Annotated in this window: 54 protein-coding genes and 2 pseudogenes (2 of these 56 only partly in view); 23 read left to right on the top strand and 33 right to left on the bottom strand. The window is 69.1% G+C overall.

The window, feature by feature from the left end:
- The 10 genes and pseudogenes from O7610_RS18335 to O7610_RS18380 all read right to left on the bottom strand — a co-directional run.
- A protein-coding gene (locus O7610_RS18335; RefSeq protein WP_289213639.1) for a complex I subunit 4 family protein crosses the window boundary here: on the bottom strand, positions 1-245 show its beginning. 1,339 nt of this gene lie to the left of the window's left edge; 245 of the gene's 1,584 nt are visible here — the first part of the coding sequence; its start codon is at positions 243-245; its stop codon lies beyond the left edge, outside the window.
- Between the two features lie 16 nt (positions 246-261).
- On the bottom strand, positions 262-2,154 hold the full coding sequence (locus O7610_RS18340; RefSeq protein WP_289211395.1) for an NADH-quinone oxidoreductase subunit 5 family protein: 1,893 nt from the start codon (positions 2,152-2,154) through the stop codon (positions 262-264).
- On the bottom strand, positions 2,151-2,546 hold the full coding sequence (gene nuoK / locus O7610_RS18345; RefSeq protein WP_289211396.1) for an NADH-quinone oxidoreductase subunit NuoK: 396 nt from the start codon (positions 2,544-2,546) through the stop codon (positions 2,151-2,153). The genes O7610_RS18340 and nuoK overlap by 4 nt, the downstream gene beginning before the upstream one ends.
- Positions 2,546-3,112 carry an NADH-quinone oxidoreductase subunit J family protein gene (locus O7610_RS18350; protein ID WP_281551912.1) on the bottom strand — a complete coding sequence of 189 codons (567 nt, stop codon included), beginning with the start codon at positions 3,110-3,112 and terminating at the stop codon, positions 2,546-2,548. The genes nuoK and O7610_RS18350 overlap by 1 nt, the downstream gene beginning before the upstream one ends.
- Positions 3,113-3,126: 14 nt before the next feature.
- Positions 3,127-3,735: pseudogene (locus O7610_RS18355) on the bottom strand (NuoI/complex I 23 kDa subunit family protein); the annotation flags it as partial.
- Positions 3,736-3,861: 126 nt separating this feature from the next.
- Positions 3,862-5,640 carry an RNA-binding protein gene (locus O7610_RS18360; protein ID WP_289211398.1) on the bottom strand — a complete coding sequence of 593 codons (1,779 nt, stop codon included), beginning with the start codon at positions 5,638-5,640 and terminating at the stop codon, positions 3,862-3,864.
- Positions 5,637-6,602 carry an NADH-quinone oxidoreductase subunit NuoH gene (gene nuoH / locus O7610_RS18365; protein WP_289211399.1) on the bottom strand — a complete coding sequence of 322 codons (966 nt, stop codon included), beginning with the start codon at positions 6,600-6,602 and terminating at the stop codon, positions 5,637-5,639. Before nuoH ends, O7610_RS18360 begins: the two co-directional genes overlap by 4 nt.
- Positions 6,602-7,318 carry an NADH-quinone oxidoreductase subunit C gene (locus O7610_RS18370; protein WP_289211400.1) on the bottom strand — a complete coding sequence of 239 codons (717 nt, stop codon included), beginning with the start codon at positions 7,316-7,318 and terminating at the stop codon, positions 6,602-6,604. Before O7610_RS18370 ends, nuoH begins: the two co-directional genes overlap by 1 nt.
- A gap of 59 nt (positions 7,319-7,377) precedes the next feature.
- A complete protein-coding gene (locus tag O7610_RS18375; RefSeq protein WP_289211401.1) occupies positions 7,378-8,664 on the bottom strand; it encodes an RNA polymerase sigma factor in 1,287 nt (428 codons plus the stop codon).
- Positions 8,661-8,993 (bottom strand): YciI family protein, encoded by a 333-nt coding sequence (locus O7610_RS18380; protein WP_281551918.1) that lies wholly within the window; start codon positions 8,991-8,993, stop codon positions 8,661-8,663. The genes O7610_RS18375 and O7610_RS18380 overlap by 4 nt, the downstream gene beginning before the upstream one ends.
- A gap of 164 nt (positions 8,994-9,157) precedes the next feature.
- Here O7610_RS18380 and O7610_RS18385 point away from each other — a divergent pair, with 164 nt between their 5' ends.
- A complete protein-coding gene (locus tag O7610_RS18385; RefSeq protein ID WP_281551919.1) occupies positions 9,158-10,195 on the top strand; it encodes a glucose 1-dehydrogenase in 1,038 nt (345 codons plus the stop codon).
- 32 nt (positions 10,196-10,227) lie between these two features.
- On the opposite strand, the gene O7610_RS18390 is transcribed toward O7610_RS18385, so the two are convergent.
- On the bottom strand, positions 10,228-11,133 hold the full coding sequence (locus O7610_RS18390) for a Rossmann-fold NAD(P)-binding domain-containing protein (protein ID WP_502959035.1): 906 nt from the start codon (positions 11,131-11,133) through the stop codon (positions 10,228-10,230).
- 95 nt (positions 11,134-11,228) lie between these two features.
- On the opposite strand from O7610_RS18390, the gene O7610_RS18400 reads away from it, so the two are divergent.
- Positions 11,229-11,795, top strand: a complete 567-nt coding sequence (locus O7610_RS18400; protein WP_289211404.1) for a TetR/AcrR family transcriptional regulator — start codon at positions 11,229-11,231, stop codon at positions 11,793-11,795.
- On the opposite strand, the gene O7610_RS18405 is transcribed toward O7610_RS18400, so the two are convergent.
- The 4 genes and pseudogenes from O7610_RS18405 to O7610_RS18420 form a co-directional block, all read right to left on the bottom strand.
- Positions 11,792-11,929 (bottom strand): hypothetical protein, encoded by a 138-nt coding sequence (locus O7610_RS18405; RefSeq protein WP_289211405.1) that lies wholly within the window; start codon positions 11,927-11,929, stop codon positions 11,792-11,794. The two genes, O7610_RS18400 and O7610_RS18405, sit on opposite strands and share 4 nt — an antisense overlap.
- Before the next feature lie 165 nt (positions 11,930-12,094).
- Entirely contained in the window at positions 12,095-12,736 is a 642-nt protein-coding gene (locus O7610_RS18410) for a type II toxin-antitoxin system antitoxin SocA domain-containing protein (protein WP_289211406.1), read from the bottom strand.
- Positions 12,737-12,850: 114 nt separating this feature from the next.
- A pseudogene (locus tag O7610_RS18415) lies at positions 12,851-13,158 on the bottom strand (DUF2252 family protein); the annotation flags it as partial.
- A gap of 16 nt (positions 13,159-13,174) precedes the next feature.
- Positions 13,175-13,651 (bottom strand): hypothetical protein, encoded by a 477-nt coding sequence (locus O7610_RS18420; RefSeq protein ID WP_289211407.1) that lies wholly within the window; start codon positions 13,649-13,651, stop codon positions 13,175-13,177.
- A gap of 111 nt (positions 13,652-13,762) precedes the next feature.
- Between O7610_RS18420 and O7610_RS18425 the strand changes: the two genes are divergently transcribed.
- Positions 13,763-14,935 (top strand): serine hydrolase domain-containing protein, encoded by a 1,173-nt coding sequence (locus O7610_RS18425; protein WP_281567230.1) that lies wholly within the window; start codon positions 13,763-13,765, stop codon positions 14,933-14,935.
- Positions 14,936-14,954: 19 nt separating this feature from the next.
- On the opposite strand, the gene O7610_RS18430 is transcribed toward O7610_RS18425, so the two are convergent.
- Together O7610_RS18430 and O7610_RS18435 are read right to left on the bottom strand one after the other, a co-directional pair.
- Positions 14,955-16,211, bottom strand: a complete 1,257-nt coding sequence (locus O7610_RS18430) for a DUF2252 domain-containing protein (RefSeq protein WP_502959112.1) — start codon at positions 16,209-16,211, stop codon at positions 14,955-14,957.
- A gap of 174 nt (positions 16,212-16,385) precedes the next feature.
- Positions 16,386-16,922, bottom strand: coding sequence for an NADH-quinone oxidoreductase subunit B (locus tag O7610_RS18435; RefSeq protein ID WP_281555732.1), 537 nt, complete (start codon positions 16,920-16,922; stop codon positions 16,386-16,388).
- 226 nt (positions 16,923-17,148) lie between these two features.
- Between O7610_RS18435 and O7610_RS18440 the strand changes: the two genes are divergently transcribed.
- The 4 genes from O7610_RS18440 (at position 17,149) to O7610_RS18455 (ending at position 20,365) form a co-directional block, all read left to right on the top strand.
- Positions 17,149-17,625 (top strand): hypothetical protein, encoded by a 477-nt coding sequence (locus O7610_RS18440; protein WP_281567227.1) that lies wholly within the window; start codon positions 17,149-17,151, stop codon positions 17,623-17,625.
- An 11-nt stretch (positions 17,626-17,636) separates the two neighbouring features.
- Entirely contained in the window at positions 17,637-18,434 is a 798-nt protein-coding gene (locus tag O7610_RS18445) for a hypothetical protein (protein ID WP_289211409.1), read from the top strand.
- Positions 18,435-18,599: 165 nt separating this feature from the next.
- On the top strand, positions 18,600-19,043 hold the full coding sequence (locus O7610_RS18450; RefSeq protein WP_289213640.1) for a very short patch repair endonuclease: 444 nt from the start codon (positions 18,600-18,602) through the stop codon (positions 19,041-19,043).
- A complete protein-coding gene (locus O7610_RS18455; protein ID WP_289211410.1) occupies positions 19,040-20,365 on the top strand; it encodes an ATP-binding protein in 1,326 nt (441 codons plus the stop codon). Before O7610_RS18450 ends, O7610_RS18455 begins: the two co-directional genes overlap by 4 nt.
- A gap of 6 nt (positions 20,366-20,371) precedes the next feature.
- Here O7610_RS18455 and O7610_RS18460 read toward each other — a convergent pair whose 3' ends face one another.
- Positions 20,372-22,402: a DNA cytosine methyltransferase gene (locus O7610_RS18460; protein ID WP_289211411.1), complete on the bottom strand. Its 2,031-nt coding sequence runs from the start codon at positions 22,400-22,402 to the stop codon at positions 20,372-20,374.
- A 334-nt stretch (positions 22,403-22,736) separates the two neighbouring features.
- On the opposite strand from O7610_RS18460, the gene O7610_RS18465 reads away from it, so the two are divergent.
- From O7610_RS18465 to O7610_RS18480, 4 genes are all read left to right on the top strand, one after another.
- Positions 22,737-24,752, top strand: a complete 2,016-nt coding sequence (locus tag O7610_RS18465; protein ID WP_289211412.1) for an AIPR family protein — start codon at positions 22,737-22,739, stop codon at positions 24,750-24,752.
- On the top strand, positions 24,752-26,260 hold the full coding sequence (locus tag O7610_RS18470; RefSeq protein WP_289211413.1) for an ATP-binding protein: 1,509 nt from the start codon (positions 24,752-24,754) through the stop codon (positions 26,258-26,260). The genes O7610_RS18465 and O7610_RS18470 overlap by 1 nt, the downstream gene beginning before the upstream one ends.
- A complete protein-coding gene (locus O7610_RS18475) occupies positions 26,257-27,243 on the top strand; it encodes a PD-(D/E)XK motif protein (protein WP_289211414.1) in 987 nt (328 codons plus the stop codon). The genes O7610_RS18470 and O7610_RS18475 overlap by 4 nt, the downstream gene beginning before the upstream one ends.
- Positions 27,244-27,317: 74 nt before the next feature.
- Positions 27,318-30,179: a Z1 domain-containing protein gene (locus O7610_RS18480; RefSeq protein ID WP_289211415.1), complete on the top strand. Its 2,862-nt coding sequence runs from the start codon at positions 27,318-27,320 to the stop codon at positions 30,177-30,179.
- Positions 30,180-30,280: 101 nt separating this feature from the next.
- On the opposite strand, the gene O7610_RS18485 is transcribed toward O7610_RS18480, so the two are convergent.
- Positions 30,281-30,703 (bottom strand): DUF4259 domain-containing protein, encoded by a 423-nt coding sequence (locus O7610_RS18485; protein WP_289211416.1) that lies wholly within the window; start codon positions 30,701-30,703, stop codon positions 30,281-30,283.
- Positions 30,704-30,892: 189 nt separating this feature from the next.
- Between O7610_RS18485 and O7610_RS18490 the strand changes: the two genes are divergently transcribed.
- Together O7610_RS18490 and O7610_RS18495 are read left to right on the top strand one after the other, a co-directional pair.
- Positions 30,893-32,140 (top strand): DNA cytosine methyltransferase, encoded by a 1,248-nt coding sequence (locus O7610_RS18490; protein ID WP_289211417.1) that lies wholly within the window; start codon positions 30,893-30,895, stop codon positions 32,138-32,140.
- Positions 32,137-32,913 carry a very short patch repair endonuclease gene (locus O7610_RS18495; protein ID WP_289211418.1) on the top strand — a complete coding sequence of 259 codons (777 nt, stop codon included), beginning with the start codon at positions 32,137-32,139 and terminating at the stop codon, positions 32,911-32,913. Before O7610_RS18490 ends, O7610_RS18495 begins: the two co-directional genes overlap by 4 nt.
- On the opposite strand, the gene O7610_RS18500 is transcribed toward O7610_RS18495, so the two are convergent.
- The 6 genes from O7610_RS18500 to O7610_RS18525 form a co-directional block, all read right to left on the bottom strand.
- Positions 32,905-33,837 (bottom strand): Eco29kI family restriction endonuclease, encoded by a 933-nt coding sequence (locus O7610_RS18500; protein WP_289211419.1) that lies wholly within the window; start codon positions 33,835-33,837, stop codon positions 32,905-32,907. The genes O7610_RS18495 and O7610_RS18500 overlap by 9 nt on opposite strands.
- A gap of 72 nt (positions 33,838-33,909) precedes the next feature.
- Positions 33,910-34,338, bottom strand: coding sequence for a hypothetical protein (locus O7610_RS18505; protein ID WP_289211420.1), 429 nt, complete (start codon positions 34,336-34,338; stop codon positions 33,910-33,912).
- Entirely contained in the window at positions 34,335-34,961 is a 627-nt protein-coding gene (locus tag O7610_RS18510) for a hypothetical protein (protein WP_289211421.1), read from the bottom strand. The genes O7610_RS18505 and O7610_RS18510 overlap by 4 nt, the downstream gene beginning before the upstream one ends.
- Positions 34,961-35,218, bottom strand: coding sequence for a hypothetical protein (locus O7610_RS18515; protein WP_289211422.1), 258 nt, complete (start codon positions 35,216-35,218; stop codon positions 34,961-34,963). Before O7610_RS18515 ends, O7610_RS18510 begins: the two co-directional genes overlap by 1 nt.
- A gap of 11 nt (positions 35,219-35,229) precedes the next feature.
- Positions 35,230-35,493, bottom strand: coding sequence for a hypothetical protein (locus O7610_RS18520; protein ID WP_289211423.1), 264 nt, complete (start codon positions 35,491-35,493; stop codon positions 35,230-35,232).
- Positions 35,494-35,597: 104 nt separating this feature from the next.
- Positions 35,598-35,819, bottom strand: coding sequence for a winged helix-turn-helix domain-containing protein (locus tag O7610_RS18525; RefSeq protein WP_289211424.1), 222 nt, complete (start codon positions 35,817-35,819; stop codon positions 35,598-35,600).
- 357 nt (positions 35,820-36,176) lie between these two features.
- Here O7610_RS18525 and O7610_RS18530 point away from each other — a divergent pair, with 357 nt between their 5' ends.
- From O7610_RS18530 to O7610_RS18540, 3 genes are all read left to right on the top strand, one after another.
- Positions 36,177-36,608, top strand: a complete 432-nt coding sequence (locus O7610_RS18530; protein WP_289211425.1) for a DivIVA domain-containing protein — start codon at positions 36,177-36,179, stop codon at positions 36,606-36,608.
- Entirely contained in the window at positions 36,605-38,587 is a 1,983-nt protein-coding gene (locus O7610_RS18535; RefSeq protein WP_289211426.1) for a hypothetical protein, read from the top strand. The genes O7610_RS18530 and O7610_RS18535 overlap by 4 nt, the downstream gene beginning before the upstream one ends.
- Before the next feature lie 248 nt (positions 38,588-38,835).
- Positions 38,836-39,777, top strand: coding sequence for a DUF559 domain-containing protein (locus O7610_RS18540; RefSeq protein ID WP_281567217.1), 942 nt, complete (start codon positions 38,836-38,838; stop codon positions 39,775-39,777).
- A gap of 71 nt (positions 39,778-39,848) precedes the next feature.
- On the opposite strand, the gene O7610_RS18545 is transcribed toward O7610_RS18540, so the two are convergent.
- Positions 39,849-40,172, bottom strand: coding sequence for an MGMT family protein (locus tag O7610_RS18545; protein WP_289211427.1), 324 nt, complete (start codon positions 40,170-40,172; stop codon positions 39,849-39,851).
- A 61-nt stretch (positions 40,173-40,233) separates the two neighbouring features.
- On the opposite strand from O7610_RS18545, the gene proB reads away from it, so the two are divergent.
- Both proB and O7610_RS18555 read left to right on the top strand, forming a co-directional pair.
- Positions 40,234-41,343 carry a glutamate 5-kinase gene (gene proB / locus O7610_RS18550; RefSeq protein ID WP_289211428.1) on the top strand — a complete coding sequence of 370 codons (1,110 nt, stop codon included), beginning with the start codon at positions 40,234-40,236 and terminating at the stop codon, positions 41,341-41,343.
- 47 nt (positions 41,344-41,390) lie between these two features.
- The gene (locus tag O7610_RS18555) at positions 41,391-42,635 is read left to right on the top strand and encodes a glutamate-5-semialdehyde dehydrogenase (RefSeq protein ID WP_281551934.1); all 1,245 of its coding nucleotides are present in this window, start codon (positions 41,391-41,393) and stop codon (positions 42,633-42,635) included.
- A gap of 35 nt (positions 42,636-42,670) precedes the next feature.
- Here O7610_RS18555 and O7610_RS18560 read toward each other — a convergent pair whose 3' ends face one another.
- From O7610_RS18560 to O7610_RS18580, 5 genes are all read right to left on the bottom strand, one after another.
- The gene (locus O7610_RS18560; protein WP_281555734.1) at positions 42,671-43,459 is read right to left on the bottom strand and encodes a prenyltransferase/squalene oxidase repeat-containing protein; all 789 of its coding nucleotides are present in this window, start codon (positions 43,457-43,459) and stop codon (positions 42,671-42,673) included.
- 127 nt (positions 43,460-43,586) lie between these two features.
- Positions 43,587-44,747: an adenylyltransferase/sulfurtransferase MoeZ gene (moeZ, locus tag O7610_RS18565; protein WP_123606213.1), complete on the bottom strand. Its 1,161-nt coding sequence runs from the start codon at positions 44,745-44,747 to the stop codon at positions 43,587-43,589.
- Between the two features lie 159 nt (positions 44,748-44,906).
- Positions 44,907-45,797, bottom strand: a complete 891-nt coding sequence (locus tag O7610_RS18570) for a DUF3152 domain-containing protein (RefSeq protein WP_289211429.1) — start codon at positions 45,795-45,797, stop codon at positions 44,907-44,909.
- Between the two features lie 208 nt (positions 45,798-46,005).
- The gene (locus O7610_RS18575) at positions 46,006-46,923 is read right to left on the bottom strand and encodes a DUF3152 domain-containing protein (RefSeq protein ID WP_289211430.1); all 918 of its coding nucleotides are present in this window, start codon (positions 46,921-46,923) and stop codon (positions 46,006-46,008) included.
- Between the two features lie 187 nt (positions 46,924-47,110).
- Positions 47,111-50,152: a hypothetical protein gene (locus O7610_RS18580; RefSeq protein WP_289211431.1), complete on the bottom strand. Its 3,042-nt coding sequence runs from the start codon at positions 50,150-50,152 to the stop codon at positions 47,111-47,113.
- Between the two features lie 152 nt (positions 50,153-50,304).
- On the opposite strand from O7610_RS18580, the gene O7610_RS18585 reads away from it, so the two are divergent.
- The 4 genes from O7610_RS18585 (at position 50,305) to O7610_RS18600 (ending at position 54,828) form a co-directional block, all read left to right on the top strand.
- Positions 50,305-50,943, top strand: coding sequence for a TetR/AcrR family transcriptional regulator (locus O7610_RS18585; RefSeq protein ID WP_278173588.1), 639 nt, complete (start codon positions 50,305-50,307; stop codon positions 50,941-50,943).
- Between the two features lie 66 nt (positions 50,944-51,009).
- Positions 51,010-51,234, top strand: coding sequence for a DUF3107 domain-containing protein (locus tag O7610_RS18590; protein WP_278173586.1), 225 nt, complete (start codon positions 51,010-51,012; stop codon positions 51,232-51,234).
- Positions 51,235-51,898: 664 nt separating this feature from the next.
- A complete protein-coding gene (locus O7610_RS18595; protein WP_289211432.1) occupies positions 51,899-53,623 on the top strand; it encodes a DEAD/DEAH box helicase in 1,725 nt (574 codons plus the stop codon).
- The gene (locus O7610_RS18600) at positions 53,620-54,828 is read left to right on the top strand and encodes a class I SAM-dependent methyltransferase (protein WP_281555735.1); all 1,209 of its coding nucleotides are present in this window, start codon (positions 53,620-53,622) and stop codon (positions 54,826-54,828) included. Before O7610_RS18595 ends, O7610_RS18600 begins: the two co-directional genes overlap by 4 nt.
- Here the strand turns inward: O7610_RS18600 and O7610_RS18605 are convergent.
- Positions 54,815-55,774: a DUF8832 domain-containing protein gene (locus O7610_RS18605; RefSeq protein WP_281567212.1), complete on the bottom strand. Its 960-nt coding sequence runs from the start codon at positions 55,772-55,774 to the stop codon at positions 54,815-54,817. The two genes, O7610_RS18600 and O7610_RS18605, sit on opposite strands and share 14 nt — an antisense overlap.
- Positions 55,775-55,910: 136 nt before the next feature.
- Here O7610_RS18605 and O7610_RS18610 point away from each other — a divergent pair, with 136 nt between their 5' ends.
- The gene (locus O7610_RS18610; RefSeq protein WP_281551940.1) at positions 55,911-56,876 is read left to right on the top strand and encodes a C40 family peptidase; all 966 of its coding nucleotides are present in this window, start codon (positions 55,911-55,913) and stop codon (positions 56,874-56,876) included.
- 49 nt (positions 56,877-56,925) lie between these two features.
- Here the strand turns inward: O7610_RS18610 and O7610_RS18615 are convergent, their stop codons facing one another.
- A protein-coding gene (locus tag O7610_RS18615; protein WP_281551941.1) for a DEAD/DEAH box helicase crosses the window boundary here: on the bottom strand, positions 56,926-57,383 show its 3' portion. 1,813 nt of this gene lie beyond the right edge of the window; only the last 458 of its 2,271 coding nucleotides appear in the window; its start codon lies beyond the right edge, outside the window; it ends in the stop codon at positions 56,926-56,928.

Below are 57,383 nucleotides of genomic sequence, written 5' to 3' on the forward strand. Positions count from 1 at the left end.
CAGGGCAGCACCCCGGGTGGGCCGTCCAGCGGTGGACCGTAGGCGAACCAGCCGGCCCCGGTCGGGTCGCGCAGCAACGGCAGGCTGACCAGGAAGGTCACCGCCGCGAAGACGGTGCCGGTGATCCGGCCGGCCCGGTCCCCGCCGACCGGCAGGGCGAGCAGCAGCGCGCCGAGCGCCGGCACGACCAGCACGGCCAGCAGGGCGAGCTGCCCGACGGTCCAGCCGTCGTCGGCGTACGTCATCATCGGCGGCCCTCGCTCATCCCGCGCTCCCCAGTGCGGCGGCGGCCGCGGTCGCCAACCCGATCAGCAGTACGCCGGCGAGGACCATGGTGACCGCCCGGGGCAGCGGGGCGGTGTGCCGGCGGCGCAACCAGTCGCCCAGCCCGGTCACGGTACGCCCGGTGCCGGTGACCGCGCCGTCGACGCCGGACTCGTCGCCGACCCGGGCCGCGGCGGCGAGCGCCGTCACCGGGCGTACCACGACGGCCCGCTGCACCGCGTCGAGCCAGAACGCCGCCGCGAACGCCGGCCGCAGCGGGCCGAGCGCCCGCGCCGGGTCGGCGGCCGGGTCACGCCGGTGCAGCCACACCGCCGCGCCGACGCCGACGGCCAGCAGCAGCACCGGCAGCACCAGGTCGGGACCGAAGTGGACCAGCCCGTCCGGCGGGGCACCGAGCCAGCCGGTGAAGGTGGGGCTGAACGCGGCCAGGCCGAGCAGCCCGGCCGGCACGGCCAGGGCCAGCACCGGCCAGCGCATCAGCGCCGGCGGGTCGTGCGGGTGGGTGCCGGCGGGCACCCGGGACGGCCCGAGGAAGGTACGCAGCAGCAGCCGGGTGGCGTACCAGGCGGTGACCGCCACCCCGACGAGACCGGCCGTCCAGACCAGCCAGCCCAGCCACGCCGGCACCGGCCCGTCGCCGGGGTGCCGGGCGGCTTCGGCGGCCGCGTACAGCACGCTCTCCTTGCTCCAGAAGCCGGCCAGCGGCGGCAGCCCGGCGAGCGCGCCGAGCCCGACGGCGGTGGCGGCGAAGGTGACCGGCATCGGCCGGCGCAGCCCGCCCATCGCCGACATCAGGTTGCTGCCGACGGCGTGGATCACGCAGCCGGCGGCGAGGAACAGCAGCGCCTTGAACGCGGCGTGGGTGAGCAGGTGGAACAGGGCGGCCGGTGGGGAGCCGACGGCCAACGCGCCGGTCATGTAGCCCAGCTGGGAGACGGTCGACCAGGCGAGCACCCGTTTGATGTCGTCGGCGGCGGTCGCCGCGAACGCGCCGAGCAGCAGGGTGACGACGCCGAGCACGCCGAGCAGGATCAGCGCGGCCGGGGCGGCGACGAAGATCGGGTAGAGCCGGATCACCACGTACACCCCGGCGGCGACCATGGTGGCGGCGTGGATCAGCGCGGAGATCGGCGTCGGGCCGGCCATCGCGTCGGGCAGCCAGGTGTGCAGCGGGAACTGGGCGCTCTTGCCGGCCACCCCGGCGAGCAGCAGCAGCGCCGCCGTGGTGACCGTGGCCGGCGGGTAGTCGTGGGCGAGCACCTCGGCGATGCGGAAGCTGCCGGCACCGATGCCGAGCACCGCGATGCCGAGCAGGAATCCGACGTCACCGACCCGGGTGACCAGGAACGCCTTCATCGCCGCCGCCGGCGCCTCGGGCAGCCGCCGGTCGTGCGCGATCAGCAGGTACGAGCAGGCGCCCATCACCTCCCAGCCGACCAGCAGCATGATCAGGTCACCGGCGACGACGACCAGCAGCATCGCGGCGGTGAACAGACTCACCTGGGCGGCGTACGCCGGATAGCGGTCGTCGCCGGCCAGGTACGCGACGGAGTACAGCTGTACCGCGAGCGCGACCGCGCCGACCGCGACGGCGACCAGGGCGGCGGGGCCGTCCAGCCGTACGCCGAAGGTGACCGCCAGCCCGCCGACGTCGACCCACGGCCGGGACTGCTCGACGGTCGGTGCCCCACCGGCCAGCAGCGCGACGGCGGTGACCAGCGCGGCGGCGGCACCGCCGACGCCGAGCCCGGCGGCGACCCGGCGGCGGGTGGCGGTCAGCGGGTCGGGCCGCAGGCTGACCAGCAGGCCGGCCAGGGCGGCCGCGAACGGTACGGCGGGTAGCAGGTGGCCCAGGGTCGACCCGGTCACCGGGTCACCTCCTGCCGCTCGGCGACGCTGCCAACCTGCACGGCAGCGGTGTCGGCCGGCGGGTCTGCGTCGGCCCGCCCGTCCGCGTCACCGTCGAGTGGCACCTCGTCGACGACCACGCTGGACCGCAGCCGGTACAGGTGCAGCACGATGGCCAGCCCGACGCCCACCTCAGCGGCGGCGATCACGATGATGAACAGGGCGAACGTCTGCCCGGTGTACGGCAGTGCGGCGCGCACCGTGGTGTCGGCGGTGACCAGGACCAGGTTGACGGCGTTGAGCATCAGCTCGACCGACATCAGCAGCAGGACGGCGTTGCGGCGGCGCAGCACGCCGTAGACGCCGAGCCCGAACAGCGCGGCGGCGACGAGGTACGGGATGACCGGGCGCATCAGCCGCGCCCGCCCGGCCCGGCCTGCCCAGCCGGCTCGCCCGGCCCGGCCCGCCCAGCCCGCTCGGGCTGCGCGCCGACGTCGGGGCGGGACAGCACGATCGCGCCGATCAGCGCGGACAGCAGCAGCACCGACAGCACCTCGAAGGGCAGCACCCAGCTGCCGAAGACGGCCGCGCCGAGCCGGTCGGCGGTGCCGGCGTCGGGCAGCTCGACCCGCGACCAGCGGTACGCGTCGACGAACAGCGCGGCCAGCCCCAGCCCGGCCCCGCCGCCGATCAACGCGGCCGGCCAGCCGGGCCGGTCCAGGTCGGTGGCGGCGCCGATCGGCGCGCGGGTGAGCATCACCGCGAACAGCAGCAGCACCACGACCGCGCCGACGTAGATCAGCACCTGCACCCAGGCGACCAGTTCGGCGGTCAGCACCAGGTACAGGCCGGCGACGGCGCCGAGGCAGCCGACCAGGTACAGCCCGGCGCGGACGATGTGCCGGGTGCTCACCACCAGGGCGGCGGCACCGACGGCGACCGCGCCGAGGGCGAGCAGCAGCACGTCCGTACCGGTCACGTGGTCGCCCCACGGGCAGGCCGACCGGGCGCGGCGGCCTTGCGTGCGGCGGCGGTCTCCTCTTTGGCCGGTTCGCCGGTCGGGTCGTGCGCCGGTGGCGGCGGTACGCTCGCCATCCACTCGCCGAGGTGTTCCTTGTCGTGCAGCAGGTCCCGGATGTCGTACTCGGCGTACTCGAACTCGGGCGACCAGTAGAGCGCGTCGAACGGGCAGACCTCGACGCAGATGCCGCAGTACATGCAGAGCGAGAAGTCGATGTCGAACCGGTCGAGGACGTTGCGCTGCCGGGCCCGTGCCGCACCCGGCACCTGCACTTCCTCCTTGTGCGAGTCGATGTAGATGCACCAGTCGGGGCATTCGCGGGCGCAGAGCATGCAGACCGTGCAGTTCTCGGCCAGCAGCGCGATGACCCCACGGGAGCGGGGCGGCAGATCGGGGGCGACGTCCGGGTACTGCTGGGTGTGGGCCGGGGAGACCATCGTCTTGAAGGTCGTCGCCAGGCCTTTCAGCAGCCCTTCGCCGTGCCCGCCGCGGTGCCCGCCCTCGCTGCGCCCGGCACCGCCGTGTCCGGTGCCGCCGTGTCCGGTGCCGCCGTGTCCGGTGTCGTGCTCCTCGCCGCTCATGCCGGTCGTCCGCCGCGTCGGTCCATGCGCCTCATCCTGCCGAATCCGTGCCGGGCACGCGAGCATCTGATCTCCGTTGCCGTCGATCTCCGCTGTCTGCGGTCTCCGTCGCCGATTGCCACGCCGTCACCAGCGGCCGAGGCAGGCGTGTTCCGGATCCGGTTCGACGACCGGCGGCTGCGGGTCCGGGCCGGCGGTCAGGTCGACCAGCGCCCAGGCCGCCGTCGACCAGCGGTCGGCGGGGAAGTCGCGGATCTCCACGATGGTGCCGTAGTCGGCGAACTCGGCGGCGACCCGGGTCGGGTAGTCGTCCGGCGCGCTGCTGAGGCTGCGGCCGTGCACGTACCAGACGCGGTCGACGTCACCGAGCCACTCGCCGAACGCCTGCGGGTCGCATTTGTCGTGATCGGACGGGTACAGCCGCACGGTGTGTGGTGCCAGGTCGTGCCGTGGTCCGTACCAGACGACCATCCGGTAGCTGAACCAGTAGAACAGCACGAGGTCGCCGGGTTGGGCACGGGCGGCCACGTCGGCGAGCGCGGCGGGGCCGGCGTCCTTCATCTGTGGGTCGACCACCTGCCGGTACGCCGCGACGGCCGCCGGGTGGGCGATCACCGGCAGCACGGCGACGGCCAGCATCAGCACCACGGACGCCACCGCCACCCGGCCGGCTCGCCGGGCCCCGGTACCAACGCGCGAGGTCAGCCCGGTGCCGACCCGGGAGGTCAGCCGAGTGCCGGCGTGCAGAGCCAGCCGTACGCCGCCGTCGAGGCCGGCGACCACCAGGATCACCGTCGGGGCGATCAGCCAGGTCGCCACCCGGTCGGCGAGCGGCAGACCACGGGCCGCCGCAGCGGCCACTGCCACCAGCAGGGTCCCGCCGAGCATCGCCGCCCACAGCGACCGGCGACGCCAGATCAGCACGGCGACGCCGGCCACGGCCAGCAGCAGGACCAGCAGCGGTTGACGCCAGTCCAGGGTCACCGTGACGAAGCTGGACCACATCCGGGGCAGCCAGGCGAGGATGTCCACCGGCCCGGAGCCGGCCGGCGGGGTGCCGTCGGCGAAGTAGTCGGACTGGCCGGGCATGAACGGGAACCGGCGACGGCGGTCGATCAGGTAGCCGGCGAAGGCGACCGCCGGCGCGGAGCCGGCGAGCAGGACCGCCACGTCGGTCCAGCGTCGGCGCAGGGCCAGCAGCAGGGTCATGCCGGCGACGGCGGCGGCGAGCACCAGCACCGCGGTCAGGCTGACGAAGACGGCGACCAAGGTGGCCGCCGCCCAGCCGACCGGGATCAGCCAGCGGGACCGGCCTCGGCGGGAGCCGACCGACGCAAAATACCGGTCCCCGAGCAGCAGCACCGCCAGGGCGACCGCCGATTCGACGGCGTACTGCTTGAGCTCGCCGACGTAGGTCAGGATCATCGGCGCGGCGGCGATCAGCGCGGTCGCGGCGACCGCCGCCCACCGCCCGACCACCCGGCGGGTGATGATCGCGGTCAACACCAGGACGGCCAGCATGCCGGCCAGCGACGGCAGCCGCAGCACCCGTTCGCCGTCGCCGAACGCCAACCACAGGGTCTTCTCCAGCCACAGCCAGCCGACCGGGGCGACCTGCTGGAACTCCATCCCCCTGGTCAGTTCGAGGAAGGTGCGGCGCAGGTTGATGGCGATGGCTGTCTCGTCGTTCCACAGCCAGTTGCCGGCGGCCCAGACCGCGATCTGCCCGGCTGCGCCGGCGGCCAGGGTCACGGCGAGGGCGATCCGGGCCGGCCAGCGCAGCCGGTCCCGGGGCGGCTGGCGTAGCCGGTCCCCCGACGGCCCACCGCTGCCGGCCGGCGGCGGCTCGTCGGGCCGGTCGGCCCGGCCGTCCGCACGCTCCTGGGTGGACGTGGCACCGGTCATCCGATGGCCACCTTCACCCCTGCCGTGAGCACCAGCTGGGCCAGGGCGAGCGGCACCAGCACCAGCCAGCACAACCGTTGCAGCTGGTCCTCGCGCAGCCGGGGGAACGACACCCGCACCCAGATGATCACGAACGCGACGGCGAAGACCTTCAGCAGCGTCCACAGCCAGCCGAGCTGTTCGACGCCGAACGGCCCCTGCCAGCCGCCGAGGAACAGCACGGTGGTCAGCGCGGCGATGACGACGATGCCGGCGTACTCGGCGAGCAGGAAGAACGCGAACCGCAGCCCGGTGTACTCGGTCAGGTAGCCGAAGACCAGTTCACTGTCGGCGATCGGCATGTCGAACGGCGGGCGGCGGATCTCGGCCATGCCGGCGAGGAAGAACACGATCAGGGCGGGTGCCTGCCAGAGCAGCCACCAGGGCCGCCACGCTTCGACGATGCCGGACAGCGACAGGGTGCCGGCGGCCATCGCGACGCTGGCGGCGGCGAGCACCAGCGGCAGTTCGTAGGCGAGCAGCTGGGCGGCGCCGCGCAGCCCGCCGAGCAGGCTGTACTTGTTGGCCGACGCCCAGGCGGCCATCAGCACGGCGACGACGCCGACGCCCATCACGGCCAGGACGAAGAACAGGCCGACGTCGAGCGGCTGGCCGACGAGGTCGCCCGGCCCGAGGGGGATGACGAGCAGGACCAGCAGGTACGGCACGAGGGCGATCGCCGGGGCGAGCCGGAACACCGGCCGGTCGGCGGCGCGCGGGGTGATGTCCTCCTTCTGCACGAACTTGACGCCGTCGGCGATGAGTTGCGCCCAGCCGTGGAAGCCTCCGGCGTACATCGGGCCGAGCCGGCCCTGCATGTGCGCCATCGCCTTGTGTTCCAGCTGCCCGACGAGCAGCGGCAGGGTGAGGAACGCGACGACGACGGCACCGACCCGGATCGTCAACTCCAGCCAGAGCGGCATCAGTCCGTACCCCCGCCGGGTCGGCCGCGGTCGGGGCCGGCGGCGCGCGCGGGCCGCGTACCGCCGTCGGGGTCGGCGTCGGGCGCGGACCTGGCGGCCTGCGGACCCCATTCGGTCGGCAGCGGTACGCCCGGTGGCCGCATCGGGGCCCGCCGGGCTCCCCCGCCGCCGCCGGCCGGTTCGCCCGGTTCCTTCGCACCCGGCCACGGCTTGGCGACCCGGGCGGCGAGGACGAACTCCTTGCGCAGCGGGTGGCCTTCGAACTCGGGGGGCAGCAGCAGCGGGGTGAGGGCCGGGTGGCCGACGAAGTGGACACCGAACATCTCGTGGGTTTCCCGCTCGTGCCAGTCGGCGCCGGGGAACACGTCGACCACGGACAGCAGCTCGGGGCGTTCGCGCGGCACCCGGGTGCGCAGCAGCAGGCCGTGCCGGTGCCGGGTGGACCACAGGTGGGCGACGATCGCGAAGCCGTCGTCGAGCTCGTCGACGGCGGAGAGCCAGTCGAAGAAGTCGCAGGCCAGGTCGGCGTCGTCGCGGGCGGCGGCGAGCGCGGCCGGCCAGCTGTCGGCGGGTACGTCGACGGTGGCGCGGGCGTACCGGTCGCCGCCGCCGGAGACCGTGGCGGTGACCTGCGCGGTGACCTGCGCTGCCTCCGACGCAGCCGCCGGCTGGTCGAGCAGGCTGACCAGGTGCGCGCCGATCTCGTCGGGGGTCATGGGTCTGATCCTAAGGGCGCGGTGCGCCGGAGACCGCCCCCTGCGGACCATGGCGAAGGTCAGGGCGCGAACGCGCCGGGCAGGTCTGCCTCACCCGGAGCAGGCGCAGCCGGGGCAGGACGAACCACACGACCGGTCAGCTGGTCGCGGCGACGGACGAGGTAAGCGGTCTCAGCGGTGTTGCGGGACAGCTCGATGGCCCTTCCGTACGCCGCCCGGGACGGTCCGCTGCGGCCCAGCCGACGCAGCAGCTCCGCCCGGGTGGCGTGGAAGGCGTGGTAGCCGTCCAGCGGCAACGCGTCCACCTCGGCCAGGGCGACCTGCGGGCCGTCGATCTCGGCGAGCGCGATCGCCCGGTTGAGCCGCACGATCGGTACGGGGTCGAGCCGTACCAGCTGGTCGTAGAGCGCGACGATCTGCGACCAGTCGGTGTCGCGGATGTCGCGGGCATCGGTGTGGACCGCGTTGATCGCGGCCAGGAGCTGGTAACGCCCCGGTGCCTGGCCGGTGGCCAGGCGTGCCCGGACCAAGGCGTGACCTTCGGCGATCAGGTCCCAGTCCCAGGCGCCCCGGTCCTGCTCGACGAGGGGGACGAGGACACCGGTTGCCGACACCCGGGCGGGTCGGCGTGCCTCGGTCAGCAGCATCAGCGCCAGGAGTCCGACCGCCTCGCCGTCGGCCGGTAGGAGCGCGTGAACCAGCCGGGCGAGCCGGATCGCCTCGCCGGTCAGGTCGGTGCGGACCGCCTCCCGGTCCGGGTCCGAGGTCAGGTAACCCTCGTTGAAAATGAGGTAGAGGACGGCGAGCACGCCAGTGACCCGGGCCGGGACATCCGCGCGCAGCGGCACACCGTACGGGATCCTCGCGGCCTTGATCTTCGCCTTGGCGCGGGTGATCCGCTGGCCCATGGTGCTCTCCTGGACCAGGAAGGCGCGGGCGATCTCGGCGACGGTCAGCCCGCCGACCAGCCGGAGCGTCAACGCGACCCGCGCCGGTACGGCGAGTGCCGGATGGCAGCAGGTGAAGACGAGGCGGAGCCGGTCGTCGTCGATCGCGCCGAGCTGCCCGGCGGGGCCGGACAGCATCAGCGCCTCCCGGTGCTTGTCTCCGCGCCGAATGTCCCGCCGGATGCGGTCGACGGCCTTGCGCTGGGCGGTCGTGGTGAGCCAACCGTTGGGGTTCGCTGGGACACCATCGACCGGCCAGCGGTGCACGGCGGCCGCGAACGCCTCGGCGGCCATCTCCTCGGCGAGATCGAGGTCGCCGAAGCGCCTGGTCAGGGTCGCGACCAGCCGGGCCCAGTGGGCTCGGTAGGCCCCGGCGACGGCCTCGTCCACGTCGGTCATGCGGCCAGGAACGGCCGCAGCTCGACTCGGCGGTTGCAATGCTTCGAGCCGAGGGCTGCGAGCCGCAGCGCGACGTCGAGATGTGGTGCGGTGATCACCCAGAAGCCGGCGATGTACTCCTTCGATTCCAGGTACGGTCCATCGGTGATCACCGCCTCCTCGGCGCGGCCGTCGACGACGGTGGCGGTGGACGGTGCGGCGAGGCCACCGGCGAACACCCAGTGACCGTCGGCCACAAGCTGCTCGTTGAAGGCGTCGATCGCGGCCATCTCGGTGGGCGTAGCGCTACCGGTCGCCTCGTCCAGCACGGAGATCAGGTACTGCGTCATGGTCGTCTCCTGTCTGCAGCTGTCTTCAGGTGGCCGCCCTCCGGAGGCTGCCCCATCCTCATTACGCGCGCGAGGGCCGCGATCCGACACGACGCCCGTGCCGCGATCGAAACTCAGCCCGGCTTCGCGGTGTAGCTCCCCGCCGTACGGGGCAACCCGCCGGCATGCGTGCGCTGACTGTCACCCCTGGCAAGGCCGACTCGCTGCGGCTCGTCGACGACGCGCCGGAGCCGTCACCCGACGAGGGTGAGATGCTGGTCGAGGCGGTCGCGGTCGGCATCTGCGGCACCGACGGGGAGATCCTCGCCGGTGACTACGGCGAACCGCCGCCGGGCCGGGACACGCTGGTCCTCGGCCACGAGTCGCTGGGCCGGGTGATCGAGGATCCGAGCGGGACGACGCGGCCGGGTGACCTGGTCGCCGGGATCGTCCGGCACCGGGATCCGGTGCCCTGCCGGTACTGCGCGGCCGGCGAGTGGGACATGTGCACCAACGGGCGGTACACCGAGTGCGGGATCAAGGGCATCGACGGGTTCGCCCGGCAGCGGTGGCGGGTGCCGGCCGAGTACGCCGTACCGCTGCGGCCGGAGCTGGGGCTGGCCGGGGTGCTGCTGGAGCCGACCAGTGTGGTCGCGAAGGCCTGGGACCACGTCGACCGGATCGGCGCGCGTGGTTTCTGGGCGCCGCGGCGGGTGCTGGTCACCGGGGCCGGCCCGATCGGGCTGCTGGCGGCGCTGCTGGGCGTGCAGCGTGGTCTGGAGACGCATGTGCTGGCCCGGGGCACGTCGGGGCCGAAGCCGGAGCTGGCCCGCCGGCTGGGTGCGACGTACCACGCGGTGCCGGTGGATGAGCTGGACTTCGACCCGGACGTCATCATCGAGTGCACCGGCGCGCCGCCGGTGGTGCGTGAGGTGTTCAACAGGTTGGCGCCGAACGGCATCGGCTGTCTGACCGGGATCAACACCCACGCCCACCACACCGAACTGGACCTCAACGAGTTGAACCGGTGCCTGGTGTTGAAGAACAACGTCATCTTCGGCACGGTCAACGCCAACCGCCGGCACTGGCAGCAGGCCGCCGACGCGCTGGCCCGCGCCGACAACGACTGGCTGACGAGCATGATCACCCACCGGTACGGTCTGGACGACTACCAGCGGGCGTACGCCGAGGAGGAAGGCATCAAGACGGTCATCGAGTTCTGACCGCGGCGGCCGACCGGTCGGACACGTGCGCGTCAGGCCGGTCGCCAGTGGTCGGCGTGGGCGGTGCAGAAGTCGCGCAGGCTGGTCGGTGCCCGGCCGGTGACGTCGGCGACCGTACTGGTGGTCCGGTCCTCGGCTCCGGCGGCGATGGCACCGTCCATGCCGGCCAGCAGTTCGGCGAAGCCGTCCGGGATGCCACTGCCGACGAGCCGGCGGCGCATGGTGTCGACGTCGACCGTACGGTGCCGGACCGGTCGGCCGGCGACCTCGCTGACCGTGGCCGCGACCTCGGTGTAGCTGTGCGCCTGCGGGCCGGTGAGCAGGTGCTCGGTGTTGTGCGGCACCGGGTCGGTCGACGCCCGTACGGCGACGGCGGCGATGTCGGCGGCGTCGATGAAGGCGACCCGGCCGTCGCCGGTGGCGGTGACGATCTCGCCGTCGCGGCGGATGCTGGCGCCGTGGTGATGGTGCTCGGCAACGAAGTTCTGCATGAACCAGGACGGGCTCAGCACCGCCCACTCCGGGAACCGGTCGGTGACGGCGGTGGGTAGTCGGCCGGGGCCGGGGTTGCCGGTGCGGATCGCCGAGGAGCTGAGCAGCACGACCCGGCGTACGCCGGCGTCCTGGGCCAGATCCAGGAACGCGCCGACCTGGCCGACCGGGTCGGCGCTGACCGGCGGCGGCATCAGGTAGACGGCGTGGACGCCGTCGACGGCGGGGCGGTGGGTGGCCGGGTCGTGCCAGTCGAAGGGGATGTGGTGGGCGGCGGCGGCCGGGTCGGTGGGGCGGTGCCGGCTGGCGGCCGCACCGGGTGGCCGGCGGCGGCGAGGGCGGCGACGATGTGCCGGCCGATGTTGCCGGTCGCGCCGGTGATCAGGACGGTCCGCTGGTCGGGCATGGTGCTCCTCGGTCGGGGGGCGGGTTCCGGGTCGGCTCACGGCGCCGCACCGGTATGATCCGGACTGACGGTCCGGATCAACTATACGGACCGTTGGTCCGGATATTTGAGGCGGGGGCGAGAGGATGGTCAGCCGTGCCGGCAGCAGCACGTAAGGAACGGGTCGACGCCGCCCGCAACCGGGAAACCGTGCTGGCCGCCGCCGGCCGGCTGCTCGACGCCGCCGACGACCCGGACGAGGTCACCATGGACGCCATCGCCCAGGCGGCCGGCGTCGGCAAGGGCACCCTGTTCCGCGGCTTCGGCGACCGCACCGGCCTGCTGCAGGCCCTCGCCGCCCAGCGCAGCACCGCCCTGCAGGCCACCCTGCACGATCATCGACAGGAAGCCGACTGGGATCCGGTGGCCCGGGTCATCGCGATCTTCGACGCGATCCTCGACTACAAGCACGCCAACCGGGCACTGGCGATGGCGTTGGAGAGCGCCGGCCGGGGCAGCCCGTACCTCAACCCGGCGTACGGCGACCTGCACCGCCACCTGACCGGCATCATCACCGGCGTACGCGGCCCGGAGCACGCCGACTTCCTGGCGCACGCCCTGCTCGCCGCCGTCCGCAGCGACCTGCTGCACCAGCTGCGTGACGAGCCGCCGGAACGGATCCGGGCCGGCGTCGTCGCCCTGATCCGCTCCGTACTGAGCTAGGACAGCTCGCCATCGTCCGGTTCGTCGATGTTCAGGCCCATGTACTGGAAGAGTCGGGCCTGGATCTCTTCGAGGCGCTCGGCCGCCAGGACCCCGAGATGGTCCTGGAGATCTGACTTGAGGAGCGGTTGCACCGCGACCACCCGTACCCAGCACTTCTTGGGCAGACCACCCTCGCTGGCCCTGAGCTTGCACAGTACTCCGCCTTGAGGGTGGTCGATGTGGAGATCGGAGCGACCAGGACGGTGGGCCAGCCTGCGACGCTGTTCGTGTTGGGACCACTCAGAACGACGACCGGCCTACGCTCGTCGTGATAGCACTCCTGTTGCTCGTCGGCGCCCTTCGGCCAACTCAGCCATCTCCCGCTCAAGCTCCTGGCCGATACCCGGGTCGTTCTCCTGCTCCGGGAGCCGCCTGAGCACAGCCGACATCCTTCGCGCGAGCTTCGCAAGCTTGGGGCGCGGGCGCGCCAGCGACAGGTCGAGCACCACGCCCCGCTCGCGTTGTAGCGCGTCCTCCATCGGCGGGGTCTGGTAACTCAGGTCCTTGAGAGTCGCAGCCGCCAGCCCGCCCAGCTCGGTGAGAGTCTTCTCCAGAATCGCCATGTCCTCCGCAGGCATGTCGTAACCCGGGAGTTCACCAACGAGCCGGATCTGGAATCCCTGGTAGTAGGGGTCGCGTTGCACCACACGGCGCTCGACGAGCTCGTTCTCCAGGAACTGCAGGGAGTTGTTGAACGGGCCGTGGTGCAGCCACCGCCACTCGACCCCGGAGACCGGATCCTCGCTCTCGCGCACTGCCGCGAGGTCGGTCAGGTAGAGGAACTTCGCCATCTTCAGCCGGGTGACCACGTACCCACGCTCGCGAGCCAACTTCAGCACCGCCACGTACGCCGCGACCGTTCGTCGCGACGCGGACAGCGGGGGCGGGGACTCTACCATCTCTCGCAACGCTACCCCACCCTCGCCCGACGCAGCATACTTGGCACTCATTAGAACACGTGTTCGATCACTGGGCTAGCGTGCACCCCCGGGGCGGCCGAGGAGTCTTCCCGGTCAGACCCAGGGCAGCTGGCCGTTGCGGAACAGGTCGACGAAGATCCGGTGGTCAGTGCGGGCGCGGGCACCGTACGCATGGGCGAAGTCGACCAAGTCGTGGCTGGACTCGTTGTCGGCGACCAAGTGCATCCGGCCACCGAGTGGGCCAGGTCGGTGTCGACGCCGGCCAGCTCGGTGAAGCAGAGCCACGGGTTGGCGTGCGCCTGCAACGCCCGCTGCGACACGGCGGTCCGGTGGCCCTGGTGCCGGAAGTACGCCCGGACACCTTCGTCGTGGACGTGCCGGGCGACGGCCGGCACCTGGGCCGGCAGCCGGTGTCCGTCACCCGGCTTGTTTGCGTGGAGCGACGCCGCGGAACCGTTCGTGTGCCGACTGTCGGCTGATGCCGAGGGCGTTGCCGATCTCGGCCCAGGAGAGCCCGGCGGCCCGGGCGGCCACCACGGCGCGTTCGGTCAGCTGCCGCTGCCAGCGTTCCACCTCGGCGAGGACGCCGAGTGCCTGCAACGGCCACATGGTGGCCAGTTCGGCGACGTTGTCGCGGAGGGCGTCGGAACGGCTCAGCAGCCAACCAGGGGGCACGGCGGCCAGGATCGGCCTGATATGTCCGGCCCACTCGGAGGTGGCCATCCAGCGGCCCTCTTCGGCAGCCGGGTAGTCGCTGGTGCCGAGCCAGCCGCAACTGCACCGGGCCCGGTAGCCGACTGTGCCGGCCGGCGCTTCGGCGTCAGCGCTCAGCGTCCCGTCCGGTTGCCGGAACCCGATGATCTCCGCGTGCCCGGGAACCATTTCCTCCGCCACACCATCAGCATAGGCCGTCAGGATTCCCTGACGCGGGAAGTCAGGATAGCCTGACACAGACTGTGGCTCGAATGGATCGCCGTTCGGGCCCGACAGCTTTAAGGAGAGCCCATGCCAGTGGTCAATGGCACTGTCGCCCCGGGATACGAGCCGGTCCAGGAGGCATTCCTGGCAAACTTCGAAACCCGGTCCGAGGTCGGGGCCGCCGTCAGCGTCTACCGTCACGGACAGGAGGTGGTCTGCCTGTGGGGCGGGGTCGCCGATCCCACCACCGGCAACGCGTGGCGAAGGGACAACCTCCAGCTGGTCTACTCGGCCACCAAGAGCGCGGCGGTCACCTGCGCGCACCTGCTGGCGCAGCGTGGGCAGCTCGACCTGGACGCACCTGTCGCCGGGTACTGGCCGGAGTTCGCGGCGGCCGGCAAGAGCAACATCCCGGTCCGCTGGTTACTGTCCCACCAGGCCGGACTGCCGGTACTCGACCGGCCGGTCCCGCTGGAGCAGGCGTTGGCCTGGGGGCCGGTCGTCGCCGCGCTGGCGGCCCAGGCACCCGCCTGGCGGCCGGGCACGGCGCACGGCTACCACGGCCTGACCTACGGATGGCTGGTCGGTGAAGTAGTACGGCGCGTCAGCGGCCGAAGCCTCGGCACATACTTCGCCGACGAGATCGCCAAACCACTCGGCCTGGACTTCTGGATCGGCCTGCCCGACACCGAGGCACACCGGGTCGCGCGGACCGTGGAGCAGCCGGCGACCCCACCCGTGTCCGAGGCGGTGCCAGAGCAGCTGCGACAGGTGCTCGCCGCGTACACCGATCCGACATCTCTGGTGGTCCGGTCGATGACGGTGACCGACCCGCCGATCGACCTCACCGATCCGCGCACCTGGGCAGCGGAGATCCCAGCGGTCAACGGCATCTGCACTGCCTCGTCACTGGCCCGCTTCTACGCCGGGCTGATCGGCGAAGTCGACGGCATCCGGATTCTTTACGCGACCACCCTCGCCGCCGCCACCCGCGAACAGGCCAACGGAATCGACCAGGTGCTCATGGTCCCGACCCGACCTGCGCTCGGCTTCGGCCTGCCGCTGCCGGAGCAGCCATGGTGGTCGCCCACCGCCTTCGGCTTCCCAGGCCACGGCGGCTCGCTCGGCTACGCCGATCCGGCCAGCGGCATCGCCTTCGGGTACGTGACGAACGGACTCCGCGTCACGATGGGACCGGACCCTCGAACGACCGCCCTTGTCCAGGCCCTGCGGGACGCGGTGAGCCGGCAACCGGACTGACGGCGACCGGGCCGGCCGGTCAGACCCAGGGCAGCTGGCCGTTGCGGAACAGGTCGACGAAGATCCGGTGGTCGGTGCGGGCGCGGGCACCGTACCGGTGGGCGAAGTCGACCAGGCCCGCGACGAAGCCGGCCTCGTCGGTGTCGATCGCCGCGACGATCGCCTCCTCGGTCGAGTAGTCGACCAGGTCGTGGCTGGACTCGTCGTCGGCGACCGAGTGCATCCGGGCCACCGAGTGGGCCAGGTCGGTGACGATGCCGGTCAGCTCGGCCTGCTCGTTGACGTCGGACCAGTCCAGGTCGGCGGCGTACGGCGAGACTTCGGCGACGAGCTGGCCGACGCCGGCCAGCTCGGTGAAGCCGAGCCACGGGTCGGCGTGGGCCTGCAGCGCCCGCTGCGACTCGGCGGTCCGGTGGCCCTGGTGCCGGAAGTACGACCGGACACCTTCGTCGTGGACGTGCCGGGCGACGGCCGGCACCTGGGCCTGCTTCATGTAGACGACGACGTCGTTCTCCAACGCCTGGGTGTGGCCTTCGAGCAGGATGCTGTACGACGGCAGCCCGGCCGAGCCGATGCCGACGCCTTTGCGCAGCACGATGTCCTTGATCTGGGCGGCGACGGCGCGACCGCCGCCGGCCCGGTGCGGCAACGTGGCCAGGTAGTCGGCGAAGGCGGCGGTGACCGCGGCCCGGGTGTCGTCGTCGACCTCGTACACCCCGTCGCGGATGATGAACCGCCGCTCGTAGTCGTTGATGGTGGTGAGGTTCTCCAGCAGGCCGACGCGGGTGTTGAGCCGGGCCTCCTGCAGCACGTGGCGCAGCACCCCGTCGGCGTTGGCGAGGGTGATCGAGCCGATCGCCTCCTCGCCGCCGGCGACGATGGCCCGCAGCTCGGCCAGGTAGGCGGTGGCGAAGGTGCGTACCAGGGTGCCGATGATGTCGTCGGAGAGCGCCTTGGCGTAGCCGATCAGGGCGACGCTGGCGGCGAAGCGGCGCAGGTCCCAGATGAACGGGCCGACGTACGCCTCGTCGAAGTCGTTGACGTTGAAGACCAGCTCGCCGGAGCCGTTCATGTAGGTGCCGAAGTTCTCGGCGTGCAGGTCGCCGTGGATCCAGACCCGGCTGGTCCGCTTGTCGCAGAAGCTGTCGTCGTTGAACGGCCCGTCGGGCTCGGTCTGGTCGGCGTAGAACAGGCAGGCGGTGCCCCGGTAGAACGCGAACGGGCTGGCGGCCATCTTGCGGAACTTGCGGCGGAAGGCGGCCGGGTCCACCGCCATCAGCTCGCCGAACTCGGCGGTCAGGATGTCGACGATCTGCGTCGCGCGCTGAGAATCACTCACGTTCGCGCAGGCTACCGCGTTTCAGCAAAAGCGCAGCTGAGCGCCGGGTCAGATCCCGGCGGTACGCCGGGTCAGCTCGCCGGTAGGTCGGGTTCTGGCTGGCGGGCCGGCTCAGCTCGGCGGCTTGACGACCGGTGCGGTGAGCCGGTCGACCGGCGAGGCGAGCGGGTCGGGCCGGTGCACGCCGCCGATGCCGGACCGCTCGGCGGCGATCTTGTCCTGCAGCCGCAGGATGCCGTGCAGCAGCGCTTCGGGCCGGGGCGGGCAGCCGGGCACGTACACGTCGACCGGGATCAACTGGTCGACGCCCTTGGTCACCGAGTACGAGTCCCAGTACGGGCCGCCGCAGTTGGAGCAGGCACCGAACGAGATGACGTACTTGGGTTCGGGCATCTGGTCGTAGAGCCGCTTGATCGCCGGTGCCATCTTGTCGGTGACGGTGCCGGAGACGACCATCAGGTCGGCCTGGCGCGGCCCGTGGGCGAACGGGATGACACCGAGCCGGATGAAGTCGTGCCGGCCCATGCTGGTGGCGATGAACTCGATCGCGCAGCAGGCCAGGCCGAAGTTGAACACCCAGAGCGAGTAGCGGCGACCCCAGTTCAGCACGAACCGGATCGGCTCACCGAGCACCGCCGGCACCTGCACCACCGCGCCGCCACCTCCTCCGGGTCGCTCCGAGTACGTGCGACCCAGTCAACCACATCACCCGCCCCGAGCCCGCGCATTCATCGGGCCACGTCCACAGACGACACGAAACGGGGCATCGCGGGGGGTAGTTGTGCAGTAACCTAAGCCAGATCGACGCTGGCGATCGCCTGGTCCGCCAAGGTCGCCTCCCCTCCCCGCCACTCCCCTGGACCGGTGAGCATCGTTGAGCAGGCAAGCCTCCCCGCTGGCTACGCACGCGAACCTGGGCAGCCTCCTGTCACCCGCCGCCTCCGCAACGACCGTCGGGGGCATCTCCTGGAGGCAGAAGCCCGGCCTCGACAAGGAAGGCCTGGTCCAGGTCCGGATCGCCATCAAGCATCTTGCGCCGTGCGTCCTGCGGATGACGGTCCATCCGCTGCGGCCGAGCGAGCCCTACCTGCAGTACCTCGTCGGCGCTGGTCGTGACGGGTTCTCGGCTCGGCGGCTATGCGTCAACCACACGCACCGGCCCATCGAGGGCACTCACAAGCATCGGACAGAGCCGGCGATTGGCGATGAAGTCGCCTATAAGCCTACGGACATCCCCGAGGTGCCGTTGGCACCTCGGGTCGCTCCGGGCGTCCACCGTGCGATATTTGAAGCGTTCGCGGCAGAGTGCTTCGTTGAACTGGGTACCGACTTCACCTGGGTAGAGCCGTGATGGGGGTGGCGATGAACAGCGAAACCGTCGTAGGCGCGATCTTGCGGGCGGTCAACGACCAGAGCGTCACCCAGGCGTACGGCGACGGCCTGCTCATCGACCTGCCGCTCACCTACGGCGACGGCGACGCGGTGCGACTCCTCGTGGAGCCGATCGGCGACGGTTACCGCGTCTCCGATCGCGCCACAGCGACCACTCTGCTGTCGATGGCCGGCGTCAAGTTCGACGATGGGCGCCCTGCGGAGGCGATCGCCGAAGCAGCCCGCCTGTCCGGGCTGAACGGCTTCGACGCCGTGCCCGGCGAGTTGGCTACCTACGGCTCCAAGGAGACGTTGGGCGAACTGGTCCTGGCCGTCGCGCAGGCGTCGATGCGGGTGGACCAGCTGCGATGGCTGGCGGTGAAGCAGCCGCCGGTGCGCTTCCCGGACAGAGTCGTCACCCGAATCAAGGCGTGGGCTACCAACGACGGTCGACAGGTGCGGCGCGAGGCACCGGTACGACTGACCTCAGGTCGGCAGCGGCCCGTCACCGTGCAGGTGTCGTCCGCCAACAAAGCCGCGTACGTGCAGGCGGTGAGCGGGCGCGACCAGGAGCAGGCCGCCGAGCACTGCTACCACATCTTCAGCCTGTCCGAGGTGCCCAGACAGCAGCGCATCGCAGCCCTTGACGGGACACAGGACGACTGGTCGGCAGCCATCGTCCGCGAGCTGGAGTCGGTGAGCGACGTGGAGTTCTTCGCCACCCCCCATAAGCTGGAGCAGCGCATCGACGCCGTCGTTCCGCCCCCGCACGCGCCGCTACTGACCTGACCCCCGGTCGTCGGACCACCACCGCGGACCCCGAGCCGGGTACAGCGGTGTGGGCTGCGGCAGCGCCGAGTCAGGTGGCCGGACCCTTGAACACTATGGTTGCGGCATGGTGGAACAGGGATGAGGCGGACACCCGCTCCCTTGAACGCGGTCGTCTCAGCTCAGATGCGCCGGATGCCCCGGGCACGGACCAAACCTGAGATGCTGCTACGGCGCGAGTTGCACAGGCGAGGCCTACGATTCCGGGTGAACCTCGCCGACCTACCGGGTCGACCGGACATCGTCTTCAGCAGAGTTCGACTTGCCATATTCGTCGACGGCTGTTTCTGGCACATGTGTCCAGCGCATTCGACCATGCCGAAAAACAATGCGGACTGGTGGAAAGCAAAACTGGAAAGAAATGTCGAACGGGACAGAGAAAAGGATCGACTGCTACTCACGATGGGTTGGAACGTCCTGCACATTTGGGAACATGAGGACACTGTCGCAGCTGCCGACAGGATCCAGGATCTTTGGCGCACGCTGCGGGACAACCTTGTCCACAGGCCGACGGGTCGCCTAACTGATCTTGGGGATCCTGTGGCATCCTGGTCGTCACCGACGACGTGACGGAGGACGCGGTGGCCGGAAGGGCTTGGTACGAGGTGTCGCCGTCGGCGGCACGACTGACGAGTTCTCTGCGGGACATCGGCTACGACTTCCAGACCGCGGTAGCCGACGTGGTCGACAACAGCGTTGCGGCCGGCGCCACCCGCATCGAGGTCACCATCGAGCATGAAGGTGCCGATTCACGTGTTCTCATCGCTGACGACGGACGAGGCATGTCGCCGTCCGGCCTCCTAGAGGCGCTGCGCTTCGGCACCCGTCGTGACTACGAGCGTGGCGAACTCGGGCGCTACGGTCTCGGCCTCAAGACCGCTTCGCTGTCCCAGTGCCGTCTCCTGACTGTCATCAGCCGTAGTTCGGCGGCCACCCCCCGCACCTGCGCGAGGGCACTCGACCTTGACCTGATCGGCGAGCTGGACCAGTGGGTCATCGTCGATCCCGCCAGCACGGAGCCGATGGTCGCCCGTGCCCGACAGTGGCTTGCAGAGGGAGCGGGAACGGTCGTGATCTGGCAGAACCTGGACAGGGTTCTCCCCGAGCGACGACCGGAGGGCGGATGGGCGCGGCGACGCCTCGAGACGCTGGCAACCCGGACCGCCGAACACCTCGGGATGGTCTTCCACCGCTTCATCGAGGGCGTGGGCGAACTGCCTGAGCTGGTCATCACTGTCAACGGGGAGAAGGTCGAGCCGTGGGACCCGTTCGCATCGCAGGAGCCTGCGACCGTTGAGCTTCCGGAGCAGCGGTTCGAGATCGAGTCGTCCGGAACCAACGGGAAGGTGGCGCTGCGAAGGTTCGTCCTTCCCGCACGGGACAAGTTCGCCGATCCGGCAGGGTTCGACCGAATGTCCGGTCCGCTCAAGTGGAACCGGCAGCAAGGGCTGTACATCTACCGCGCGAACCGGCTGGTCCAGTGGGGCGGCTGGGGAGGCATCCGGGGAATTGACGAACATACTAAACTTGCCCGCGCAGCTGTTGATTTCGATACCGACCTCGATGCAGCTTTCACGATCAATGTCGCGAAGATGAAGGTCAGCATTCCGGCTCAGCTCCGACAGTTGATCGAGCCGTCGGTCAATGAGCTCTGCATCCTTGCCGACGACGCGTACCGCAAGACGTCCCGCAGCGGGGACCGCGCTCAGGTCCCTGCCGATCTCCGCTCACCGGCCGAGGTACGAGCTGTCAGCCAGGCTGCAGTCCACGCCGGACTCGCTCTTCGGATGGCAGCGATGCAGGCTGACCAGTGGGCGCCATGGGAGCAGATCGAAGCTGTCCTCCGGCAGACCGCACCGGAGGTGGTGGAGCTGCTCGGGCTCGAACGGTAGCGCCGGTCAGAACAGCGGGTCCGACTGGGTCCTGGCCTCGACGCAGGTTTTGGCCAACGGACAGGCTGAACATACCGGCTCCTGGGGGCGACACAGGGTGTTCGCCAGATCGATCAGGCCGAGGTGGGCGCTGCGGGCGTCACTGTCGATGCCGATCATCCGGGCGACCTCGAGCCGCCCGTCGGTGAGCCGGTTCCGGCTTCCGACCGGAGTACCGCTGAACCGTGCGGCGACGCGCAGGACGCCCTTGGTGACGAGGACCGGCTCCTCAGCGTTGTCGTCATCGCCGGCGGGAACGACAAGGACGGCCAGGTCAGCGACGGACTCGTAGAGTCCGGGCACCCGCCGCAGGGCGTCGTCGTCGCGGAGCAGAGTCGGATCATCCGCCAGGGTGCGCGCAAGCTGGGCCACCGTGTCAGCTCGCGCCTCGCGGGAGATGAAGCGCCCTATTCTCCGCAGATCGTCCTCGCGCGTGACTGTGTCCTGAGGCTGCCGCCAGGTCTGCAGCATGCGCCACACCTGCCGGAGTACGTCAGGATGTGTCCTGTCGAGCAGGATCTCACCCTGGATAACCTGCCAGCGGGTCTGGGCCCGCAGCCACGGGATGCCGTTCACGTGTTCCCCGTCGAACCACTCGGCGAGCCCAGCAGCGATCTGCTGGGTGTTCACCTTCGCCGGAGTGGCGGCCTGCAGGGACGTCGAGATGGCGTTGGCCAAGTGCTCGCCGAGCATTGGGGGTACGGCGTTCCCGATCTGCTTGAACGCCGCTGACGGTGGCCCTGCGAACCGGAAGTCGTCGGGGAAGGTTTGCAGTCTGGCCGCTTCACGGACGGTTATGGTGCGATGCTGCTCAGGATGGATGTACCAGTATCCGTCCTTCGCGATGTGCGCCGTGATGGTGCGGGACAGCCCGTGCATGTCGAGCCGCTTGTACTTGTCGTCGAAGATGTCGTCGCGGTACCGCTTCATCTCTGCGGGCAGGTCGGAGTAGCGGGTAGTCGCGTCCATGAGCCGGAACGCCTCAAGGTCATCCTCGCGGACTGGACGGGTGATGTGGTCGAAGACCCTTGCCTCGTCCTCCGGTGCCACCTTGCGGCGCATCCGTCGCTGGAAGTCCGTCCTCGGCCCGGCATAGTCGGCCCAGCCATCGGCGCCACCAGCCGGACGCCAGCCACCCTCCACCTCAGGCAGGTCACCGATGGCGTTCCAGACAGTGGGCCGCTCCGGAGACTCGGCGGGCCACTGGAATGAGATGCCGTCCCTCAGCGCCACCAGGATGAGTCGCTGCCGGAACTGTGGGACGCCGTAGCGCCAAGTGTCGACGGCCCGCTCCTCGACCGCGTAGCCGAGCGACTCCAGCTCGTGCACCATCGTCCGGAGGATGAACATCTCCTTGTCGAGGGCCATGTCCGGCACGTTCTCCATCAGGACCGCAGGCGGACACGCCAAGCGGATCACCTCGAGGAAGGACCGCCACAGGTCACGGCGCTCGTCGTATGGGTCCCGCAGGCCGTTGCGGACCTTGTGTCGGATCATCGACCGACCAGCCTTGGAGAACGGCTGGCAGGGCGGGCCTCCGGCAAGCAACTCGACGCCGGCGCGCTTGACCAGGTCGGCAACCTCCCGGATGCGCTCGGGGTCGCCGAGGTCCCAGTTGACGCTCAAACCGGCGTGATGGTGACGGTGGGTCTCGACCGCCTCCGGGTAGTGGTCGACGGCAAGGACTACCCGGTAGCCGGCTTCCTCCAAGCCAAGGCTGAGCCCGCCAGCACCGCTGAACAAGTCCGCAGCGAGCCGCTCGCCACGGCTACGGGCCTGCTCCGCGTACGTGAGCATCGCATCGGGCTCGTCGCATGCGTCCGGATGCTTCGGCAACTGGACGAACGGCCCGCGGATAAGCCTGACGGCATACGCACCCCGCTTGACGGAAGGATCACGTGTGGGCGGAGAGTAGTCCTCGTCGGCGGCAGGCACGACAACGCACACTACCGTCAGAAGGCCAGCGTTCCCAGCGCCGACGCGGTCGCCGTCGGGCACGCCCAGGAGCTACAGCACGTCGAACCGCCGACCGAGAAGTTGTCAACGGCAACCCGGACAGAATTCGCGACGAGCTCCGGTTCCTCCGCAACCGTTCAGCCAGGCAGACCTGGTCCTACGGGATGGGCCAGGCTAACGGCAGTGACGCAGAGACTCCACCGACGATGGCGGTCCCGAGCCTCTTCCCTATGCTGGATGTCTTCCCACGCGGTCGGCCAACTCAACGACGTGGCAGGCCGCTCGGCCCCCGGAGTGACCATGTCCGCTGTCAGCACCCACCCTGGTGTTCCAGTCGGGCAGGCGTCGGCTCCCCGTACGTTGACGGAGGTGCGCGATGCGTGAGTCGGACGTCGATACCTACGCCTACAACCTCCTCGAGGAGGTAAGGGCACTAGCGGAGACGAACGACTCCGATCCACAGGAGGCGTTTGCCAGCGTGATGCTCGAGCAGCTCGCCGGAGATGGGCTGACCGAGGATCCGGCAGTCGTACGATTTAGGGACCACGGCGTAGAGGTGAGCGGCTTCGGCGTGACATCGGATAACCGCAGCCTAGATCTCTTTATTACGAACTACAGCCCGAGAGCTGACCATGCCCACAAGATCAATCGCACTGAGATCGAGGCCGCCTTCCGGAGACTCGAGAACTTCGTCTCGCGCAGCCTGTCAGGAGCGCTTGCCAGGAAGGATCCCTCCTCGGAGGTTACTGGGCTGATCCGCCGCGTGGTAGAGAGCTACCCAAGGGTCGATCGGGTTCGGTTCTTACTCATCACTAATGCCCGGAGCGTCACGAAGGATCCGATCGTTCCGATACAGCTCCATGGCCGAGCTGTCACGCGTGAGGTCTGGGATCTCCGCCGGTTGGCGAACTGGACCACATCTGGCAGCCGCGCAGAGCCCATCATTGCCGAGTTTCCGGCAGGCCTACCATGCCTCGGCACACCGAACACAACGGACGACTACTCGGTTCTCCTTACAATCGTCCCCGGAGTCGACCTGGCCGAGCTTTACGCACGCCATGGCGCTCGACTGCTTGAACTGAACGTTCGCTCTTTCCTGCAGGTACGTGGCGCTGTGAACGCAGGAATTCAACGCACCTTGCGAGAATATCCCGAACGCTTCCTGGCCTACAACAATGGCATCGCAGCAACAGCCTCTGCCGTGGACTTCGACGAAGGCGGCCCCGATCAGCAGCGAAGAATTCGCCGCATTTACGATCTCCAGATCGTAAATGGAGGACAGACAACAGCATCCATTCACCACGCGCGTCGCACGACCGATATAAGTTCGGTGCTAGTGCAAATGAAGCTAACCGTGGTGTCGCCTGAGCGGCTTGACGAGATCGTTCCACGAATTTCCGCTTACTCGAACACCCAGAACAAGGTAACCGCATCTGACCTTAAGGCAAATTCCGGCTTCCACGTCGATGTCGAACGGATCATGCGGACACTGTGGGCACCACCAGGACCCACCCACGACAACGATACCCACTGGTTCTATGAACGCGCCAGAGGCCAATACGCGAACGCCCTGGCAGCCGAATCGACTAGATCTCGCCAGAAGATATTCAAGGAAATTAATCCCGCAAGTCAGAAAATTACTAAATCTGAGTTGGCAAAATACGAAGCATCGTGGGCAATGCTTCCCCAGCAGGTATGCCTAGGGGCAGAGAAAAACTTCACACTGTTCTCCGAATGGATCGATCAACGGCAACCACTTGTAGATAAGGATTACTGTCAACGCCTCGTCGCCAAGGCCATCCTCTTTCGACAAGCAGATCGGCTTGTAGCCCGACAGAACTTCGGCGGGTACAAAGCAAACATCGTTGCGTACACTGTCGCAAAGATCGCCCATGCCACTGGATCAAGAGTAGACCTCGACCGAGTCTGGCGCGAACAAGCAATAACCCCAGCTCTCACTGAGAGCTTAACTGAGATCTCCATCCTCGTTCAGAAGATAATCACATCTCCTCCTGGCAGTAGCACACACGTTGGCGAATGGACAAAAAAGGACGAGTGTTGGGAGGCTGTTCGCGACATCGACTGGGTTCCACCCCCAACGCTCAATGCCGAACTCACGCCGCTGGACAGCTATACCGACGACGTCAGGGCACTGCGCGACTCACAAGCTGGCGACTGGCAGGACCTAGCAGCCTGGGGCGCGAGTACAGGCACCTTTGATGACCAGCAGCGAGCGGCGGTCCGTGACGTCGCTCATGCCCTAGCACAGGGCAATATCCCTGCAGGGAAACAGTTGCGCGCAGCTTCCCGACTTATGGGGCTCGCCCTAGATGGAGGGTTTCGGCCTAGCCAACCACCCAACCGCAGCAGCGAAGCCGCGAGGAGAGCATAATGACTTGGACCAGTGAAGTCCCAACGGATGGAACGGTCGAGCTTCGGCCCGACCCTCGCGCTTTGGACTCACTGGGGCGCAACCACTCACTCGAGACCGCATTGGCAGACCTGGTAGACAATAGTATCGACGCCGGAGCACGCAACGTCTTAATTCGCTTCATCCGAAGCGGAGCGCAACTGATCGGCCTATACGTCGTGGACGACGGCCGTGGATTAACCCCGGGCCAGATCGATTCTGCGATGACGATAGGCGGTCGACGCACCTACCGTGACGGCGACCTAGGCCGGTTCGGAATCGGGCTCAAGGCCGCCTCGTTCAGCCAAGCTGCGAGCCTGACCGTCCTTAGCCGTGCCGCCGGACATCCTGCCGTTGGTAGACGTTGGTTACGAGAGGGCAGCACGAGCTTTCTGTGCGATATCGTGCCGACGGACTTCGCCGCAGCCGAGCTTGACCGTCGTTGGGTCTTCAGCACGACACCATCGGGTACAGTTATCCGATGGGACCGAGTGCACGGATTTCCAGCAACGAGCGACGACAGCAGGGTCACCACATTTTTAACACGTTCCATCAACCATATCCGCGGCCACTTGGGATTAACGTTTCACCGCCTACTTGGCACAGAACAAAGAAGGATATTAATTGACGTCGAAGACGTCAATGATACGGCCGGAAGCTCAGCGGAGGTCGCACCAATCGACCCATTCGGCTATCCTAGGCCCGCTCCGGGGTGGCCTCGCACGCTTACTGCCGAAACAAACGGCACGCGCCTCAATCTAGTGTGTCACATCTGGCCCCGAAGGTCGAATGAGCCGGAATACAGGCTTCCTGGAGGGGCGGAAAATAGACAAGGTCTATATTTCTACCGGCGAGACCGACTTCTTCACGCCGGCGGCTGGGAGGGGATACATGCTACCGACAAGAAGCTGCAGCTTGCCCGGGCAAGTATTGATATTGACGGAGACGTCGCCGGTCTAGCTTCCATGAATCCCGAGAAGTCCCGGGTAACCGTAGGTCCAGACTTCGCTCGGGCTATAACTGCGGCCAAGGCGCCCGACGGAACTACAATCACCGACTATCTACAGGCCGCAGAATCAGTTTGGTCTACTACTAACCGACGAGCTACGGCCCAACGTAGCGCGGTCCTCCCTCCCGGCAAAGGGCTCCATCCTAAAGTCGCTCGCGAGATCGTCGACGAGCTACCACAATTGAATGAATCGCCACTCAATATAATTTGGGCGAGATTCGATAATGAGAGTTTCTTCGAAGTAGATCGTGCCAACAGCACATTGCGGCTTAACAACCGCTACCGGACCGCAGTCCTCGGCGGACGTCGCGGCGGACTAAATGATGCACCATTACTGAAAAGCATTATTTTCCTATTAATGGAAAACCTGTTCCAAGGCTCACACCTCGGGGCGCGCGACCGAGACAATATCGAGCTCTGGCAGCAAATTCTCACCATCGCCGCCATGGCTGAGCTCGACACGTATACGAGGCAAGCATGACTGACGTGCAGCGCCATCTCAGCGGCGACAGTTTCGCTAAATACATCGCCACCGGCCTGAGGCTTGATCACCCGATTCAGGGTAAGCCTCGGGTGATCCTCTTCTTTGATCCTGAACGTCACCGAATCGGTCTGCGGGCGCCGGCTCACAGGAACGAGGAAGGCCTCAGCACGGGTCTAGAGCACCTAAGAATGTCGATCGTGCACTACAGTGGCCGTCGAATGGTAGAGGTTGCCGTAACTGAGCCGCGGCTCTTTCTCGATGCGTACCCAGTTCTCTGCGGCATCGCAGATCGATCACAGCTGGACGGGATGACCGTTAGCCAAGCCATGCAGGTGACGCTACGACGACTAGGCCACCTGATCCGATCCGAGCAAACGCTGACCCGTGAGGTGGAGACCGGACTGCTCGGCGAACTCGCTCTACTCGCCGGACTAGCGAACACGATGAGTCCGGATGCGGCAATCTCTGCTTGGCGTAGAGGCACCGAGGAACACGACTTCGGCCTTTCGGAATTTGATGTTGAGGTAAAAAGCACAACGTCCGAGAGTCGCACACACCGCGTCTCGTCACTCACTCAGTTACAGCCTACCGCAAACCGTCCTCTATGGCTGCTCTCGTTGCAGATTACGGAGGCCGGAACAGCCGGCGTCACGGTGGCCCAACTTATCGCAAAGGTCCGCAGCAGTTTTACCACCGTAGCAAACCGGGAAGACTTCGATTTACGCGTCCGTACGGCAGGCTGGCGACATCGTTATGAACATGGTTCGCTACAACGCTGGCGCCTACGTAACGAACCTGCGACGTTCCAAGTCGCAGGAGACTTCCCTCGACTCACTCCCACACTCCTCGCAACCGCTGGCGCCGACCTACAAGCGATCACCAATGTAAGTTACCGCGTTGACCTCACCGGCAGGTCTAGGGACCAAGCGCCAAGTCTACTGGATTGTGCCGTAAAGGCAGGAGAACTGGAGCTTCAATGAGTGACACATTAGTCACTGCCTACAGTGCCGCTCTCGAGGCTATGTCTCGCACCGGGCCTAAAAGCCTCCACCCATTGGCTGCGTTGCTGGGTGATGGCAACTTGGCGGACGGTACGGCGCTGCTTGCTCACCTTCAGAATGCAGGTCCGGAGGACGCACTTCGCCACCAATTCGCACATGTTCTCGGAGGCTGGGACCAAGCCGCCACCGACGCAACTTGGGCGGCGGGAACTTCTCCCGGCACAGCGGAACGCCGCAGCGCCATCCTTGATTCACTCAATCTGGACACCGCTACTCGGAAGCTCTTCGCCGACCGTTTCCCATACGGTGCCAATATTGCACCAATTGTCATCGCAGATGATTGGGAGGAATGGCGAACCGAGCAGCGGCGCCACGAACATGATTTCTATTGGCCCCACTATCGAAAGTTTCTGCTCGACAAAGGTTGGCATTCGGGGGCGGTGACTGGGCTCGATCTTGCAACCGAGGAGGTAGTACGCCGGCTGTCGGACCCAACTCGAGGCAAAGCATACCAGGCAAAAGGGCTAGTAGTAGGCTATGTCCAGAGCGGCAAGACTGCCAACTTCACTGGGGTTATAGCGAAGGCTGTCGACGCTGGATACCGTTTGGTCCTAGTACTGACAGGGACTACAAATATGCTACGCGCCCAGACGCAGCGCCGCTTGGACATTGAGCTACTAGGGCGCGAGAATCTCGAACTCGAGATATCAGCTCACGATACGCATGGTCACGAATATCAGGACGATCCTGATTGGCTCGGAAATCGCTTTATACGTCACGGCAGCCGCCCTTCCGACGCAGGATTTCCGGATATCCGACGGCTCAGCACTCATGCTTGGGATTATCGCCGCTTAAGGCAGGGGTTCTCCGCGCTTGAATACCACCGTCATGACCGCTCAAGGCGACTTTTCGAGCCGGTGAACCTGTTCACCAGCGACGCCCGCCTGATCGTTGCGAAAAAGAACAAGAACATCCTTGAGGATCTCGTAGCGGACCTAGGCAGGATCAGTGATCGTCTCGGTGAGGTTCCGGTGCTCATAATCGATGACGAGTCGGATCAAGCCTCGATCAATACCACCAGTCCGAAGAAGTGGAAAGCTGACAGCCGTGAACGCACTGCCATCAATCGACTAATTGGCAAACTACTGCAGATGATGCCCCGCGCACAATACGTCGGCTATACAGCAACCCCTTACGCAAATGTCTTCGTAGACCCGTCCGACGTCGAGGACATCTTTCCCCGAGACTTCCTAGTCTCGCTCCCACGCCCGGTTGGATACATGGGCGCTGAGGACTTCCACGATTTCGATGCGGATCCCCTATCTGATAATCGCGGATCTTCCGATTCTCAGGAACGCCGCCACGTGCGTCTACTCAGCGAAGAACCGGATGACGGCGAGCTTCGCGCCGCGCTGGACATGTACGTACTGACGGGCGCCGTGAAGTTGCACCGCCAGCGGCTGGGGCAGGCAAGCTACCGCCACCACACCATGCTCGTCCACGAAGCCATGGGACGTGACACGCATAGGGAGGCAGCGGCGACGATTAACTTCTTGTGGAATAGCGGCGACTACCATGGTCCGTCGGGCTTGCGTCGCCTTCGCCGCCTGTACGAAACCGACATACTCCCTGTCAGCCAGCATTCCGCACCACAATTGGCTACGCCGACCAATTTCGACAGTCTACGGGCTGACGTCAGTGCAGCAGTCGGCAAGATCAGTCCTCCCGATCGGGATGCCGGCCCAGTTATCGTCGTTAACAGTGATCCCGAACTCGAACGCCAACAAGAAAGCCTTGACTTTGACCGTCGACCAATTTGGCGCATTCTTGTCGGTGGCAATAAGCTTGCCCGTGGGTTTACCGTCGAAGGCCTTACTGTGACGTACTATCGGCGCACGACAGCCCAGGTCGACACATTGATGCAGATGGGCCGGTGGTTCGGTTTTCGACCGCATTATCGAGATCTGGTTCGTCTTTACACGACGGAAGAACTACACAGCATGTTTGCTGCAGCGTGTCGAGACGAGGAGTTTTTGCGTACTGAGCTCCGACGGTACGCCCAGCCTATTGACGGCAAGGCACAGATTACCCCACGACAGATACCACCGCTGATCGCCCAACATCGCCCCGATCTACGTCCCACCGGCCGTAACAAGATGTGGAACGCTCGACTCGTGGAGCGCAGTTCCCCAGGCGAGCCCATGGAGCCTGTCGCTTACCCTCACCCCGCCGGCAGAAACGCACGTATAACACTGGACAACAACAAGCTCTGGAGTCCCGTACTGGCCAGCGCCATCAGTCTTGAGGAGTTCAAGACGGTTAGGGTATCCAGTGTTAATGGTGCGCCTTTGGTGCAGGAAACTGGTACCTACTTTGATTCTAAGGTAGCCGAGGTCGAGCACGCCGAGATGCTCAGCATTCTGAGTTCACTCCATTGGAGCAGTCCAGATACCTTCCAACCCGAACTCGCCTGGCTCAGCAACCTCCGTACCGACCAGCTCAACCGATGGATAGTCATTTTCCCATTCCAGACGTCGAACCGTGGGATCGTCCAAGATGTCATGAGTCACGGTCCGTTCAGCATATTTAAACGCGCATGGACGCCGTCCAAAGGCTCGTTGAGAGCCGTTAGTGAGTCACGCCATCGCAATGCCGCCAATCGAATTGCCGGGATATCCACACCGGTCCCCGACCCAGCGGCAGATTCACTCAACAAGCCGGGCACAGGCGCACTGATCATGTATCCGTCCGTGGAGGACACAAGTCGTTATGTCGACAAGCCCGCCCCGGATGACCAGATAACGCTTGCGTTTCATCTTGTGACTCCCATGAGCACCATGCCATTGAATGGCAAGTTGATCAAGTGGCAGACTCGCAGCAGCAGAGACCCAATGGCAGTGGTAGTAGACGCATAAAGGACATGCTGGGAGTTCATTGTCTGACGAATTGAGCAACCATCGTCCGGCTGCGTTGCGTTGAGCAGCACGCGACGCAGAGCGCGACGGTGGTTGGCTCCTTAGTAGACCTCGGAGCCCAAGCCGCGTCGAAGCTGCTCTACTACCGCGATCGCTTCCTCCTCCTCGACGTCGTCATGCCACTGTAGGCGCCAGGCGGATCCGGGAGCGAGAGCGGCGTCGAGTGCGCGCGCGGCTACGTCCCGCAGCTCAGGGCTGGCCTGGATGCACTCCTGCCCTTCCAGGAACCGAGGGCTGTACGCCGACGTGGAGACCGGCTTGCCGGTGAGCGCCTGGAGGACCACAGCTGCGGCCGCGATGGCGCGAGCCGCGTCCTCTGCGGAGCCGACTCCGACGGGCGACGTCACCTCTGCGAGTGCCACGCGCGTCAGCTCGGCACGCTGATCAGGATCGGCGTCCTCCAGGGCGGCGCACCACTCCACCGCTTCATCGTTGTCGAACGGGCCTACCTGCCAGGTCGCCATCGTCCCTCCCTCGAACGCATGTAGACCCAACCACATGTTGGCGGCGGTCAAGCGAGGGTGTCTCCCGCACCCGCCCATCTCGGTCACACCAACTTGCTCCGGCGAGCCGTTCTTCCAAGATCTACAACTCCGCGGTATAGTTCTGCCATGTCTGATCTGCCAGAAGAGCCAGCCGTGGACCGTACGTCGGTGGAGCTCTTCGCTGGCGGCGGCGGTCTAGCCATGGCCGTCCACGGAGCGGGCTTCCGCCCCCTACTGGTCAACGAGATGGTCCGGTACGCCTGTGACACGTTGAAGCTCAACGCCGCCACGACGCGCGGTGAGGTTGAGTGGCTCCCGACGCGCCAGGACCAGTGGCCGCTGGTCGAGGGTGACGTACGCGAGGTCGACTTCGGCTACCTGTGGGATCGCGTCGACCTCCTCGCGGGAGGTCCTCCCTGCCAGCCCTTCAGCCTGGGCGGCGTCGCCAAGGGCGACGAGGACAAACGCAACATGTTCCCGGAGATGTTCCGCGCGATCCGGGAAATCCAGCCCAAAGCCGTGATCTGCGAGAACGTACGCGGGCTACTCCGTCCGTCGTTCCGTCCGTACTTCGACTACATCGAACGGGAGCTGCAGCTCCCGTTCGAGGAACGCGACGAGACCGCGTCCTGGCAGGAGCACGACGAGATCCTCCGTCGCCGACTCGGCGAGACACCTTCCGACCCGAAGCGGCGCTACCAGGTGCGAACCTTCCCGGTAAACGCCGCCGACTACGGAGTGCCACAAATCCGCAACAGGATCATCCTGGTGGCCTTCAGGTCCGATCTCGGGGTCGACCTCGACCGCTTCGAGTATTCGGTCAGACCGACGCATTCGGAGTCGGCCCTGGCGCGGACGATGCTGGATGGGACCTACTGGGATCGGCATCCAAGAGTGCCCAGCCATGTCCGCCGGCGCGTCATGTCGCGGCTGTCCGGTGCGATCACCATCGCTGACGGCACTCTCCCCTGGCGCACGCTACGCGACGCGATCGCTGGCACCGATGGCCAGCCGCCCCTACCTTCGGTGCCCTGGGATCGACTCGACCGACAGGAACATCTGCTGGGGGGGGTCACCGACCACATCGGCTGGCCCGGTGCGCGAATCTACGCCGGCCACACGCCGAACGAGCTCGACCGGCCGGCGAAGACCGTCAAGGCTGGCGTGCACGGTGTACCCGGTGGGGAGTCCGTCATGCTCACAGACGATCTAGACCCCTCGGCGGACGCCTACCGACACCGATACATGACCGTACGAGAGACAGCTCGGGTGATGACGTTCCCCGACGACTGGAAGCTCGCTGGGCCTCGCGGTGAGCAGATGCGACAGCTCGGCAACGCCGTCCCCGTGGTTCTCGGCGAGTTCTTCGCCCGCAAGATTGCCGACGCGCTTGACGAGGCCGACCAGCAGCCATGACCGAGGATCTCCAACAGTCCGATCATCGTTGGGCCGACAAGCTCCCGAGCGCACGTGCGTGGAAGGGCCGAAAGGGTCGGAGTCGGCAGTCGGTCGTCGCCGAGCAGGATCGCGCCGCCGGCGGACACGACCGGCGATGGGTGGATCTTGACGACGGGCGCTGGGCCCGCGCGTCGGTGGAGCTCAAGCTGCTGCCCAAATCCAGGCGCATCCGTGCGTATCTCCGTTGGTCCGACCGCGGCAAGTCTCCCGCCCGCTACCTGGGCGAGGTCAGTCACGCCACCAGGGCAGAAAACCTCGCCGAGGGTTGGCGGCTCGCCTGGTCGCGTGAGCTGCTAGCGGTGAAGGAGACCGCAAGCGACACGTCCTGGGCGTCCAGCCCAGCCGTCCAGGCGATCATGCGGGCCAACAAGGGACGTGACACCCGCCCCGAGAGGAAGGTTCGCTCACTCCTTCACAAGGCTGGCCTGCGGTACCGGGTCAACTTCCGGCCTGTCCCATCGGTCCGCCGCACTGCCGACATCGCGTTCCCACGAGTCCGCGTCGCCGTGTTCATCGACGGCTGCTTCTGGCACGGTTGCCCCGATCACCACCGGCCATCACAGCGCAACGCTCAGTTCTGGCGGGAGAAGATCGAGGGCAACCGGGTACGCGATCGAGAAACCGACCGAATCCTTGCCGAAGCTGGCTGGACGGCAATTCGCGTCTGGGAACACGAGGACCCGAGCGAGGCCGCCGACCGAGTCATGGCCGCTGTGGCACGGTTAGGGTGAGAGTCTGGGACGATCCTGATCAGCCTCAAGCGCAGACTCATCTTCGACAGGCATTTCGTCATCCGTAGCGGTCGTGAAGCTACCCTGTGCGATCTGACCAAGATCATCCAAAAAGTCCGCAAGGATCGACTCAAGCGTCCGATGCGGCGGCAGTCGCGATAGATGTTCAGTAATTTCGCTCCTGATCTGGCTCTCCGACTTTTGATCATCAACCAGGCTGTCAGCCCAGCGCCTGCCAGGGTGGAGGGTGTCCCACGGCGACCGCTTGTTTGCCCGAGTTTTCGAACTGTCCCCGTGCTTGCCGATTCCGAAGCAGATCCTCATTTCGCTATTCCAGATCGGCTTGAAAAAGTTGATCAGATACTGCTCGGCTGCGCGCTGGTAACCCGTCTGAACGATCAAAAATCGACAGGAAAAGTCCTCGGCTCGCAGGGTTGAAGTTGCTTTTTCGATGCTCTTCCGATGTTCGTTAAGCCGGTCGAATAAACTCGTCCCTTGCTCGACGGCGTTCTTTGCCTCGGCGCTTTTTGGATCAGCTTTGCCGACGTAGATCGGCTGTTCGGTATTGGCGAGACCAGAATACGCGTCGAAGGACCCCTTGTAATAGAGCGCATAGACACCGGCGCCGTAAAAGGGCCGGAGCTTGGTCAAGGGGTGGCGGGGCTGGGCAATCGTCGTGAGCGCCACAACACGGCCGGTCGTCTCCGGCGCGCTGGGGTCGAAGATGCTACTCGGCCGCAGGGTCGGGTCAAGGCGGCTGACGGCAAGTTCGAGGCGAGCCACCTCCGCCGCCAGGGCCTCGCGCAGCGAGTTCCGAATGTTGACCCTGTCCGGAGGGGTAGCAGTCTCCAGCTCGTCGACCAGCGCCGCGAGTTGCTTGACTATGCTTTGGCTGCGGTTGTTGCGATTCTTTGGAAGTGGCACGGTCCGAGGCTACCCCAACCTGATGCGGCATCGTGACCCCTGCGCCTCGTGCCTCGATACCCGCCTCACCGATCAGGATTGCGTTGCGAACTCGGTCGCCTCGGCGAGGATCTCGTCTAGCTCCGCGTCGGACAGGTCGCCCTCAGAGAAGATTTTGTACATCGTTGCAGCCTGAATTTTAGTGACCATCTCTGGTGTCAGGTCATAATCGACAGCCGGGTCAAGAACCGACCTGATCAACGCTTCCGCGCCAGTCGGATCAACGTCTGGGCCACCATGGCTCAAGTCCTCGCGCAGCGCGGCGACGAATCTAATGATCTCACCAGCAGGCGCATCCTCGCTGAATCTGCGGTCGACGGCGATGAAGAACAGGGAGGCAAGGAAGCGCGGAAACCCGTCCCAGCCGTCGCGGTCCAGCCTGGCTTCGATCTCGTCGTTCAGATCGTTTTCTCCTCGGACCAGGGTACGGATATACATAGGCAGATCGGGATGTAGGGTCATTGCGACCGCTTCCTTTCTCGGCGTTTCTTTGCACCTTGCCAGATAGACCTAGCAGCAACCGCCATTGCGCCGGCTGCCATTGCGGCAGCTGTGATCGGATTGTCCACCTCGACACGGTCAACGCCGTGCGCAGGCTCGACTTTCACAGGGTTTGAGCTGGTCGCACCCGGCGGCTCCGGAAGACTCTTGAAGATCGCCTTGGCGTGTGTCTCGGCATTCGCGAAAGCATCTTGAATGTCGTCCGCCTTCTGAACTTGACGATTCCAGAAGGCATCCTGCCGACGGCGTCGACGATCAGAGTCCGACAACAGCGACTCGCCCGAGGGCATACCCGACGGCTCGTCGAAGTCGGCCGCAGGTGCGACTCTTGCGAAGTACGCCTGGTAGTGCCGCTGCGCTCGATCGAGTAGATTGGCATATCTGCCTGCTTTGGCTGCGGCCGTTTGTGCTTCCGACGCCGCACGACTGATGTTCGGGTTAGCGGACCCCTCGGACAGCTGGAAATACAACTTGTAGGCTTCGTCAAAGTCCGCCTTGGCCCTCATCGCTGTCACAGCGGCTTCAGCCAACTGGTCCTTGGCTCGTCGCATTTGCGCAATGACTTGCTCCATGCCGGCTGACATCAGAGCGCGTCCCGGTAGGCGTTGGCCAGCTCGACTGCAGCGTTGACCCTGCTGAGCACCCGGTCGACCTCATCGTCAGCCGCCTTGAGGGCCGCTGCTGCCTTCTCGATGTCGTCATCGGCGCTGTCCTGCACCGTGTGCAGCGCCAGGGCGGTACCTTGCGCGCCCGTCCCGGTGGCCTCCTCGAAACCTGCCTTCCCCTGCATCATCAGGGTCCTGGCACGGTTGAGGTCACTCTTGATGTCATCGACGGTCATGTCAGCGGCGCTCAGCCAAGCAAGCTGCTGTAGTTGCGGGTCGCCTCGCCGGCACCATGGACAAGGTATGTCGCATCATTGAGGAGCTTCTTGCTCTGCTCGCAGCGGCTGATCGCCTCGCCAATGGTGGGGTGACCGGTGCCCGCCGCAGCGGCGCGCAGGTTGGCGATCATGCGATCGAGAGCGTCGACTGCTGACCGAATCTGCTGGACGGTGGCATTGCCGTGCTGACCTGCTTGCGCCAGCCCTGCCTTGACTTCCTGGATGCTGGACATGTTGCCGCCTCCCGATGTCCCGCTCGGCTTTCGCCGCGCCGGTCGAGCCTATCGAAGCCGGTCATCCTGCTTCCTGCCCTGTCGTCGACAGTGTCAGGAAACAGTCACTTCGGTTCGGCGACGAAGACGCCAACGCCGGGAAGAGTCTCGGTGAGGCCCTTCACCCGCAGGTTCTGCATCGCGCGGTCGATGACAGGCTCGGTCACGTCGTAGTACTCGGTCAGCTCCCGTCTGCTGGGCAGCCTCGACCCGGGCGGGAACTCTCCCGCCCGGATACGTTCTTCCAGCTCGTCGGCAATCTGCTCGTATCGGTAACGCGGTGGCAAGGTGGTCCCTCCGGTCGGCAGTAAAAGTCAACCACCATCGACTGGCCCTTGACTACCCAAGGGGACCTATGGGAGCTTGAATCGCGCCTCCCTCCGGTCGGCAAACCTGGCAGGGACGCAGAGGAACACCCAGACCGCCACGGGTGCTCCGGTCGGGGCGGTCAGCGGGTAACGCCGTTGGGCGTCCCGGCCCCGAAGGTTTGCCCTGGTCGCCGTACTGCCGAGGAGGGCTGCGGCGATCGGGGTGGGGGTGGCCCCGCCGGGATCGGCAAGCGGCAGGGCCACCCCCCGTCCAGGCACACCCACGACACCGCGAGGCCCGAACACCAGCAGCGAAGGAATGGGGAGGAAGACGTGATGCGAGAGCTCTGGCGACGCTGGCGGCTGCGCCGGCAACGCCGCAAGATGGCCGGCGCGCCACCACGCGACTGGCCGAACGGCAGCGGCGGCTACCGCGTACCCGCCGATGGTCGCGGCCGCAACCAGCGGCCTGCCGCGTACCGGCCGATCCGGCCCTGGCAGATCCGCAGCCACCGCTTCCCGACCGTCACCCGCAAGGCCCACGGACCCGGCCTCGACCCCGGCGAAGTCGCCGCCTTCCTCGAACGGGTCGCCCACGACCTCGGCGTCGTCTACGCCGAGCTTGACCGCACCTACGAGCAGAACGACCGGATCAAGGACGCGCTCCGCCGCTGGCAGACCAGCCAGGCCCGCGCCGCGCAGGCCACCGTCAACCTGCCCGCCTGGACCGGTGCCGGCACCACCACCAGGTACGCGGGGCAGTCGTGACCCACGACCCGACCCCGCACCACACCGTCACCGTCGTCAGCTGCCCCCGCTGCGACGGCAGCCCCGCCGCAGCGTGCCCGCGCTGCGGCGGGGCCGGCAAACGCCGCGCCCAGTTCGTGCTCACCGTCGCCAACATCGACACCGCCGCCGTCGCGTCGGCGAACGTCGTACCCGGCGCGGTCACCCCGACCCGCACCGACGACGGCCGCTTCTGGTGCCTCGACCTGGCACCCGTCGTCGACGACCTCGCCGCCCAGGTCGGCGCCGCCCACGTCTACGACCCCGAACTACCCGGCGAACCGATCTTCGCCCCGTGGGCGGAGCTGCCCGCCGGCTGGCAGCCCGACCTGCCCGACCACCAACGCCACTCCCTCGAAGCCGGGCCGATCGCCGGCGAAGGCTACGAACCATGGCGAATCTGGTACGGCCGCACCGCCGCCCCACCACCACCCGACCCGGCCCGCCGCCTCGGTGAACTCTGCGAAACCGCCGAACTGCTCTGCCTCGACCTGGTCGTCGAAGCCCGGCGCGACTCGTTCGCCCCCGACAGCGACCGCTTCCGCTGGGACGTCCGCTTCGAACTGCCCGGCAGCCCGGTCCCCGCCGGCACCGGCCGCTACGGCAGCTTCGCCGAGGCCGCCACCCGGGTCAGTGTCGCCCGCGCCTGCTACCAGCTGGTCGACCGCGGCCAGCACGCCCCCGCCCACTACGTCACCCCGCGCCCGGCCAACGGCATCAGCCTCGGCCCGCCGCCGGTCGACGTCGACCAGCTCGAACGCCGCATCGTCGCCGACTGCACCGCGCTGCTCACCGGCGAACCGACCCCCGGCGCGCACGCCATCTGGCGCGACGGCCGCTGGTGGCACACCACCCTGCGGACCGCCAGCACCGACACCAGCACCAACACCGACGCCGGCACCGATACCGCCGTCCGGCTGGTCCGCTCCTGGCAGCCACCCCCACCATCGTGGCAGGGACCACCGATCCCGCACCGGCACTGCCCCGACTGCACCCACCTGCCCCACTGGGAAGACTGCGACTGCGAACCGATCGGTGGCTGCCGCACCTGCGGCGGCAGCCACCGCATCTACCAGGGTGCGACCGTCACCATCGCCGCCGGCCGCCGCCGGGTCCGGCACCTCAACTGGCCGCCCCTCGGCGGTACGCCGCCAGCCACACCGCCGTGGATCGGCTACCACCCCAACGGCAAGGCGATCCACCAGCTCCCACCCGACTACCAGCTCACCCACCATCTCACCGAACTCGGCCTCGACCCGACCGAGCTGGCCACCCTCGACGGCCTCACCATGCACCTGCGCGACCACGAACTGCTGCACGGCTACGCCACCGTGCACCGGCCCGGCGGCGACCCAGTCACGGCGTACCTCGAAAATGTCACCAACGGGCACCCCGGCGGCCGGATCCTGCTGCGCGCCACCCCGCCGAAGGTGCCGCCCCTGGCCACAGTGGTCAAACTGGCGTACGCCCTCGGTCTGGCCCTGATCGTCTCCGTCGCCGACCACCGCCGCAACGACGGCATCCCGTACCAGGTGCAGGGCCTGCGCTGGGGGATCCGCTTCGCCCCACCCGACACCACCACAAACTTCGACCGCTGGAACCCCGGGGCACACCAGCCCAGCCTGCCGAAGGCGATCGCGCAAGCCCTGGAGTTCCTCCCCAACGCCACCGACCAGACCGTGCCCGCCGACCCGACCACCCCGATCCCGGTGCCGACCAACCTCCACAACAATCCAGGTGAGCCCGACAGCGCAGGCGATGCCCAGCCCGACAACGGCCTACCCGACCCGGTGCCAGCGCTCACCGCACTCGCCACCCACCACCCCGGCACCGCCGTCACCGTCCTGCTCACCCCACAGCGATGCGAAGTCCACCTGCCCGACGGCCCGCACCACACCAGGCTGATCGCCACCGCCGCCACCCTCGACGGAGCAGTCACCACCGTGACTGCCGACATCTGACCCGACGCCGCCGGATCGGCGCCACCAGCGGGAGACCGCGCCGACCCCACCCGCAGGCGGGGCAGTCACCAGTCACCGTCATCGACTGCCCCGCCTGCACCAAACCACCGCCGGCTCCCGCCCCTCCACCGTCCTCACCGGGCCGGAGCCTCCCAGCAGCCCACTCCCCCTCACTCTTGAGTCGGATTCGCGACCAGATCGACAATCGGGGCAGCGAAGCATGCCGGTGTGCCGGCAAGCTCTGCCGGATGGCCCGCCCCGTCAAGGTGCCCCGCGAGTTGACCGTCGAACCGTTCGCCGGCAGCCAGGCAGTCGCCGCCGGCCTGCTCACCAAGCGGATGCTCGCCGGCCCGACCTGGCGCCGCCTGCTCCACGACGTCTACGTGCATGCCGACGCGTACCACCCGAACGACCACCGGATGTGGTGCCTCGCCGTCGCGGTCCGTCTCCCACCCGTCGCGACTATCTACGGACTGAGCGCCGCCTTCCTCTGGGGCGTCGACTTGCTGCCGCACAAGGGCACGGTGCCAGCACCCGTGCACGTCGCCGTACCGAGCAAGGCTCGACCGGACCCGCACCCCCGCATCCGGTACGCCAACCTGGCCCTCGACTGGGAGCATGACGTCACTTCCCTCACCGGGATACCCATCACCACCGGGGTCCGGACCGCCTTCGACCTGGGTAGGAGGCTGCCAAGGGCCGACGCGCTCGTCGCCCTGGACGCGCTCCTGCGCCGCCGGACCTGCACCAAGGCCCAACTGTCGGCGTACGTCGACGCCCACCCGGGGCTACGGCAGGTCAAGCAACTCCGCGACCTGCTGAACCTCGCTGAGCCGTTGAGCGAGTCACCGATGGAGAGCCGGCTCCGGCTGCTGCTGCACGACGCCGGCCTGCCGAAGCCCACCCCGCAGTTCAAAGTCGTCACCCCGACGACCAGCTCAACAGACTCAACAGGTAGCGGGAAGTTCATCGCCCGGGTCGACCTCGCGTACCCGCAGTGGCGCATCGCCATCGAGTACGAAGGCGACCATCACCGGGAGCAAACCACCTTCCGCAAGGACGTGTACCGGTTCAACGCTTTGCGGGCCGCCGGTTGGCTGGCGCTACGCTTCACCGCCGACGACGTACTCCGGCGAAGCGAACAAATCCCCCAAACAGTACGGCAGGCGATCGCCGAGCGGGCCGGGTGACCGCGTCTAGTGGAGGGCTGGGGTACGTCATTCTCCCGGAGTTACGTACCCCAGCCCTCCACTCGCGGGTCTCACCCGCCGTACTGCGGCGGGTACCAGGCGGCGGCCTTCATGTCGACGAAAACGCCGTCGGCGCGCAACGGGCAACCCTCGGCACGCAACAAAGCCCGAGCGCGCTCCTCATGTCCCGGCGGCAGCCGGCCGGCCGACGTCACCACCCGGTGCCAGGGGACGGCAGAGCCGTGCCGCGCCATGATGTTCCCGACCAGGCGGGCAGAACAACGCCGACTGCGCTCAGAAAGCGCGTCGGCGACCGCGCCGTACGACATGACCTTCCCAGGTGGGATGCGTTCGACGAGCGCCAGCACTTCCTCCACGTACTCCTGCGGGGTCACGCGCGCCACGATATGAGATCTCGCGCCAGGCGTCGCCGGGCAGGGAAGCAGAATGGGGATCGTGCGTGCCGCAGTTACCCAGGCGAAGCGGGTCGTCGTCAAGATTGGCTCCTCCTCCCTCACGACAGCGGGCGGCGGCCTGGACGGCGACCGGGTCGACGCCCTCGCCGACGTCCTCGCCTCCCTCACGGCGCAGGGCAGGGAGGTTGTGCTCGTCTCCTCCGGGGCGATCGCGGCCGGGCTCGCGCCACTCGGGCTGACCCGACGCCCGAATGACCTGGCCACCCAGCAGGCGGCGGCCAGCGTCGGGCAGGGGCTGCTGATCGGCCGGTACGCCGCCAGCCTGGCCCGGCACGGTCTGACGACCGGCCAGGTGCTGCTCACCGTCGACGACGTGACGAGGCGGGTGCACTACCGCAACGCGTACCGGACGTTGCGCAAGCTGCTCGACCTCGGCGCGATCCCGATCGTCAACGAGAACGACACCGTCGCCACCGACGAGATCCGGTTCGGCGACAACGACCGGCTGGCCGCCCTGGTCGCCGCCCTGGTCCACGCCGACCTGCTGGTGCTGCTCTCCGACGTCGACGCGCTCTACACCGGCGACCCGGCGAAGCCGGCCAGTGAACGGATCACCGAGGTACGCGACGCCGCCGACCTGGCCGGGGTGGCGATCGGCAAGGCCGGGCGGGCCGGGGTCGGCACCGGCGGCATGGTGACCAAGGTCGAGGCGGCCCGGATCGCCACCGGCTTCGGTATCCCGGTGGTCCTCACCGCCGCCCCGCTCGCCGCCGAAGCACTGCGCGGTGAAGCGGTCGGCACCCTGTTCCACCGGGTGGAGCGCCGGCCCGCTGCCCGGCTGTTCTGGCTGGCGCACGCCACCGCACCCCGTGGCCGACTGCACCTGGACCCCGGCGCGGTGCAGGCGGTGGTGGCCCGCCGCAAGTCGCTGCTGCCGGCCGGGATCACCGCCGTCGACGGCACCTTCACCGCCGGCGACCCGGTCGACCTGGTCGACGCGGCGGGTGCGCCGGTGGCCCGTGGGCTGGTCAACTACGACGCGGTGGAGTTGCCGACGCTGCTGGGCCGGTCCACCGGCGAGCTGGCCGCGGCGCTGGGGCCAGGATACGAGCGGGAGGTCGTGCACCGTGACGACCTGGTGCTCCTATGACCACACGACATTCGAGTGACCACACGACATTCGAGGAGAAGCTGACCATGAGCGTGACCGAGCAGGCCAAGCGGGCGCGGGTGGCCGCCGACGAGCTGGTCACCGCGACCCGGGCGGCCAAGGACGCCGGGTTGCTGGCGATGGCCGATGCGCTCGTCGCCCGTACCGCCGAGATCGTGGCCGCGAACGCGGCCGACCTGGACGCCGGACGGGCCAACGGCCTGTCGACGGCGATCCTGGACCGCCTCGCGCTCAATGAGAAGCGCATTGAGGACATGGCGCAGGCGTTGCGGGAGATGGCCGGGCTGGCCGACCCGGTCGGCGAGGTGGTGCGCGGTTCGACGCTGCCGAACGGTCTGGAACTGCGGCAGGTGCGGGTGCCGTTCGGGGTGGTCGGCATCATCTACGAGGCGCGGCCGAACGTGACCGTCGACGCCGCCGGGATCTGCCTGAAGTCGGGCAACGCGGCGCTGCTGCGCGGCTCGTCGTCGGCGGCGCACTCCAACGCGATCCTCGTCGAGGTGCTGCGGGACGCACTGGCCGGCGTCGGACTGCCGGCCGACGCGGTGCAGCTGCTGGACGCCTCGTCGCGCGACTCGGTCAAGGAGCTGATGCGGGCGCGCGGCCTGGTCGACGTGCTGATTCCGCGCGGCGGGGCGGACCTGATCCGCACCGTGGTCGAGGAGTCGACGGTGCCGGTGATCGAGACCGGCGTCGGCAACTGCCACGTGTACGTCGACGCCGCCGCCGACCTGGACAAGGCCCTCGCCGTGGCGGTCAACTCGAAGACGCAGCGGCTGTCGACCTGCAACACCGCCGAGTCGCTGCTGGTGCACGTGGACGTGGCGGCGGCGTTCCTGCCGAAGCTGCTGAAGGAACTGCGGAACGCGAATGTGACCGTGCACGGCACCCCGGAGGTCGCGGCGTTCTCGGCCGACGTGGTGCCGGCCACCGACGACGACTTCGCCACCGAGTACCTGTCGGCGGACATCTCAGTCGCCGTCGTCGACTCACTCGACGCGGCGGTGACGCACATCAAGCGGTACGGCACCGGGCACACCGAGGCGATCGTCACCGACTCGGCGAGCGCCGCCCGTGAGTTCGTCGCCCGGGTCGACGCGGCCGCGGTGATGGTGAACGCGTCGACCCGGTTCACCGACGGCGGGCAGTTCGGCTTCGGCGCGGAGATCGGCATCTCCACGCAGAAGCTGCACGCCCGTGGGCCGATGGGGCTGCCGGAGCTGACCTCGACGAAGTACGTGGTCACCGGCGACGGCCACCTGCGCGGGTAACCCCACCCGACGGCGGGCGCGCACCGGGAGGCCGGTCAGCGGCAGGCGCGGATCGCGGCCAGGACGACGTGCACCTCGAACGGGTCGCCCGCGTCGCTGTCCCAGCCTCCGTCGCTGCGCTGGGTGGCGGCCAGCCGACGGCGGGCGTTGGTGAGCAGCCAGTCGTCGTCGGCCAGGCCGGCCCGGCGTAGCGCGGCGGCCAGCTGGGCGACGTCGCCGGGAGCCATGGTGGCGAGCCGGTCGTTGAGCACCACCTGCATCCGGGCCGACTCGTAGAACATGGTCTGCCGGTAGAGGGTGGCGGCGGCCAGCCAGCCGGCCAGCAGGTACGACGGCCAGGTGCCGTCCGGGCGCATCTGGGCAGCCAGGTAGTGGGCGGCGCGCTGTGCGGCGGCGCGGTGGCCGGGGTCGCCGGCGCCGTCGGTGTCGGCGACGCTCAGCCAGTAGCCGGCGTTGGCGGTCAGGTAGTAGGTGGCTTCCGGGTCGCCGGGCCGTGCCCAGTCGGGTGCCTCGGCGGCCAGGCTCTCGTCCTCTTCCCAGCTGCCGTCGGCCCGTTGCCGGCCGGCCAGCCAGTCGAGCGCCTTGCGGGCCGGTGGCCGGTCGAGCGCACCGAGGTCGTCCAGTTCGGCGAGCCGGAAGCAGGTGGCGTCGACCGAGGCGACGTCGCCGGCCCAGAAGGCGGGCCAGCCGCCGTCCGGTGCCTGCCCGACCTCGGCGCTGGTGAGTGCGTCGGGCTGCGGGGCGGTCCCGGTCCGCAACCAGGACAGCCGGGCCCGGTCCACGGTGTCGCCGTGCGCGACGACGAACCCGATGGCGGCATCCATATCGACCACGGACGACAGGCTACCGCCGGGTCCGGCGGTCCGCCTCGGTAACTCAGTCAAGGTCAACTAGCCGGCCGGTGACCGGTGACCGCCGGCCCGGGAGGGCGGGCGGCCACCGGACGCTGGATCAGTAGCTGGGCAGCGACGGGTCGATCTGCTTGACCCAGGAGAGCACCCCGCCCTGGACGTGCACGGCGTCGGCGAAGCCGGCGGCCTTGACCGCGGCAAGGGCCTCGGCCGACCGTACGCCGGACTTGCAGTGCAGCACGATCTGCCGGCCCTGCGGCAGCTTCGCCAGGGCCTCGCCGTTGAGGAACTCGCCCTTGGGGATCAACGTCGAGCCGGGGATCTTGACGATCTCGTACTCGGCCGGCTCCCGGACGTCGATCAGGAAGAAGTCCTTGCCGGCGTCCTGCCAGTCCTTCAGCTCGCGGGCGGTGATGGTGGAGTCGACGACCGCCTCCTCGGCCTCGGTCGACACCGCGCCGCAGAAGTCGTCGTAGTCGATCAGGCCGGTGATCGGCTCGCCGTTCGGGTCCTTGCGGATCTTGATGACCCGGTAGGTCATCTCCAGGGCGTCGTAGACCATCAGCCGACCGAGCAGCGGATCACCGATGCCGGTGATCAGCTTGATCGCCTCGGTGACCATGATCGACCCGATCGAGGCGCAGAGCACGCCGAGCACGCCGCCCTCGGCGCAGGACGGCACCATGCCGGGCGGCGGCGGCTCCGGGTAGAGGTCCCGGTAGTTCGGGCCGTGCTGGTCCCAGAAGACGCTGACCTGGCCGTCGAACCGGTAGATCGACCCCCACACGTACGGCTTGCCGAGCAGTACGCAGGCGTCGTTGACCAGGTAGCGGGTGGCGAAGTTGTCGGTGCCGTCGAGGATCAGGTCGTACTGGCCGAAGATGTCGAAGACGTTGTCGTTGTCCAGCGACACGTCGTGGATCTGGATGTTGACGTACGGGTTGATCTCCCGCACCGACGAGGCGGCCGACTCGGCCTTGGACCGGCCGATGTCCGACTGGCCGTGGATGATCTGACGCTGCAGGTTCGACTCGTCGACGGTGTCGAAGTCGACGATGCCCAGCGTCCCGACACCGGCCGCGGCCAGGTACATCAGGGCGGGTGAGCCGAGCCCGCCGGCGCCCACGCAGAGCACCTTGGCGTTCTTGAGGCGTTTCTGGCCGTCGACCCCGACATCCGGGATGATGAGGTGCCGCGAGTAGCGGCGGATCTCATCGACGGTCAGCTCGGCGGCGGGTTCGACGAGCGGGGGCAACGACACGGTGAACTCCCCGGGATCGGCAATGCTGGCTGCGCTATTGTTGCTCGCTCCGCGCCGACTCGGCCATGAGTAGCGACACCGCCCGCCATCCGGGATCCGGGAATAGCCGTTCCCCGTGCGGATCGGCACCTGGCACTGTCGCCCGGTCACGGTCATCGGTCAGGTCATCGGTGGTCCGGTGTACCGCTCGCCGTCCAGGTACGGCCAGCCGTTGGCCACACAGCCCTGCATCCCGTACGTCTGCTGCTGCATCACCGGAGCGGGGCGGCCGGGTGCCGGGCACAATTCGTGGCCCATGCCGAACTGGTGACCGACCTCGTGGTTGATCACGTAGGCGCGGTACTCGGCGAGTGTCCCGTCGTAATGCGGCACCGCCTCCAGCCAACGTGCCAGATTGATAATCACCTGACCGGGCAGCCGGCACGAGGTGTACTTCTCGGTGGTCAGCCCACCGAGCGCGCACATCTGCTCCGAGGTGCCCGGGGTGGCCAGGTAGATGGTGAACTCGGCGGCGTCGACCCGGGACACCCGCTGCAGCCGGAACTGCCGGGAGGCGATCCAACTGCGTCCGTCGCCGAGCGTCGCGTCGACGATCGCCGCGAACTCGTCGACGCGCTGACCGGTCCCGTCCTCGACGGCGACCCGGAACCGGCGGAGTTCCCCGGCCCAGCCGAGCAGCGGGCCGGTTCCGGTGAGGTAGCCGAACGTACCCGGCCCGGTCTCCGGGTAGCTGGCTGGCGACGGGGCCGGTGGCAGACCGGCGCCGTCCGACGGTGCGCTGCCGGCGGGTGCCACCCCGCCGCCGGGGCCGGGCTCGTGTACCGCCGCCGCCAGCAGCCCGGTGGCGCCGGAACCGGCTCGTAGGACGTCGGTGACGATCAGCGCCGCCGCCATCGTCACCAGGATGAGTGCCCCGGCCCGGCGACGTCGGCGACGCGCCGCCCGTCGACGCTCCGGCCGGTGATCCCGCTGACGGTCCGGCCCCTGGCGGTCCGGCCGGTTGCCCGGCCGGCGGTCCGGCTCCTCGGTGACTCGTCGTCGGTCGTGCATCGTGGCCCGCCCCTCATGGCGTGCTTCGCCACCCGCGCCGGTCGGACTGGTGCACGACAGGGGGCGAACCGGCGCGAATCCCTGGCCTGACCTGCCCAGATTGTCACGGCATGTCGGTAAGGCCCGAACGACGCGCGGGGACCATCGGTTCAGGGATTCAATCCGACCGTACGCCCCGTGTCCTCCGACGATCCGCCGAGCGGCCCGCTCACAGCGGCGGACCGGCGTACCGCTCACCGGCCAGGAACGGCCACGGGTTGGCCACACATCCGTTGAGGAACAGCGTCTGCGGCATCATCACCGGGGCCGGCTCGCCCTCACCCGGACAGCGCTCGTGGCCGTGGCCCAGCTCGTGGCCGACCTCGTGATTGATCACGTACGCCCGGTAGACGTCGAGCGGGACCTCACCGCTGACGTAGTGGTCGACCGAGAACCGCCAGCGGTCCAGGTTGATGATTGCCTGGCCCTGCGCCCGACACGAGGTGTACGGCTCGCCGTCGATCCGTATGTCCACCCAGCCGGCCTGGCACATCCGGGCGGCGGTCTGCGCCGTGGCCAGGTAGACCGTGAAGTCGTGGCCGGCCTGGTCCGGCACCCGCTGCAGGCGCAGCTGACCGCCGCCGATCCAGCTCCGTTCGTCGGAGAGCAGCTTCTCCACCGCGTCACCGAACGCCTCGACGTCCTCCTCGGAGCCGATCTCCACGGCCACCCGGTAGCGGCGCAGGGTGCCGGACCGGCCAGCGATCTTCCCCTGCTTGGTGCTGAAGTCGAACTCGCCGCTGCCGGCCGACGGTGCCGTGCCGGACAGCCGCAGCACCGGCGCGGGTGGCGCGGTGGTCGGTGGCGGGCCGGTCGTCGGGGGCGGTTCGGCGCTGGGTGTCGCCGCCGTGGTGTCGCCGGGTGGCGCGGCCACCGCGTCCCGATCGCCGCCCACTCCGACCCGGGGCAACGCGAACCCGATCGCCGCCAGCCCGAGCACGGTCACCAGCACCGCCGCCAGCACCGGCCACCGCAGCTGCCGCCGACGGGTACGCGACGCATCCCGCCGCTGCCGGCGGTGCGCCGACCGGCTCCGTGCCCCGGACGGGTGGTCACGGCGGGTCGGGCGGGTACGGCGGTCGGACATCGCTGACCAGCGTGCCACAGCCGACGCCGGTCCGGGCACCCCGGACCGGCGCGTCGGTCCGGGCACCCCGTCCCGCCGACCGGGCCACTGAGCGACCAGTCAGCCCGCCGGACGGTGCCGATCAGGCCGCAGGACCGTGCCGAGCAGGCCGCGGATGCGTGCCGAGCAGGGGCGGTGGCCGTGCCGATCAGGCCAGCAGAGCGTCCAGTCGCCGGTTGACGGCGGCGAGTGTGGCTCTCACCACAGCCTGCCGCGGATCCCCCGAGACGACCGCCGAACCGGCCAGCTGCTCCACCCAGCCACCACAGGCGAGCAGTACGACGACCACCGCCACCTCGCAGCCGCCCATCGGCACCACGGCCGCGTGCTCGACGATGCACCGTCCCCGGTCCGCCGCGCCGGCCGGGCCGGTCAACAGCTTCTCGATCGACGAGGCGGCGGCCACCGCGCACAACCGCAGCACGTACCCGTCGACCGCCGGCCCGGTCGCCACACCGGACGTGGTCCGCTGGCCGGCGGTCAGTCGCACCTCGACGGTGGCGTCCACGCCGAACGTGCTGACCTGCACATGGTCCAGCACGACCCGGGGGCCGGGCCGACCACCCGGGTTCAGCGGCCGGGGCGGCCCGCTCTCCGGCGCGGTGCCGCCCGGCTCCACGCACGGCACAGCGGATGTCGCGGCGGTCGCGCCCGCGCCCGCGTGCCGGGGCGGCGGATCGTCCTGGCCGGGGCGGGGACCCAGCGGCTGTCGGCGGCGGCGCGGTACGTCCGCCGGTTCCGGGGCGACCCAGCCAGGTACGCCACCCGGAGCCGTCAACGGCGGAGCTGTCGAGCCCGGCGGCCGACCCGGCGCCGGCAGATCGGCGCGGCCGGGCAACGCCGGCAGCCCGTGGTCGGGTTCGCCACCCGGCAGGTTCTGCGGGGCCGCCGCCAGGCCCATCCGTTCCTGGAGCAGCCGCGCCACCAACCGGCTCACCTCGGCCGGGTCGGCACCCTCGGACAGGTCGAGCCGGAGGCTGTGGGCACCGGCGTCGGTGGTCCGCAGCGAGGCGTCGCGGACTCCGCCGACGCCGCGTACCGCTGCCAGGATCGCTCCGACGTCGAAGCCTTCCGGCCGCTCCTGCGGCTGGTCGACGACGTCGCCGCGGCGCAGGTGGGACGCGATCCGCGCGAGTTCCGGCGTCTCCGCCGCGTGTTCGACCGGCGGCAGTTGCTGCGGCACGGTCGGCACGTCCGGGTCGGCGGGAACCCGCTGCGGCAACGAGTCCAGCGCGGCAGCCGCGATGGGGGTGGTGGACAGATCCGCCGGGTGTTCGACCGGCGGCAGCGCACCACCGGCCGGCTCGGCGGTGGCCGGTGCCCCAGGCGGCTCCGCGGGGACCGACGCACCAGTCGGCCCGGACACCGTTGCCTCGCCAAGCTCGTCGTCGGCGCGGCGGGAAACCGCCCGGCGGCGGGGCATCAGGCCGTCGGCGTCCCCGCCGCTGTCACCCTGGCCGGGCCGCCCCGGTCCGTACTGCCCGCCGGCGGGAGCCGTCGGCTCGTACTGCTCGGCGGGAGCCGTCGGCTCGTACCGGGGCTGGCCACTGACCGGCCGGTACCCGGCGGCCTGGCCCAGGTCGGCCGGGCGGTCGGGACGCCACGGCAGCTCCTCCGGCACGGTCGGCGGATCCGGCATCGCCCAGCCCGACTCACCGCTCGCCGCGCCCGGCCAGCCACTGCGGTCGTCGCCGCCCCAGCTCGGTGGTGGCGGACCGGACCAGCCGCTGTCAGCCGGGGCGGTCCGGTCGTCGGACCAGCCCGACGGCTCGGCGTCGTCCCGTTCCACCGGGCCGCTCGGCCCACCGGCGGCTTCTGCCGCCCACACCTGACCGCCAGAGTCCGTAGCCGCCCAGCTCGAATCGGTCGGCCCGTCCGTCCAGCCCGGCTCCGGCGCCGGCCAGCGCTGCCCGTACGACCAGTCCGGCTCACCGGCCGGGGGCCCGGACGCCGGCCCGGATGGCGACCCCTGGCCACGCTGGGTCCGATCGCCCGGCACGTCGTCAGCGGGCCGGTCCCAGGCGGCGGAGCTGGTCGGTCGTGGCCATTCACCGGTGGCGCTCTGTCGGTGCCACTGGTCAGCGGCCGGTGCGGCGCTGGTCGGGACCGGCCGTCGCAACTCGTCGGCGGTGCCGGGCCGGGGCCATTCGCCGGTCACCTGCCGGGACCACGGCCCGCCAGCACCTGGACCGGGCCGTTCGCCGGTCGGCTGCCGGAGCGGACCAACGTTGGACGGCTGCCCGGCGGGCTGCGGCGGTGTGGGGGCGAAGTCGTCGCGCCGGGCAGGTTCGTCACGTCCGGCTGCGTCCGCCGTACGGCCGGCGGGGCCGGCAGCGGACCGGTCGGCCGGCGTACCCGGGAGGCCGGACCGGTCGGGCGACATCCCGGACCGGTCGGGCGGGAGGGCTGGCCGGTCTGGCCGGTCGGGCGGGAGGTCGGACTGCGCGGAGCGCTGCCGGTCAGGCTCGACCGGGCGGTCGTCGGGCTCGGATCGTTGCGCGCCCGGCCGACCGGTCGGCGGCGGCTGGAAGCCCGGTGGGGTGCCGGGGCGGGCCGGCCGGGCCGGCGACACCGGTGCCGCCGAGGCCACCGGCACCGCGCGCAGCGGCGCGGTCGGCACTACCCGGGCCGTCTCCTGCCAGCGCGGCGGCGGGTTGACCGGCGTCGGGGTCGGGCGTGGGTTGTCACCGCCACGACGCTCGGCCGAGCCACCGGGTGGGGTGGGGTCGTCCGCAGGTCCACCGGCCATCCTGGCGGTCGGCTCGTTGTCGGCCCGTCCGGTGTCCACGCCGCCCGGCTGGATCGACTCACCGGCCGGCGCGGGGCGTGGGGTCGGCACCACGGTCTCGGCCGGCCCGGAGACCGGCCGGCCGTTGACGGCTGTGGCACGGCCGTTGTCGGCGCTGCGGGAACCACGGGTGACTGAGCCGCCGCGCGGAGTCCGGGTGAACGGCAGCACCTCGGCGTACCGGGACGGCGGGTCAGCCCAGTGCGGGCCGCTCACCGGTTCGTCGCGGGCGCCCCAGCCGGCATCGGCGCGGTCGGCGTCCGGCCCGACACCGGAGCCGTCCGACCACCGGGTCGGCGACCCCGTCCAACTGCCCATGCCCTGGTCACGACGGTCTCGCGGATCCGCTCCGCCGTCCTCTGGTCCCGGTGCGGCCCCGCGGGGTTCACCTGATTCGTCCACCGTGCGCTCCTCGGTCGCCCCCGCTGAGGCTACCGTGTGCTGACAGTGGCGATAAGTTGCAACGTCGGGCCAATTGACCGGCCAGGTGATATGCACTGATCGTTTCGTTTCTTCGCCGACCAGATGGCCGCGACCGGACTCGGAGGTTCGACATGACCGCTGCGTCGAGCGACGCACAGACAAGCGGCCGACCGGCCCGGATGCCACGGTCCGCCCGCCGCAAGCAGCTGCTCGCCGCCGCCCAGGAGGTGTTCGTCGCACAGGGTTACCACGCGGCGGCGATGGACGACATCGCGGAGCGGGCCGGCGTGTCGAAGCCGGTGCTCTATCAGCATTTTCCGGGCAAGCTGGAGTTGTATCTGGCGCTGCTCGACACACACTGCGACGCCATCATCGCCAAAGTCGCCGCCGCGATGGCCGCGACCACCGACAACAAGGAACGGGTCAGCGGGGCGGTGCAGGCCTACTTCGACTTCGTCGACGAGGAGAGCGGCGCCTTCCGGCTGGTCTTCGACTCCGACCTGCGCAACGAGCCGCTGGTACGGGCCCGGGTGGAACGCGTCGAACGGGAGTGCATCGCGTCGATCACCGACACCATCATCTCGGACACCGGGGTGAGCCGGTCCCGGGCCGAGCTGCTCGCCTCCGGGCTGGTCGGCGCGGCCGAGACCGCCGCCCAGTTCTGGCTGGCCGGCGGTCGACAGGTGCCCAAGGACGAAGCCGAGTCGTTGCTCGCCGCACTCTCCTGGCGGGGCATCGCCGGGTTCCCGCTGCAGGGTGAGGCATCCTGACCACAGCGCGTCCGCATCGGCTAACCTTCGCGTTGGCGTTGTTTTCGCCCACCTCAAGGAGGACCCGTGGAGGTCAAGATCGGCGTGCAGTACGCGCCGCGCGAGCTCGTTCTGGACAGTGCCCAGTCACCGGCTGAGATCGAGCAGATCGTGACCCAGGCAATCACGACCGAGGGGACTCTGTCACTCACCGACGAGCGCGGCCGCCGGGTCATCGTCCCGGTCAGCAAGATCGCGTACGTCGAGATCGCCGAGGCCGCTCCCCGTTCGGTCGGCTTCACCGTCCGCTGACCTGGCCGGACCGGCCCCGAAGCTGCCGAGTCGGCCGCCGGCTCCCAGGGCCGACCGCACCGATCCGGATCGGTTCAGCCTGATCCGGATCGGTCCGCCCGGATCACCCGCCAGATCACCGCGCCGGTCGCGACCGCGGCCCGGTCGCGACTCCTTCGGCCGACACCGTTGACGACCGTGCCGTTCGTCACTGCCGCCGTGCCCGCACCACCCCGGCGGCGTGACAAGAACCACAGCTGAGTCGTCGGTCCGGCCGCCGTCGCCGAGGATCTCCACGTCTGCGCGGACCGTCAGCTACCATGGTCAGCAATGCTGCGGCCGTCGAGGATGCTCGAGCGGGGTTCGCGGCGCGCGTGCGGCCCGCGACCTGTCGATCGCGTGTGGCCAGCGCCGTCAACTGACGCACTGCGGCACGCCGCAGACAACGCGTCGCCCCGGCATCGCGGCGGCACTTCGCAGCACCCGCACCGCACCGACACGACGTCGGTGCCGACGACCATCGGACGCGCCGGCTCGGCGCGCCGCACAACCGGCGCCCTTCTGGCACCGACCACAACCGGCGCGCACCCTGCGCGCCGCACAACCGGCGCCGTCGCGGCGCCGCATCCGACACGCGCCCTCAGGAACAGGCGGGGCGCACCACGAGAGGCACCCCCGACACCTGATGACTGACATTTTCGACCACAACGCCGGCGACGAGCCGGCGAAACGCCCACCGGCACGGCCCGACAGCCCCACCTTCGCCGACCTGGGTGCCCGCCCGGAGACGGTGACCGCGCTTGCCCAGGTCGGCATCGTCCACGCCTTCGCCATCCAGGAGTACGCCCTGCCGATCGCGCTGCGCGGCAGCGACCTGATCGGCCAGGCACCGACCGGGACCGGCAAGACGCTCGGCTTCGGCGTACCGCTCATCGACCGGGTGCTCGCCCCGACCGAGGGCGGTGACGGCGTACCGCAGGCGCTGGTCGTCGTCCCGACCCGCGAGCTCGGCCTGCAGGTCGCCAAGGACCTGGCCGCCGCCGGCAGCACCCGCGGCGTGCGGGTGCTGCCGATCTACGGTGGCGTCGCGTACGAGCCGCAGATCGAGACGCTGCGTTCCGGCGTGGAGATCCTGGTCGGTACGCCGGGTCGGTTGATGGACCTGGCCAAGCAGAAGAAGCTGCGGCTGGACCGGATCCGGGCGCTGGTGCTGGACGAGGCCGACCGGATGCTCGATCTGGGCTTCCTCGACGACGTCGAGCGGATCCTGGCGATGCTGCCGGAGGACCGGCAGACGATGCTGTTCTCCGCCACCATGCCCGACCCGATCGTGGCCCTGTCCCGGCGGTTCCTGCGCCACCCGGTGACCATCCACGCCGGGCACACCACCGAGGCGGGCGTCCCTCCGCTGACCCGCCAGGTGGTCTACCGCACCCACCCGATGAACAAGATCGAGATCGTCGCCCGGATCCTGCAGGCCGAGGAGCGCGGGCTGACGATGATCTTCACCCGTACCAAGCGGGCGGCCGACCGGGTCGCCGAGGACCTGGACTTCCGTGGCTTCGCGGTGGCCGCCGTGCACGGCGACCTCGGCCAGGGCGCCCGGGAACGGGCGCTGCGCGCCTTCCGTACCGGAAAGATCGACATCCTGGTGGCCACCGACGTCGCCGCCCGCGGTCTGGACGTCTCCGGCGTCACCCACGTGATCAACTACGACTGCCCGGAGGACCAGGACACCTACACCCACCGGATCGGTCGCACCGGCCGGGCCGGCGCGACCGGGGTGGCGGTGACCTTCGTCGACTGGGAGGACATCACCCGGTGGCGGATCATCGACAAGACCCTCGGGCTGGAGATGCCCGAGCCGCCGGAGACGTACCACACCTCTGAGCACCTCTACGCAGACCTGGACATCTCCCGCGACGTCTCCGGCACGCTGCCCAGCGCCGACCGTACCCGCGCCGGGCTGTCCGCCGAGGTCGAGGAGGACCTCGGCGGCCGCAGCGCCGGCCGGCGGCGGCGCGGTGACGGCGGCGGCCGCGCCGAGCGCGGAGCGCGCGGTGACAGCCGGGGCCGGCGGTCGTCGAGGTCCCGTCGCTCCGCCGCGCCGGACGACGCCGACCGGTCCACCGCCACCGCGACGACCGCCGGTGAGGACGGTCCCCCGGCCAGCCGCCGGCCGCGTCGTCGACGGCGCGGCGGTCAGGTCGTCAACGGCGGTGCCGGCACCGACTCCGGAGCTGCGTCCACCGACGGTACGGAGATCGCGGCCGCCGCCACGTCGGACGGCGGCTCGGGCGGTTCGACGCGCCGCCGCCGACGCCGCCGGGGTGGCTCCGGCGGAGCCGGCCGGGCCGAGCAAGTCGGCGGAGCCGGCCGGGCCGAGCAGGGCAGCGGCGGCGAAAACTGACTCGATCCCTCGCCGACGCCCTCGACGACGTCCGGGCGCTGCTGCTCAGCCCGCAGCTCACCCGGGCGGTCGCCGCCGGGCGTCGGCGCAACGCCGCCCCGTCGGTCGTTCGGGCCGAACTCCGGCCGGTCGCCCTGCGGGCCGGTACCCACCTGCAGATCGTCACCAACGACGGCACCCGTCCGGTGACCCGTAACCTGCCGCCGGGTGCCCCCGCCGAAGCCGCAGTCGACCAGCTGCTCGCCGAGCCGTTCGGCAACTGGCACGTCGAGACCAGCACCAGCACCCTGCAGCTGCGGGTGACCAAGAAGGGCACCGCGCAGGTGCACCGGTCGACCGCCGACCGGACCGACACCGGCCCCGGCGACCACGACCGGGCCAAGCGGTACCTGCTGGATCCGGACGACCCGCTGTTCGCCGCGATCGGCGCAAACGCTGCGAAACGCCGCCAGGTCGACGCGTTCCTGCGGGCGCTCGCCGCCACCCTGCCCGACCCGCTACCCGCCGGGCCGCTGCACGTCGTCGACCTGGGCTGCGGCAACGCCTATCTGACCTTCGCCGCCTACCGCTACCTGGTCTCCCGCGGCGGGCAGCCGGTGGTGACCGGCGTCGACGTCCGCGAGGACCAGCGGCGGCGCAACACCGCGCTGGCCGACCAGCTCGGCTGCGCCGGGCAGGTCCGGTTCGTCGCCGGCACCATCCGGCAGGCACCGGTCGAGCCGGCGCCGGACCTGGTGCTGGCGTTGCACGCCTGCGACACCGCCACCGACGAGGCGCTGGCCCGGGCCGTCGACTGGCAGGCCCGGTGGGTGCTGGCCGCGCCCTGCTGCCACCACGACATCGCCGCCCAGCTGCGCCGGCAGCCGGCACCGCAGCCGTACGGGCCGCTGGTCTCCGCCGGCATCCTGCGGGAACGGTTCGCCGACGTGCTCACCGACACGCTGCGGGCGACCCTGCTGCGGGCGTACGGCTACCGGGTGGACGTGGTCGAGTTCATCGACTCCCAGCACACGCCGCGCAACCTGCTGCTGCGGGCCCGGCGTGGCGGCGTACCGGACCGACGCGAGCAGCACCGGGCCTACCGGGCGCTGGTCGACCAGTGGGCGGTGACCCCCCGGCTGCAGACCCTGCTGCCGGCGCCGCCGGACACCGCCGGGTCCGCTGTGTCGGACGCCGCCGGGGCGACCGTGGTCAGTCGACCGTGACGGTGAACTCGGCGGTGTGCACCTCGCCGGCCACCTGGAAGTCCAGGAACATCCGGTAGTCACCGGGGCTCGGGGCGGTCAGCCAGAACTTCACCGCGCCGTCGACCAGCTCGGCCTCCGGATGCACGTGCAGATAGCCGAGGTCGCCGTCGCGCAGCGCGACCAGATGCCCGTACGCGCCGAGGTAGGGCTCCAGCGTCGGAGACTGGCCGGCCTGGCCCACCTCGAACAGCAGCGGCGTCACCACCCCGCGCTGTGCGACCCCGCGCATCCGTACGGTGAAGTCGTCCACCTCGGTGGTGTCGGCGGCGGCCGGCAGGTCGGTCGGCAGGTACTCGCCGGCCACCACGAGGTCGACGCCGAGCGTCAACGCGACCGGCGTACCGTCGGAGTCGCGCAGGGTGAAGTCGGTGTAGAGCCGCCAGATGCCGGCGGCGGCCAGCCGGACCGGGACGCTCCAGGTGCCGTCCGGTGCCATCGTCGGGTGCAGATGCTGGTACCCGGTCAGATCCCGGCGGGCGATGATCAGGTGCATCGGCTTGTCGTGCACCACGTCGAAGGCGGTGACCGGCCGCTGATCGGCGTCGACGATCTGGAAGCGCAGGTCGACCTGCTCGCCGACCGGCAGCTGCCGCCGCACCGGCACCAGGGTGTAGCCGCCGACGCTGACCGACAGGCCGGACACCTGGTCACCGCCGTCGGTGCCGTCGGTGCCGTCGTGCACATGCGGTGTGGTCCCGGGCGGGTGGGTGTGGTCGGCGGCGCCGGCCGCGTACTGGGTGCCGATGCTGGTCGGGGCGGTCACCGCCCGACCCAGGGCGAACCCGGCGAGCATCGCGAGCACGACGGCGGCGACCCCGGTCGCCAGCCGCACGGTGGACGTCCCCTGCCCCACCGGGTCTGTCGGGCCCGTCGGATCGCCGGCACCGGTCACTGTTTCTCCCACCTCGCCGACGGTAGTCGCTGCTGGCCGGCAACGCCTCGGCCGGGTCGTCGACTGGTCGTCGACTGGTTGTCGGCTGTGTCGTCAGCCGTGGCTTCCGCAACGCACCGTCGTTGTACCATCCGTGACCGTTAATAGCTTGGCAAGTAGGGCAGCCGCCCTCGTCACCGCTGTAACCGCCACGTTGCTGCCGGCTCCGGCCCAGGCGCAGGCCTCGATCGCCGAGTTGGACCGGCGGATCGACCAGGCGGCCCACCAGTTGGAGACGGTGGTCGAGCAGTACAACGAGATCCGGCTGGATCTGCGCCACAACCAGGAACGCGCTGGTGGACTCAGCGAAACGATCACCGAACTGGACCGGCAGCTCGCGTTCCGACACGACCAGGTCGGTCAACTCGCGGCCAGCAACTACCGGGTGAACGGTGCCCGACCCGTCGCCACCCTGCTGTCCACCGCGTCGGCGGAACACTTCGTCGACCAGCTGCTCATCGCCGACGTGATCAACCGCGACAACGAGCGGACGATCGCCGAGCTGCGCGACACCCGCGACCGCAGCGAAGCGGCGCGCCGGACGGCGAACGCGCTGATCGAGCAGCAGTTGCTGCAGCAGGAGCAGCTGTCCGCGACGCAGCGGCAGATCGAGTCGGACATCCGGGCGCTGACCGAGCTGCGGGACCGCCAGCAGGCGCTGCTGAGCCGGTCCGGCGCCGCCACCGCCGACCGCAGCCCGGCCGACCCACTGCCCGAGGCGGCGACCGGCAGCGCGGCCAGCGTCGTCGCCTTCGCCCACGCCCAGCTCGGCAAGCCGTACCGGTGGGGGTCGGCCGGGCCGCACTCGTACGACTGCTCCGGGCTGACCTCGGCGGCCTGGGCGACGGCCGGGGTGCAGCTGCCACACAACGCCCGCCGGCAGTTCGGCACCGTCACCCGCATCGGCCGCGCCCAGCTCCGCCCCGGTGACCTGGTCTTCTTCTACAGCAACGTGCAGCACGTCGGGATCTACATCGGGGCCGCCCAGATGATCCACGCGCCGCGGCACGGTGAAGTGGTCCGCGTCGACAAGATCGACCGGATGCCGATCAAGGGCTACGGCCGGCCGGGCTGACTCGGATCAGGCTGACCGGGCCGGGCGACCCCGTCCCGCTCGGACCGGGTCAGTTCGTGGTGGCGAGGGCGAACGGCAGCACCGCCGGGGCGCCGGAGCGCCGCAGCAGCCGGGCCACGGCGGTCAACGTCCAGCCGGTGTCGACCAGGTCGTCGACCAGCAGCACCGGGCCGGTCAGCCCGGACAGCGCCGCAGCCAGCTCCGGCGGCGCGGCGAACGCGTCGTGGACGGTACGGACCCGTTGCGCGCTGTTGCCCCGGCCCTGAGCCGACGGCGGCTCGGCCCAGGCCGGCTCGACCGAGCCGAGCAGCGGCAGCCGACCGACCTCGGCGATCCGTCGGGCGGTGCTGGCCACCAGCTCCGGGTGGGTCCGGGAGGCGACCGCCACCACCCCGACCGGTCGGGCCGGCCACGGTTGGGTGCCGCGCGCCCACTCGCGGAGCACGTCGATCACCGCACCGGCGACGTCGGCCGGCAGCACGGTGTCCGGCCGGCCGGCGGCGAGCA

The sequence above is a fragment of the Solwaraspora sp. WMMA2065 genome (assembly GCF_030345075.1).
Classification (GTDB): domain Bacteria; phylum Actinomycetota; class Actinomycetes; order Mycobacteriales; family Micromonosporaceae; genus Micromonospora_E.

What these genes read in the sequence shown, in the direction of transcription:
- nuoK (WP_289211396.1), bottom strand. Translation starts at nt 2,546, where the DNA reads ATGCGCCCGGTCATCCCGTACCTCGTCGCCGCCGCGCTGTTCGGGCTC.
- O7610_RS18360 (WP_289211398.1), bottom strand. Translation starts at nt 5,640, where the DNA reads ATGACCGGTGCCACGTCCACCCAGGAGCGTGCGGACGGCCGGGCCGAC.
- nuoH (WP_289211399.1), bottom strand. Translation starts at nt 6,602, where the DNA reads ATGCCGCTCTGGCTGGAGTTGACGATCCGGGTCGGTGCCGTCGTCGTC.
- O7610_RS18370 (WP_289211400.1), bottom strand. Translation starts at nt 7,318, where the DNA reads ATGACCCCCGACGAGATCGGCGCGCACCTGGTCAGCCTGCTCGACCAG.
- O7610_RS18375 (WP_289211401.1), bottom strand. Translation starts at nt 8,664, where the DNA reads ATGACCGACGTGGACGAGGCCGTCGCCGGGGCCTACCGAGCCCACTGG.
- O7610_RS18380 (WP_281551918.1), bottom strand. Translation starts at nt 8,993, where the DNA reads ATGACGCAGTACCTGATCTCCGTGCTGGACGAGGCGACCGGTAGCGCT.
- O7610_RS18385 (WP_281551919.1), top strand. Translation starts at nt 9,158, where the DNA reads ATGCGTGCGCTGACTGTCACCCCTGGCAAGGCCGACTCGCTGCGGCTC.
- O7610_RS18410 (WP_289211406.1), bottom strand. Translation starts at nt 12,736, where the DNA reads ATGGTAGAGTCCCCGCCCCCGCTGTCCGCGTCGCGACGAACGGTCGCG.
- O7610_RS18425 (WP_281567230.1), top strand. Translation starts at nt 13,763, where the DNA reads ATGCCAGTGGTCAATGGCACTGTCGCCCCGGGATACGAGCCGGTCCAG.
- O7610_RS18430 (WP_502959112.1), bottom strand. Translation starts at nt 16,211, where the DNA reads ATGGCGGTGGACCCGGCCGCCTTCCGCCGCAAGTTCCGCAAGATGGCC.
- O7610_RS18445 (WP_289211409.1), top strand. Translation starts at nt 17,637, where the DNA reads ATGAACAGCGAAACCGTCGTAGGCGCGATCTTGCGGGCGGTCAACGAC.
- O7610_RS18450 (WP_289213640.1), top strand. Translation starts at nt 18,600, where the DNA reads ATGCGCCGGATGCCCCGGGCACGGACCAAACCTGAGATGCTGCTACGG.
- O7610_RS18465 (WP_289211412.1), top strand. Translation starts at nt 22,737, where the DNA reads ATGCGTGAGTCGGACGTCGATACCTACGCCTACAACCTCCTCGAGGAG.
- O7610_RS18470 (WP_289211413.1), top strand. Translation starts at nt 24,752, where the DNA reads ATGACTTGGACCAGTGAAGTCCCAACGGATGGAACGGTCGAGCTTCGG.
- O7610_RS18475 (WP_289211414.1), top strand. Translation starts at nt 26,257, where the DNA reads ATGACTGACGTGCAGCGCCATCTCAGCGGCGACAGTTTCGCTAAATAC.
- O7610_RS18485 (WP_289211416.1), bottom strand. Translation starts at nt 30,703, where the DNA reads ATGGCGACCTGGCAGGTAGGCCCGTTCGACAACGATGAAGCGGTGGAG.
- O7610_RS18495 (WP_289211418.1), top strand. Translation starts at nt 32,137, where the DNA reads ATGACCGAGGATCTCCAACAGTCCGATCATCGTTGGGCCGACAAGCTC.
- O7610_RS18505 (WP_289211420.1), bottom strand. Translation starts at nt 34,338, where the DNA reads ATGACCCTACATCCCGATCTGCCTATGTATATCCGTACCCTGGTCCGA.
- O7610_RS18510 (WP_289211421.1), bottom strand. Translation starts at nt 34,961, where the DNA reads ATGTCAGCCGGCATGGAGCAAGTCATTGCGCAAATGCGACGAGCCAAG.
- O7610_RS18515 (WP_289211422.1), bottom strand. Translation starts at nt 35,218, where the DNA reads ATGACCGTCGATGACATCAAGAGTGACCTCAACCGTGCCAGGACCCTG.
- O7610_RS18520 (WP_289211423.1), bottom strand. Translation starts at nt 35,493, where the DNA reads ATGTCCAGCATCCAGGAAGTCAAGGCAGGGCTGGCGCAAGCAGGTCAG.
- O7610_RS18530 (WP_289211425.1), top strand. Translation starts at nt 36,177, where the DNA reads ATGCGAGAGCTCTGGCGACGCTGGCGGCTGCGCCGGCAACGCCGCAAG.
- O7610_RS18540 (WP_281567217.1), top strand. Translation starts at nt 38,836, where the DNA reads ATGGCCCGCCCCGTCAAGGTGCCCCGCGAGTTGACCGTCGAACCGTTC.
- O7610_RS18555 (WP_281551934.1), top strand. Translation starts at nt 41,391, where the DNA reads ATGAGCGTGACCGAGCAGGCCAAGCGGGCGCGGGTGGCCGCCGACGAG.
- O7610_RS18560 (WP_281555734.1), bottom strand. Translation starts at nt 43,459, where the DNA reads ATGGATGCCGCCATCGGGTTCGTCGTCGCGCACGGCGACACCGTGGAC.
- O7610_RS18570 (WP_289211429.1), bottom strand. Translation starts at nt 45,797, where the DNA reads ATGCACGACCGACGACGAGTCACCGAGGAGCCGGACCGCCGGCCGGGC.
- O7610_RS18575 (WP_289211430.1), bottom strand. Translation starts at nt 46,923, where the DNA reads ATGTCCGACCGCCGTACCCGCCCGACCCGCCGTGACCACCCGTCCGGG.
- O7610_RS18585 (WP_278173588.1), top strand. Translation starts at nt 50,305, where the DNA reads ATGACCGCTGCGTCGAGCGACGCACAGACAAGCGGCCGACCGGCCCGG.
- O7610_RS18595 (WP_289211432.1), top strand. Translation starts at nt 51,899, where the DNA reads ATGACTGACATTTTCGACCACAACGCCGGCGACGAGCCGGCGAAACGC.